Source organism: Achromobacter sp. ISS7 (assembly GCF_056523125.1).
In genome coordinates, this window is the sequence record NZ_JAWRZD010000002.1 from 113935 (window position 1) to 168705 (window position 54771).

Annotated in this window: 59 protein-coding genes, 2 pseudogenes and 1 other annotated feature (2 of these 62 cut by a window edge); of the genes and pseudogenes, 25 read left to right on the forward strand and 36 right to left on the reverse strand. The window is 58.1% G+C overall.

The window, feature by feature from the left end; all coding sequences use genetic code 11:
• The 6 genes and pseudogenes from AC1HFW_RS32100 to AC1HFW_RS32125 all read left to right on the forward strand — a co-directional run.
• Window positions 1-1236, forward strand: partial view of an IS1182 family transposase gene (locus tag AC1HFW_RS32100; protein WP_457989010.1) — the 3' portion only. Its footprint begins 210 nt before the window's first position; 1236 of the gene's 1446 nt are visible here — the last part of the coding sequence; its start codon lies off the left edge, out of view; it ends in the stop codon at window positions 1234-1236.
• Between the two features lie 422 nt (window positions 1237-1658).
• Window positions 1659-2521 (forward strand): annotated as a pseudogene (locus tag AC1HFW_RS32105) (IS3 family transposase); the annotation flags it as partial.
• Window positions 1845-1960: a sequence feature (AL1L pseudoknot), on the forward strand. (Overlaps the previous pseudogene by 116 nt.)
• 18 nt (window positions 2522-2539) lie before the next feature.
• Window positions 2540-3937 (forward strand): IS30 family transposase, encoded by a 1398-nt coding sequence (locus AC1HFW_RS32110; protein ID WP_479286975.1) that lies wholly within the window; start codon window positions 2540-2542, stop codon window positions 3935-3937.
• 4 nt (window positions 3938-3941) lie between these two features.
• A pseudogene (locus AC1HFW_RS32115) lies at window positions 3942-4253 on the forward strand (integrase core domain-containing protein); the annotation flags it as partial.
• Window positions 4254-4650: 397 nt separating this feature from the next.
• The gene (locus AC1HFW_RS32120; RefSeq protein ID WP_479286742.1) at window positions 4651-5085 is read left to right on the forward strand and encodes an antitoxin Xre/MbcA/ParS toxin-binding domain-containing protein; all 435 of its coding nucleotides are present in this window, start codon (window positions 4651-4653) and stop codon (window positions 5083-5085) included.
• A gap of 122 nt (window positions 5086-5207) precedes the next feature.
• Window positions 5208-6295 (forward strand): IS3 family transposase gene (locus tag AC1HFW_RS32125; RefSeq protein WP_479286743.1). Its coding sequence is split into 2 segments (ribosomal slippage): window positions 5208-5460 and window positions 5460-6295, totalling 1089 coding nucleotides; the frame shifts between segments, so codons are not numbered across the junction.
• Window positions 6296-6489: 194 nt separating this feature from the next.
• Here the strand turns inward: AC1HFW_RS32125 and AC1HFW_RS32130 are convergent.
• From AC1HFW_RS32130 to AC1HFW_RS32145, 4 genes are read right to left on the reverse strand one after another with little or no spacing between them, the layout of a single operon-like run.
• Window positions 6490-7842 carry a tyrosine-type recombinase/integrase gene (locus AC1HFW_RS32130; protein WP_479286744.1) on the reverse strand — a complete coding sequence of 451 codons (1353 nt, stop codon included), beginning with the start codon at window positions 7840-7842 and terminating at the stop codon, window positions 6490-6492.
• Window positions 7832-8353, reverse strand: coding sequence for a hypothetical protein (locus tag AC1HFW_RS32135; protein WP_479286745.1), 522 nt, complete (start codon window positions 8351-8353; stop codon window positions 7832-7834). The genes AC1HFW_RS32130 and AC1HFW_RS32135 overlap by 11 nt, the downstream gene beginning before the upstream one ends.
• Window positions 8341-10317 (reverse strand): hypothetical protein, encoded by a 1977-nt coding sequence (locus AC1HFW_RS32140; protein ID WP_479286746.1) that lies wholly within the window; start codon window positions 10315-10317, stop codon window positions 8341-8343. The genes AC1HFW_RS32135 and AC1HFW_RS32140 overlap by 13 nt, the downstream gene beginning before the upstream one ends.
• Window positions 10317-12425, reverse strand: coding sequence for a hypothetical protein (locus AC1HFW_RS32145; protein WP_479286748.1), 2109 nt, complete (start codon window positions 12423-12425; stop codon window positions 10317-10319). The genes AC1HFW_RS32140 and AC1HFW_RS32145 overlap by 1 nt, the downstream gene beginning before the upstream one ends.
• 15 nt (window positions 12426-12440) lie before the next feature.
• On the opposite strand from AC1HFW_RS32145, the gene AC1HFW_RS32150 reads away from it, so the two are divergent.
• From AC1HFW_RS32150 to AC1HFW_RS32160, 3 genes are read left to right on the forward strand one after another with little or no spacing between them, the layout of a single operon-like run.
• Window positions 12441-13337 carry a DNA methyltransferase gene (locus AC1HFW_RS32150; protein WP_479286750.1) on the forward strand — a complete coding sequence of 299 codons (897 nt, stop codon included), beginning with the start codon at window positions 12441-12443 and terminating at the stop codon, window positions 13335-13337.
• 8 nt (window positions 13338-13345) lie between these two features.
• Window positions 13346-14029, forward strand: coding sequence for a hypothetical protein (locus tag AC1HFW_RS32155; RefSeq protein WP_479286752.1), 684 nt, complete (start codon window positions 13346-13348; stop codon window positions 14027-14029).
• Between the two features lie 11 nt (window positions 14030-14040).
• On the forward strand, window positions 14041-14340 hold the full coding sequence (locus AC1HFW_RS32160) for a hypothetical protein (RefSeq protein WP_479286753.1): 300 nt from the start codon (window positions 14041-14043) through the stop codon (window positions 14338-14340).
• Window positions 14341-14348: 8 nt separating this feature from the next.
• On the opposite strand, the gene AC1HFW_RS32165 is transcribed toward AC1HFW_RS32160, so the two are convergent.
• From AC1HFW_RS32165 to AC1HFW_RS32175, 3 genes are all read right to left on the reverse strand, one after another.
• Window positions 14349-14726 (reverse strand): hypothetical protein, encoded by a 378-nt coding sequence (locus tag AC1HFW_RS32165; protein ID WP_479286754.1) that lies wholly within the window; start codon window positions 14724-14726, stop codon window positions 14349-14351.
• Window positions 14726-15334, reverse strand: a complete 609-nt coding sequence (locus AC1HFW_RS32170; protein ID WP_479286755.1) for a hypothetical protein — start codon at window positions 15332-15334, stop codon at window positions 14726-14728. Before AC1HFW_RS32170 ends, AC1HFW_RS32165 begins: the two co-directional genes overlap by 1 nt.
• 175 nt (window positions 15335-15509) lie before the next feature.
• A complete protein-coding gene (locus tag AC1HFW_RS32175) occupies window positions 15510-16067 on the reverse strand; it encodes a hypothetical protein (protein WP_479286757.1) in 558 nt (185 codons plus the stop codon).
• 45 nt (window positions 16068-16112) lie between these two features.
• Here AC1HFW_RS32175 and AC1HFW_RS32180 point away from each other — a divergent pair, with 45 nt between their 5' ends.
• The 3 genes from AC1HFW_RS32180 to AC1HFW_RS32190 are packed head-to-tail and all read left to right on the forward strand — an operon-like array spanning window position 16113 to window position 18327.
• On the forward strand, window positions 16113-16721 hold the full coding sequence (locus tag AC1HFW_RS32180; protein WP_479286759.1) for a hypothetical protein: 609 nt from the start codon (window positions 16113-16115) through the stop codon (window positions 16719-16721).
• Window positions 16718-17692: a hypothetical protein gene (locus AC1HFW_RS32185; RefSeq protein ID WP_479286760.1), complete on the forward strand. Its 975-nt coding sequence runs from the start codon at window positions 16718-16720 to the stop codon at window positions 17690-17692. The genes AC1HFW_RS32180 and AC1HFW_RS32185 overlap by 4 nt, the downstream gene beginning before the upstream one ends.
• Entirely contained in the window at window positions 17692-18327 is a 636-nt protein-coding gene (locus AC1HFW_RS32190; RefSeq protein WP_479286762.1) for a hypothetical protein, read from the forward strand. Before AC1HFW_RS32185 ends, AC1HFW_RS32190 begins: the two co-directional genes overlap by 1 nt.
• A gap of 69 nt (window positions 18328-18396) precedes the next feature.
• Here AC1HFW_RS32190 and AC1HFW_RS32195 read toward each other — a convergent pair whose 3' ends face one another.
• Genes AC1HFW_RS32195 through AC1HFW_RS32205 form a run of 3 tightly spaced genes read right to left on the reverse strand, consistent with a single transcriptional unit; the run spans window position 18397 to window position 21229 of the window.
• Entirely contained in the window at window positions 18397-19524 is a 1128-nt protein-coding gene (locus tag AC1HFW_RS32195) for a hypothetical protein (RefSeq protein ID WP_479286764.1), read from the reverse strand.
• A 39-nt stretch (window positions 19525-19563) separates the two neighbouring features.
• The gene (locus AC1HFW_RS32200; RefSeq protein ID WP_479286765.1) at window positions 19564-20583 is read right to left on the reverse strand and encodes a metallophosphoesterase; all 1020 of its coding nucleotides are present in this window, start codon (window positions 20581-20583) and stop codon (window positions 19564-19566) included.
• Between the two features lie 16 nt (window positions 20584-20599).
• Complete coding sequence (locus tag AC1HFW_RS32205; RefSeq protein ID WP_479286767.1) at window positions 20600-21229, reverse strand: 3'-5' exonuclease; 630 nt, start codon at window positions 21227-21229, stop codon at window positions 20600-20602.
• Between the two features lie 189 nt (window positions 21230-21418).
• On the opposite strand from AC1HFW_RS32205, the gene AC1HFW_RS32210 reads away from it, so the two are divergent.
• A complete protein-coding gene (locus AC1HFW_RS32210; protein WP_457987310.1) occupies window positions 21419-21970 on the forward strand; it encodes a hypothetical protein in 552 nt (183 codons plus the stop codon).
• An 83-nt stretch (window positions 21971-22053) separates the two neighbouring features.
• Window positions 22054-22299, forward strand: a complete 246-nt coding sequence (locus tag AC1HFW_RS32215) for a hypothetical protein (RefSeq protein WP_054433608.1) — start codon at window positions 22054-22056, stop codon at window positions 22297-22299.
• A gap of 10 nt (window positions 22300-22309) precedes the next feature.
• Here AC1HFW_RS32215 and AC1HFW_RS32220 read toward each other — a convergent pair whose 3' ends face one another.
• From AC1HFW_RS32220 to AC1HFW_RS32265, 10 genes are all read right to left on the reverse strand, one after another.
• Window positions 22310-22570: a hypothetical protein gene (locus AC1HFW_RS32220; RefSeq protein ID WP_479286769.1), complete on the reverse strand. Its 261-nt coding sequence runs from the start codon at window positions 22568-22570 to the stop codon at window positions 22310-22312.
• A 116-nt stretch (window positions 22571-22686) separates the two neighbouring features.
• Window positions 22687-23685: a hypothetical protein gene (locus AC1HFW_RS32225; protein ID WP_479286770.1), complete on the reverse strand. Its 999-nt coding sequence runs from the start codon at window positions 23683-23685 to the stop codon at window positions 22687-22689.
• 102 nt (window positions 23686-23787) lie between these two features.
• Window positions 23788-24117, reverse strand: a complete 330-nt coding sequence (locus AC1HFW_RS32230) for a hypothetical protein (protein WP_156350455.1) — start codon at window positions 24115-24117, stop codon at window positions 23788-23790.
• Between the two features lie 17 nt (window positions 24118-24134).
• Window positions 24135-24833, reverse strand: coding sequence for a hypothetical protein (locus tag AC1HFW_RS32235; RefSeq protein WP_156350453.1), 699 nt, complete (start codon window positions 24831-24833; stop codon window positions 24135-24137).
• Between the two features lie 120 nt (window positions 24834-24953).
• Window positions 24954-26240: a hypothetical protein gene (locus tag AC1HFW_RS32240; RefSeq protein WP_479286772.1), complete on the reverse strand. Its 1287-nt coding sequence runs from the start codon at window positions 26238-26240 to the stop codon at window positions 24954-24956.
• 189 nt (window positions 26241-26429) lie between these two features.
• A complete protein-coding gene (locus AC1HFW_RS32245; protein WP_156350449.1) occupies window positions 26430-27200 on the reverse strand; it encodes a hypothetical protein in 771 nt (256 codons plus the stop codon).
• A 412-nt stretch (window positions 27201-27612) separates the two neighbouring features.
• Entirely contained in the window at window positions 27613-29010 is a 1398-nt protein-coding gene (locus AC1HFW_RS32250) for a hypothetical protein (RefSeq protein ID WP_479286775.1), read from the reverse strand.
• Window positions 29007-29492, reverse strand: coding sequence for a hypothetical protein (locus AC1HFW_RS32255; protein WP_054433603.1), 486 nt, complete (start codon window positions 29490-29492; stop codon window positions 29007-29009). Before AC1HFW_RS32255 ends, AC1HFW_RS32250 begins: the two co-directional genes overlap by 4 nt.
• Before the next feature lie 125 nt (window positions 29493-29617).
• Entirely contained in the window at window positions 29618-30406 is a 789-nt protein-coding gene (locus AC1HFW_RS32260; RefSeq protein WP_479286776.1) for a DNA/RNA non-specific endonuclease, read from the reverse strand.
• Window positions 30407-30463: 57 nt separating this feature from the next.
• Entirely contained in the window at window positions 30464-30958 is a 495-nt protein-coding gene (locus AC1HFW_RS32265) for a hypothetical protein (RefSeq protein WP_054433601.1), read from the reverse strand.
• Window positions 30959-31093: 135 nt separating this feature from the next.
• Between AC1HFW_RS32265 and AC1HFW_RS32270 the strand changes: the two genes are divergently transcribed.
• Both AC1HFW_RS32270 and AC1HFW_RS32275 read left to right on the forward strand, forming a co-directional pair.
• Window positions 31094-31732, forward strand: coding sequence for a hypothetical protein (locus AC1HFW_RS32270; protein WP_054433600.1), 639 nt, complete (start codon window positions 31094-31096; stop codon window positions 31730-31732).
• A gap of 283 nt (window positions 31733-32015) precedes the next feature.
• On the forward strand, window positions 32016-32528 hold the full coding sequence (locus AC1HFW_RS32275) for a hypothetical protein (RefSeq protein ID WP_479286779.1): 513 nt from the start codon (window positions 32016-32018) through the stop codon (window positions 32526-32528).
• 13 nt (window positions 32529-32541) lie between these two features.
• Here the strand turns inward: AC1HFW_RS32275 and dsbG are convergent, their stop codons facing one another.
• From dsbG to AC1HFW_RS32310, 7 genes are all read right to left on the reverse strand, one after another.
• Window positions 32542-33636 carry a thiol:disulfide interchange protein DsbG gene (gene dsbG, locus AC1HFW_RS32280; RefSeq protein ID WP_082404711.1) on the reverse strand — a complete coding sequence of 365 codons (1095 nt, stop codon included), beginning with the start codon at window positions 33634-33636 and terminating at the stop codon, window positions 32542-32544.
• Window positions 33637-33664: 28 nt separating this feature from the next.
• Window positions 33665-34270 (reverse strand): hypothetical protein, encoded by a 606-nt coding sequence (locus AC1HFW_RS32285; protein WP_457987320.1) that lies wholly within the window; start codon window positions 34268-34270, stop codon window positions 33665-33667.
• Between the two features lie 201 nt (window positions 34271-34471).
• Window positions 34472-35326 carry a hypothetical protein gene (locus AC1HFW_RS32290; RefSeq protein ID WP_479286781.1) on the reverse strand — a complete coding sequence of 285 codons (855 nt, stop codon included), beginning with the start codon at window positions 35324-35326 and terminating at the stop codon, window positions 34472-34474.
• Entirely contained in the window at window positions 35316-36218 is a 903-nt protein-coding gene (locus AC1HFW_RS32295) for a hypothetical protein (RefSeq protein ID WP_479286782.1), read from the reverse strand. Before AC1HFW_RS32295 ends, AC1HFW_RS32290 begins: the two co-directional genes overlap by 11 nt.
• A 390-nt stretch (window positions 36219-36608) precedes the next feature.
• A complete protein-coding gene (locus AC1HFW_RS32300; RefSeq protein ID WP_479286783.1) occupies window positions 36609-37061 on the reverse strand; it encodes a type IV pilus biogenesis protein PilM in 453 nt (150 codons plus the stop codon).
• Between the two features lie 25 nt (window positions 37062-37086).
• Complete coding sequence (locus AC1HFW_RS32305) at window positions 37087-37392, reverse strand: hypothetical protein (protein ID WP_479286785.1); 306 nt, start codon at window positions 37390-37392, stop codon at window positions 37087-37089.
• Between the two features lie 31 nt (window positions 37393-37423).
• On the reverse strand, window positions 37424-37726 hold the full coding sequence (locus AC1HFW_RS32310) for a hypothetical protein (RefSeq protein WP_156350435.1): 303 nt from the start codon (window positions 37724-37726) through the stop codon (window positions 37424-37426).
• On the opposite strand from AC1HFW_RS32310, the gene AC1HFW_RS32315 reads away from it, so the two are divergent.
• Window positions 37725-38729, forward strand: a complete 1005-nt coding sequence (locus AC1HFW_RS32315) for a 3'-5' exonuclease (RefSeq protein WP_479286787.1) — start codon at window positions 37725-37727, stop codon at window positions 38727-38729. The genes AC1HFW_RS32310 and AC1HFW_RS32315 overlap by 2 nt on opposite strands.
• Here AC1HFW_RS32315 and AC1HFW_RS32320 read toward each other — a convergent pair.
• Complete coding sequence (locus AC1HFW_RS32320; RefSeq protein ID WP_054433591.1) at window positions 38713-39435, reverse strand: EAL domain-containing protein; 723 nt, start codon at window positions 39433-39435, stop codon at window positions 38713-38715. The genes AC1HFW_RS32315 and AC1HFW_RS32320 overlap by 17 nt on opposite strands.
• Window positions 39436-40206: 771 nt before the next feature.
• On the opposite strand from AC1HFW_RS32320, the gene AC1HFW_RS32325 reads away from it, so the two are divergent.
• From AC1HFW_RS32325 to AC1HFW_RS32335, 3 genes are all read left to right on the forward strand, one after another.
• Entirely contained in the window at window positions 40207-40827 is a 621-nt protein-coding gene (locus AC1HFW_RS32325) for a hypothetical protein (RefSeq protein ID WP_479286789.1), read from the forward strand.
• Between the two features lie 191 nt (window positions 40828-41018).
• The gene (locus AC1HFW_RS32330; RefSeq protein ID WP_156350429.1) at window positions 41019-41636 is read left to right on the forward strand and encodes a hypothetical protein; all 618 of its coding nucleotides are present in this window, start codon (window positions 41019-41021) and stop codon (window positions 41634-41636) included.
• Complete coding sequence (locus AC1HFW_RS32335) at window positions 41633-42127, forward strand: hypothetical protein (RefSeq protein ID WP_479286790.1); 495 nt, start codon at window positions 41633-41635, stop codon at window positions 42125-42127. Before AC1HFW_RS32330 ends, AC1HFW_RS32335 begins: the two co-directional genes overlap by 4 nt.
• 5 nt (window positions 42128-42132) lie before the next feature.
• On the opposite strand, the gene AC1HFW_RS32340 is transcribed toward AC1HFW_RS32335, so the two are convergent.
• The 5 genes from AC1HFW_RS32340 to AC1HFW_RS32360 all read right to left on the reverse strand — a co-directional run bounded on the left by AC1HFW_RS32340 (window position 42133) and on the right by AC1HFW_RS32360 (window position 45301).
• Window positions 42133-42540 (reverse strand): hypothetical protein, encoded by a 408-nt coding sequence (locus AC1HFW_RS32340; RefSeq protein ID WP_479286792.1) that lies wholly within the window; start codon window positions 42538-42540, stop codon window positions 42133-42135.
• On the reverse strand, window positions 42537-43148 hold the full coding sequence (locus tag AC1HFW_RS32345) for a flagellar transcriptional regulator FlhC (RefSeq protein WP_479286793.1): 612 nt from the start codon (window positions 43146-43148) through the stop codon (window positions 42537-42539). The genes AC1HFW_RS32340 and AC1HFW_RS32345 overlap by 4 nt, the downstream gene beginning before the upstream one ends.
• Window positions 43148-43492, reverse strand: coding sequence for a flagellar transcriptional regulator FlhD (locus AC1HFW_RS32350; protein ID WP_479286795.1), 345 nt, complete (start codon window positions 43490-43492; stop codon window positions 43148-43150). Before AC1HFW_RS32350 ends, AC1HFW_RS32345 begins: the two co-directional genes overlap by 1 nt.
• 58 nt (window positions 43493-43550) lie before the next feature.
• On the reverse strand, window positions 43551-44186 hold the full coding sequence (locus tag AC1HFW_RS32355; RefSeq protein ID WP_479286797.1) for a metal-dependent phosphohydrolase: 636 nt from the start codon (window positions 44184-44186) through the stop codon (window positions 43551-43553).
• 68 nt (window positions 44187-44254) lie between these two features.
• On the reverse strand, window positions 44255-45301 hold the full coding sequence (locus tag AC1HFW_RS32360) for a hypothetical protein (RefSeq protein ID WP_479286799.1): 1047 nt from the start codon (window positions 45299-45301) through the stop codon (window positions 44255-44257).
• A gap of 110 nt (window positions 45302-45411) precedes the next feature.
• Here AC1HFW_RS32360 and AC1HFW_RS32365 point away from each other — a divergent pair, with 110 nt between their 5' ends.
• Window positions 45412-47004: a lysozyme gene (locus AC1HFW_RS32365; RefSeq protein WP_479286801.1), complete on the forward strand. Its 1593-nt coding sequence runs from the start codon at window positions 45412-45414 to the stop codon at window positions 47002-47004.
• Between the two features lie 9 nt (window positions 47005-47013).
• Window positions 47014-47343 carry a hypothetical protein gene (locus tag AC1HFW_RS32370; protein ID WP_479286803.1) on the forward strand — a complete coding sequence of 110 codons (330 nt, stop codon included), beginning with the start codon at window positions 47014-47016 and terminating at the stop codon, window positions 47341-47343.
• A gap of 955 nt (window positions 47344-48298) precedes the next feature.
• Here the strand turns inward: AC1HFW_RS32370 and AC1HFW_RS32375 are convergent.
• The 3 genes from AC1HFW_RS32375 to speD all read right to left on the reverse strand — a co-directional run bounded on the left by AC1HFW_RS32375 (window position 48299) and on the right by speD (window position 51343).
• Window positions 48299-48715 carry a hypothetical protein gene (locus AC1HFW_RS32375; protein ID WP_479286804.1) on the reverse strand — a complete coding sequence of 139 codons (417 nt, stop codon included), beginning with the start codon at window positions 48713-48715 and terminating at the stop codon, window positions 48299-48301.
• A gap of 13 nt (window positions 48716-48728) precedes the next feature.
• Complete coding sequence (locus tag AC1HFW_RS32380) at window positions 48729-49550, reverse strand: class I SAM-dependent methyltransferase (protein ID WP_479286806.1); 822 nt, start codon at window positions 49548-49550, stop codon at window positions 48729-48731.
• 134 nt (window positions 49551-49684) lie between these two features.
• Entirely contained in the window at window positions 49685-51343 is a 1659-nt protein-coding gene (gene speD, locus AC1HFW_RS32385; RefSeq protein WP_479286808.1) for an adenosylmethionine decarboxylase, read from the reverse strand.
• A gap of 74 nt (window positions 51344-51417) precedes the next feature.
• Between speD and AC1HFW_RS32390 the strand changes: the two genes are divergently transcribed.
• The 3 genes from AC1HFW_RS32390 to AC1HFW_RS32400 all read left to right on the forward strand — a co-directional run.
• The gene (locus AC1HFW_RS32390; RefSeq protein WP_479286810.1) at window positions 51418-52116 is read left to right on the forward strand and encodes a hypothetical protein; all 699 of its coding nucleotides are present in this window, start codon (window positions 51418-51420) and stop codon (window positions 52114-52116) included.
• The gene (locus AC1HFW_RS32395) at window positions 52116-53423 is read left to right on the forward strand and encodes a glutathionylspermidine synthase family protein (RefSeq protein ID WP_479286811.1); all 1308 of its coding nucleotides are present in this window, start codon (window positions 52116-52118) and stop codon (window positions 53421-53423) included. The genes AC1HFW_RS32390 and AC1HFW_RS32395 overlap by 1 nt, the downstream gene beginning before the upstream one ends.
• A gap of 432 nt (window positions 53424-53855) precedes the next feature.
• A protein-coding gene (locus AC1HFW_RS32400) for an IS3 family transposase (RefSeq protein ID WP_479286325.1) occupies window positions 53856-54771 on the forward strand; the annotation gives its coding sequence in 2 pieces (ribosomal slippage) (window positions 53856-54203 and window positions 54206-54771; 1227 coding nt in all) (it continues 313 nt past the right edge of the window).

Below are 54771 nucleotides of genomic sequence, written 5' to 3' on the forward strand. Positions count from 1 at the left end.
TACGGCTACTTAAATCGGGTCCAGTCCAGTCGTCGACTCGAGCGAGAGTGCCAACGCAATGTCGAACTGATGTGGCTCGTCGGCCGTCTGGCGCCAGACTTCAAGACCATCGCCGATTTCCGCCGTGACAATGGCACGGGCATTCGCAATGTGTGCCGGCGGTTTGTGGCCGTATGCCGAGATCTCAAACTATTCACCCAAGCCCTGATTGCCGTTGATGGAAGCAAATTCAAGGCAGTCAACACACGCGACAAAAACTTCACAGCCGCCAAGATCGACAAACGTCAGCAGCAGATTGAGGAGAGCATCCGCCGCTATCTGGCGGCGCTCGACACTGCGGACCGAACGCAACCTGTCGAGATCGAGGCTAGGACCAATCGGCTCAACGACAAGATCGAACGTCTGCGCAAACAAATGCGCACGCTGGATGACGTCAAGGAGAGGCTCAAAGATAGCCCAGACGGTCAGCTGTCGGTGACTGACCCGGATGCCCGCTCGATGGCTACCAGTGGCCGGGGCTCGGGGATGGTCGGCTACAACGTGCAGATGGTTGTCGAAGCCAAGCACCATCTGATCGTCGCGCACGAAGTGACGAACCGAGGACATGACAGGGACTCATTGGCATCGATGACACAAGCCGCGCGGCAGGCAATGGGCAAGAAGCGACTGCGCGCGATTGCCGATCGCGGCTATTACAGCGCGCCTCAGATCAAGGCATGTGCAGAGACAGGTATTGATGCGATCTTGCCCAAGCCGACCACTTCCAATGCCAAGGCCGAAGGCCGCTTCGACCGTTCGGACTTCATATACATCGCGAAGGACGATGAGTACCAGTGCCCTGCGGGCCAGCGCGCCATCCACCGGTTTACGCGGGAGGAGAATGGTCTTCAATTGCGGCGCTACTGGAGTAGTGCCTGCCCACAATGCGCTATGAAGGAGCGATGCACTCCTAGCGCGTATCGGCGCATCAGTCGATGGGAACATGAGGCCGTGCTTGAGGCGGCGCAGCGCCGTCTAGACCGAATGCCAGAAGCGATGAAGGTGCGGCGGCGCACAGTGGAACATGTGTTCGGCACGTTCAAGCATTGGATGGGCTATACACACTTCCTAACTCGTCGCTTGGGCAATGTGGGCACGGAAATGAGCTTGAATGTACTGGCCTATAACCTCAAGCGGGTCATGCGCATCCTAGGCTTCCAGCAAACGATGAAAGCGATACTGTCGATGGGGGGCTGAGCCCTTCATATGACCAATAACGCACCTCAGGCCCTATCCGGGCCGCCCAAACGGCTTTGAGTGAGCCCCGCTTCGAAAAATCGAAGTGAAGACCGCCCAAGTTGATGCGGTCCAGACGATTGCGCTGTGGCTGTCAGGACGAATAGCGTTTCCACACGGCCTCGGTCGATAGCAGTCGTCTGAATTGAAAATCTTAGGTAAGGAAGCAGAAAGTTCAAAACTCAGTGGCATGCGAAATCTGGGTGGCCAGTCGCGATTTTTAGCATGCTAAAAAAGTCTAGTGTGGAATGCCACTGAGTTTTGAACTTCCGCCGCTCAGTTCTGAACGTCAAAAAAATGGCGAAATCCAATGGCTCTGCCTAGGCAGTTTGAATCGCCCCGGGTTTTGCGGAGGCTCCACTCTTTGAGAAAATGGAGCCCCTATGAGCAAGCAAAACAAGTTTTCCCCGGAAGTTCGCGAACGCGCCGTGTGCCTGGTGCAGGAGCACTGTGGCGAGTATCCGTCGTTGTGGACGACTGTCGAGTCCATTGCACCCAAGATAGGTTGCATGCCAGCCACGCTGCTGGACTGGGTCAAGCGCAGCGAGAGAGATATTGAAGTCTGCTAGTGCTTTTTCGCCCAGGCGGCGCTCGACCGCGAACTGAAGAAGTAAACGCCTATATCGACCGGCACCGGGACGTCTACGGGGACGAGCCGATCTGCAAGGTGTTGCAGGTTGCCCCATCGGCGTACTGGCGTCATGCCGCGTGCAAACGACGTCCGGAACTGTGCAGTGTGCGCAGCCAACGCGACGAGGGTTTGATGGTGGAAATTCGACGTGTCTGGCAAGCTAACATGCAGGTCTACGGTGCACGCAAGGTCTGGCATCAGTTGCAGCGCGAAGGCATTGCCGTAGCCCGCTACACGGTTGAACGCCTGATGTGTCGCCTGGGTTTGCAGGGTGTGCGGCGGGGCAAGCGAGTACGCACCACGATTACCGACAGTGCCCAGGCTTGCCCGCTCGATCGCGTCAATCGCCATTTCCATGCCGACAGGCCCAATCATCAGTTATGGGTGTTGGACTTCACCTACGTGTCGACCTGGCAAGACTGGCTGTATGTGGCCTTCGTTATCGACGTGTTCGTCCGCCGTATTGTCGGCTGACGTGTCGGCAACACCATGAGTACAAACTTCGTGTTGGATGCTCTGGAACACGCCCTGTATGACCGACGACCCACTGAGTTTCTGACTCACCATTCCGATCGAGGATCCCAAGGCGGATTCAACCGGTGGTCGCAACACCTTTACTCGTGGAGGTGTTGTATGGTTCGAAGTGCGAAACGTGTGTATGAGTTGACAGGGCGAGGCGCGATGCAATCGCCGGGTGCGCCGTCGCTCAGGAACGAAACTGAGCGCCAATTTTGGGAAAAGGTTGCCACCGGCATTACGAGCGAAAAAGCAGCAGAAGCAGTTGGCGTATCTCAGGCGGTAGGTTCGCGCTGGTTCCGCTATCGTGGCGGCATGCCACTTTTCATGTCGAATCCTATATCTGGTAGGTACTTGTCGTTCGCCGAGCGAGAAGAGATAGCATTGCTCTCGGTCCAAGGGTGCGCAGTGCGCGAGATCGCCCGCCGTATCGGGCGCAGCCCATCAACTGTCTCGCGGGAACTCACGCGCAATGCAGCAACTCGTGGTGGCCGACTCGAGTATCGTGCTTCGGTTGCGCAATGGAAGGCGGAACGGTTTGCCAAACGGCCTAAGCCAGCAAAACTGGCGACTAATCTTCGGCTACGCCACTACGTCCAGGAGCGCCTGGATGGCAAGATACGTGACGCAGAGGGTCGCGAGGTTGTCGGGCCTCGACAGGCGCCGTTCAAGGGGCGCAACAAGCCCCATCGCGGCGATCGCAAATGGGTCAACGGTTGGTCCCCGGAGCAGATTGCCAACCGGCTGCTGATCGACTTTCCGGATGACGAGTCCATGCGTATCTCTCACGAAGCCATTTACCAAGCGCTCTATATTCAAGGGCGCGGCGCGCTCAAACGTGAGTTGGTTGGCTGTCTGCGCACCGGGCGTGCATTACGTGTTCCGAGGGCCAGGGCTCAAGCCAAGGCATGGGCACATGTCAGCGAGGAGGTGATGATCTCTAGCCGACCTGCGGAGGCGCAAGATCGTGCAGTCCCTGGCCACTGGGAGGGGGATCTGCTTATCGGCCTGAACCGATCTGCTATTGGAACGCTGGTGGAGAGATCCAGTCGCTTCACCATGCTTGTACATCTGCCCAGAGAGCAAGGCTATGGGCAGATTCCGCGCACGAAAAATGGCCCCGCGTTGGCTGGTTACGGAGCTGTCACTATGGCCAATGCGCTCAAGAAAACCGTGTCGGACCTGCCTGCGCAATTATGGCGATCATTGACCTGGGATCGTGGCAAGGAGCTGTCCGATCACGCCCGCTTCACTATCGAGTCTGGTGTAAAGGTATTCTTCGCCGATCCACACAGCCCGTGGCAACGCGGCACGAACGAGAACACAAACGGCCTTCTACGACAATACTTCCCAAAGGGCACAGACCTGTCCCGGTGGGATGCGCATGAGATCCAGACCGTTGCCAATACGCTAAATACCAGGCCGCGAAAAACGCTTGGCTGGAAGACGCCTGCTGAAGCTCTGGACGAGCACCTAAAATCTGTTCGACAATTCAGTGTTGCGACCACCGGTTGAATCCGCCCAATACGTGTCCATCCCCTACACCGAACGCTTGGCCGAGGCAGGCATCGAACCACTTGTCGGTAGCCGAGGGGACAGCTATGACAACCTTCTGGCTGAAACCATCAATGACTTGTACAAGGCCGAACTGATTCATCGCCGAGCCCCCTGGAAAACCAGGGCTGCGGTGGAATTGGCAACGCTGGAATGGGTCGCCTGGTACAACCGTCAGCGTCTGCTCGGGTCCATCGGGTATATTCCTCCTGCGCAGGCTGAAGAACTCTATCACCGTAATCACTCTGACACTGTGCCGATGAACGCAGTGCTTTAACCAAACAGCCTCCTCGATTCCCGGGGAGATTCATGGGGCGTCCTGCGTCCATGACGTAGAGGGTCGCTTCACATTGGAGAATTTGCCAAGAGTACTGCTGATGGGAGCCTTGCGCCGGGAGGCAAGCGATTGGCTTGAGAGACAGGTAGGCGGTGGTATGTGCTGCTCGAATTTTAAAGCGTATATTGGGAAAAAGAAACTGATGTATGCGGGTATATCAATGAGAGGAAACGTGACTTCGGGCGATGATCAAGCAGCTGATCTTTGTCGATTGGCAAATATGGCCTGGAAGGTTCGCTTTCATAATGCAATTGACGAAATCAGGCGGATGAGCGACTAACCTGATTTGAGAAGGGGCACTGTGGAAAGTCTGGAGTTCGGGCTAAGGAGAATAAATATGAGAGTGGACTCAATCAACGAGTACATGGGCCTCGAGGCTACCGAGATTATCGATATGGTGCGTAAGGGAGTTCCTGCGCACGTTGTCGACAGTCTGGGGCGTGCTATGGAGGTGCCGCGGACTCAGTTAGTGACTTGGATGGGATGGGCGGTGGCCACGGTCGATCGAAAAATTCGTGATCGATCCACACTAAGTAAATCGGCCGGAGAACAGCTCTTGTTGATGGTTCGGCTGATCAGTCAGGTTCAGCGGATGATCAATGAGTCCGGCGATCCCGAGAGTTTTGACGCTGCCGTTTGGCTCGCCGGCTGGTTGCGGGAGCCAAACCTCTCATTGGGCAGTGTCTCTCCGGGGGGGTATCTGGATACTGCGGAGGGATTCAATTTGCTCAGCGATACGTTGGCTCGTATGCGGTCTGGGGCCTATGTTTAAGCACGGTTGCGTCTAATTTTGGCAGCTTGGAACCGTTGGCGGTCGAGCTTTTAGGTTGGGTAATCCCCCCGCAAAAGCGCTGCAGTCAGAAGTAGAATTTTCTCACTGAGGAGTTCTACAGCATGAAGAGGTCGAGATTCACGGACAGCCAGATCATGGAAGCGCTCAAGCGGGCCGAGGCTGGGCTGGCGGTGCCAGAGCTGTGCAGGGAGCTGGGCATTAGCTCAGCGACGTTTTACAAGTGGCGTGCGAAGTACGGCGGCATGGACGTATCGATGATGTCGCGCATGAAGGAGTTGGAGGCCGAGAACGCCCGGCTGCGCAAGATGTATGTCGAGGAGAAGCTCAAAGCCGAGATCGTGACGGAGGCGCTCGAAAAAAAGTGGTGAGGCCATCTCGCCGGCGCGAGATGGCCCAACGTGCCGTGCAGACACGAGGAGTGTCCATTCGACTAGCCTGCCAGGCGTTCGGCGTGAGCCAGGCCTGCTATCGGTACATCGCAAAAGCGGATGCCGAAAACGAAGGGATCGCCAACTGGCTGCTGCGTCTGACGGACAATCACCGCAATTGGGGCTTTGGCCTTTGCTTTCTGTATCTACGCAATGTCCGAGGCTTTGGCTGGAACCACAAGCGCGTATACCGGATCTACTGCGAGCTCGAATTGAACCTGCGGATCAAGCCGCGTAAACGGCTGGTTCGGCAGGTGCCCGAGCCGTTGACGGTGCCTACCGGTGCGAACCAAGTCTGGTCGATGGACTTCATGCATGATCAGCTTGCCGACGGTCGCAGCATTCGGGTGTTGAATGTGATCGACGATTTCAACCGCGAGGCCTTGGGCATTGAGGTCGACTTCTCGCTGCCCTCCGAGCGGGTGATCCGCACACTGAAGCAGATCATCGGCTGGCGAGGAAGGCCATCGGCCATTCGCTGCGACAACGGCCCGGAATATCTAAGCGCGGCCATCGTGCAGTGGGCGCAGACATGGAGCATCAAGCTCGAGTACATCCAGCCTGGCCGTCCGCAGCAGAACGCCTACGTCGAACGATTCAACAGGACCGTTCGCTATGAATGGCTGTCGCAGTATCACTGGGACGACCTGGACCACGTGCAGCGCGTCGCCACGCAGTGGATGTGGTCCTACAATCATGAACGCCTAAATATGGCACTGGGCGGATATACCCCAAAACAGCGGTTGGCCATGGCCGTGTAGCGTTTCTACTTCTGGCAAGCGCTAAAAATGGGGGGATTACCGAACGTTCTTGAGTTTTCAAACTGCCTGCGCCAAAAGCGGTAGCTAGCGAGGAGCATTGACTGATGCTGGCTTGACATGTAACTGGAACATATCCAGCATAAGATGAAGCGAAGTAGTTTGTATGCGTGTATCTCCAATTTGGAGTGACCACATTATTTTGATGTGCGAAACGAATGGGCCGTTACACTCTGCACAGCGACCATGGAAACATCTATGCTTCGCAAGATAGCTTCTATTTCTTTGAGCGACTTCAAGATCTCCGGGTTCTCGTCCGCTTCAAGTTTGGCAATCACCTCATGCACGCTGGTCAGTGCTTCGTCGATCTGCTGTGGAGAAGTAGTGCCGGTTGCCATCTCATCATATGCCCAATCTACGTACGCCCACAGACTGGATAGCCTTGCGTGCCCTGACAGCGAAGAGACTCGTGACAAAATTGTACTTATGGCTTCTACACCAATTGAGTGGTTGCTACGAAGTTGCTTTAGCCTATGAACTACCTGTAGGGTGATGTATCGATGGCGCAGCATGTGCGCGGTTGCGCGCTCGGGAATCCCTGCTAGTGCCCTTAAATCTCCAAACAATTGCGTCACGGTCTCCGGAGCTATCTGGCTACCAGTTCGAGTGCAAAAGGCCCAACCCTCATCCTTGAATAGCCGATTACTGCGTTTAAGCCGTCTGACCTGAATAGCCCGATGTACTTCCAGGTAGCTGGAGAGGTGCTGTAGGGTTTCCTCTGGTACAGGCACCACCCGTTTAGGATTTCCCTTTCTTTTGGAGGTCCTAATTTCAAGCCGTCCTCCCTCTTGACGTGCTTTGTCAATATCGGCACATTTAACCCAGGTGATTTCTTCTCGCCGGATACCTGAGTCCGCTAGCAGGACCACGAGGGCGCGATTGCGAGAGACGCAAAACGAGGATTGAGCGGATTCATCACAGGCGGCTATCAGGCAATTAAGCACATCGAGTGAGGCAGGGCGTACCACGCGCCTGGGCTCGGAAGACACCATGGCTGCGTGTCGGACTGATCTGCGCAAGAATCCGTCTTTCTTGATATGGGTAATCGTCACTCCTATTTGGGCGCTGCGGCCCACCTCGTCTACTAACCTGTTTCCCATGAGAAGGTGTTGTAGCCAATTCAGCATATCAATGGCGCGCAGCAGGACGCGATTGATGTGCCTGCCAGAGCTCTTATTTCGTTTCAGCAACCAATCAGCGAAGTCTATGAGGATTTCGTCGCATACCTCTAAAAACAGAATATTGGTTTCAGCCAGAAATCGAATAAACAGACTAATTTCGCTGGCGTAGGTGTTGATTGATGACGTCTGACGTCCCTGCCTACGCATCCAGATCAAATAAGTATTTGCTTCCCAGCAAACTCTTCCTGATGGCCAAAACAGCATCCTGAGCCCCGGGGCGGTCCAACGACCTTCGCTCCCCTGTGATGGAAATCCAGGCAAACGGAATTGCGGCGAGGTGGCCAGCCAAAGTTGTTGTTCATGACTCATTTCTAACCACGCGCAAAATCGCTCCGCCTCCGCTATATCTGCGCTGATGCCTTAGGAGTTCGGTCTCGGCAGCTTCGGATGTAGTCGATAGCTTTTTGAGACGCTCTAGCAAATCAAGGTATCGCGCAGTCATTTCCATTGCTGCATCTGTGGAAAACCGCTCTTTCCGTTGTTGCTCTGTTTCATTAACCGATACGATCGCGACCGTGGCGGCTCGTTTTCGTTCAAGCAACTGTGCCATGTCTTTGCGAAAGCGGAGTGAGCCACCTTCGTAGAGTGCGTCCAAGTGCTTCCGAAGCGTCTTAGTGGAAAGGGGGGTGATCCCTCGCTTATGATCCTCCCATAAGGCCAGTCGTTGGAGATTTTTGAATGAAATAATAGCTTCTGATGACGGCTCCTGTGAATCTAGGAGATTTCTGAGCACAACAATCCGCGCATTGACGCTACTTTCTGAGCGGTCGCGTCGGAGCTGAATCCCGGCGGCTATCTGGCCTTTAGTCAATCGTGGCATGTGGGTGCCCCTGTTATAGTGATTAGAATCGTATAGACTAGACGATGCCCAGCACGCAGCTGAATAGGTTGGGCGGTGAATGCGCCGCGCTCGGCAAGCATTTCCAGATAATCCTGAGTGTCAGATTCATTCATCACACTCATGTCGTCGCAGCCAAAGTGCTCGAGCAGGATGCTTCGCAGGCGAGCGACGCCTTCACTCTCATTAGTTGAAAACAAGGCAGCTGTAGCCATCGCTGCCTCCGCCTCAGAAATTTCGTGACCAGTCAATTCCTCCCGGACGTAACGCCAGACTGACGAAATATTTTCATGGCCCATAAACCAGGCAAGCGCTGGCAAGACATCTTCAGCCCCTCCTGAGTGGAAAAATGTCATGGCAAAGTAGCGCCGCAACTGGTGGGGTTTAAGGTTCCAGTCTTCACCGTCATTGTCCACCAAACCGAAGAGCATGCTGATTGCTGACAGCCCCGGGGCAATATCATCTTTCGTAAGAGGGGAAAGCCCTCTCGCGTTAGCTTTGAAAAAGATTCTGTTCGTGGAGAGAGGATCGTCATCACGGAAGACCGTGGCCAAGCTCTGTTTAATTCGTGAGAGCGAGTCTACGCACTGAGCCACAAGGTGCGGAACAGGTTTGTTCACAGATAGTCGGACTCCATGTAGACCTCGTTTCCGCAGTTTGATCGACAGATAGCTGCGATCACGTCGAGACGACACCGAACCCTTCTCCAACTCGAGCACTTCACCACGCCTGCTGCAGGACAGCAAGGCGATAGTCGAGAAGCAAATGGCAACATGAAGCCGAATGGCCATCAGACAGATCGGGTATTTGACGGAGTGCTTAGAAGCATCTCCGGCAAGAGCCCGATTAACCTTGGGGCCGAGTTCTCTGATGGGGTGCAACGCGATTGGCAGAGGTGCTCTTTGTTCTGCTTCCCAGAGCCGACGCATCGGCCCCTGATCGGAAAATAACGCTAAGAGGTCTCCTGCCGCTGTGCACATTTTGGCCGTGAATGCTTCCAGCTCTTGCGCGGTCTCGATCATCCACTTGCAACACCCGTGCACTAGTTTATTGCCAACCGACGGTGGTAGTGTTCTTGTTCTTTGGTTTATACGTCCTTTGAATTGTTTGCATCTTTCAACGACCCCACGAACGTCGGAAAGCTCACAATTGGCAAGACTGTCTACACTGTTACGCATGATCTCGCTGAGTGTCACAAAGCTGACTATTTCGCTTGCAGAGGGGGCTCCAATTAGTGTTTTCGAAGAGCCTTTCTCTGACCTGTTTTGATCGTGGAGTAAGAGGTATTCTCGCATATGGCTTGAAAGTCTCACACGAATAGGGTCGATCTCGATGGCGTCAGCTACGTAATCGGATTTGAGTTTTCCCCGCTGATTGTATGCCCCCGCTGCGCTAAGGAAGGATTGGACTGCATCACTTGTAGGCGCCACCTCGCCACAGTTGTCGGACAAAAATCGTTGCCATCGTTCAATGTAAAGGCCTGTTCCAGCGACACCTGCGGCGCTACTTGCAGCTAGAAAATCGGTGACATCATCCAAGCCCGAAACATGAAATCCCAATTCCCGAAATCTACTACCATATTTAACGGCTAAGTGTTCGGCAAACAACATTAAGAATCGGTGCCAGAAGCTAATCGAGAGTGGCGATAGGCCAGGCCCCGTCGAACAGCAGTCGATACCAGCAATAAGTATTAATTTGGCTTGCTTCAATGGAACGGCATACACGTTCTCTGTAAACCGTGCCCCAGGAAACCTTCGTGTCCAGTTTAGTTCGACGCCTCCTTTAATCCTTCCCTTCACTTTCCTTATGTCTCCGGCGCGGGTATCTACCCGCCACAGCGGAGCTGAAAAAGGTGATATCAGCCAACCGGGAAGGTAGCTGTCATCAACAGGCTTGCTCGTCTTCTCGAAGAACTCCAAGATGTGCTGTGGTAATTGACTGTTCATTACCAGATCTCCGGTAGCCGGATACTGGACTCAAGGTGAGCCTTTTGCTTGCTAGCTTTGCGAACTAAAGCGGCGATCGGAGACATCGCTAGCGGAAGTGGTTCAACCACAGCGTCGATGAATTTGCACCAAAAACGGGGTTTAACGCCTGTGATGCGGTCGGGAGAATCCAGGAACCTCGGTGTTGCTGTCTTTAATTGTTCGCGATAGATCATGGCGACGGCGAGCGCATTGGGATCGTCGCAGATGATCAATCGAGAACCTGCCTTTCTTGATTGGCGAGTGTGTTTCAGCTGAGGTTCAGATGAGTTGAGTGTGCCCTGCCGAAGAGAGGCTAGGAAAAGATGGAGCTCCTCAATTGTTTTAAAATCCATCACTTGGAGGCGATCCTGTTCTGATTCGACTGCATTCGCCAATAGACGGTTTTGATGCCTTCGGATCTGTCGCTCGTAAACTGCGATCCTCAGTGCTTCCGGAATGTAGTGTCGAATTGTTGTAGCTACATTTTTATGGCCGAATGCCCTAGCTGTTGTCACCAGGTCTCCACCAGACTGCAAGTAAACTAGGACGCCAAGATTCACGCGAATGGATTTGAACGTAATTTTCTCAGCCCAAGGCATCAGTTCTGGGTGGCGATCAAGAAAGGCAGTGGCCCTCGCTGAATTCGCTTTTTTTCCGTATGACCGCCACTGTGTGTTGCCACTTATCGAGCCGAACATGGTCTTCTCTGAGAAGTGAGTTAAGCTGTAATTCAGACTGCTCATACCTACCCATAGCATGGCTGCTTCCTCGTTTCTCCCTGTATTACGCAGTGCATCGCGCACCGGATAAGTCCACTCGATCACACGGCTTAGTACACGCTTGGCCAGATCGCTTAGCTCTTCTGATTTTTCCTCTGCCGAGCGAGGTTTTGTGACTGTGAATCTTAGCGAACCTTCCTTGCTGAGGCCTGAGGTTGTGATGCAGCTTTGCCCGCTTTTGTCTCGAGTAATCCTGGCACGGTACATTGAGGTCGCATTGAACTTAGGATGTTCTAGCATGAGCATAAGCATGCAAATTCCAGCTGATTCCGAGCTCATGATGCCAAGATAGGGAAGGAGTTTGTTTTTGTTATAGCGTTGGACGTAATACCAATAGGGCCAAGCACCCTGCGTATTGCGTTTGTCGCGCTTGCCACTATAGAAGAAGCGCGGCTGGGGTATCCCTCCCATGTCATATACCACTATGCCTAAAAGTGTCTTCAATAGATCGGGGTGCCCATCCTCCCTTTTTACAAGGCTCTTTCCAGTCGCTTGATCAATGAAGCGAAAACGCTCCGTACTTTTGAATTTCACAAGTAGGCTAGGATCAAACTGGGAGATCAATTCTTTACCTTCCCGGTACTGACTTTCGAGCTTTTCGAAGTCGTTGAGAGCACAAGCTCTGATCGTTTCAATCGCGTGTTCGAGGCGTTGCTGGTACTCCTCAAGATATTCGTCATCAGAAGCTAGGATTGAGATCGGTTCGAGAAGGTCATCGTTGAATGAGTCTCCTGCAATGTTCAGGTTGCGAGGCGCGGTTGATACTACTGCAGGTGACCTAGCTGCAATAGAACGGTCAGCCAGGAGAAGCTTGACGCTTGGTGAAGCAAAGCTGGAATCGGTACGCGCGATGGGAGGCAATGCCCCCGTGGCTACCAAGTCATCAAGTAACCGCGTGAACTGGCTCCAATGATTACCTGTCGTCGTTAGTGCTTTTCCTGCTTGCACCTCATTGGAGAAAAACGCCTCTCGCAAGCGGGACAACTGTTGGCGTAGCTCTTTTTCTTCCATCTCGAAGCTGGGTGTAGCCCAGTTTCTACTTGCGGATATTTCCGCCCATATTTGCAGTACACGGCGAGATGAGTAGGTCGTCTGAGCAGCGATGTATCGGCGTCCGTTGAGGCGGATGGCTTCGAGAAAGTTATTGGAGGCAGGTCCAAGCCAGTCCCTGAGGAATCGGAGGTCGACGACCGATATGCCTGATTTTCTCGAGACGTTATTGACAGGCAGAAGAAAAGGGTCTGATGGTGGCTGCTTGGGTGCGAGCGTTGAGTCGATCTTTTTTCTCATCTGATCTAAGTTCTTCATGCATGCCCCAATTAATTGCTGTATTGGCTGATTATCTTGCTACCCGTCTATTTTCCCCTAATAACTTTCTCACAAAAGGCGGCCAGCCCTCCCTATCCGATCGCCCAGCCCCGAGCTTACGGTAATCCTTCGCAGGCGGAGTATGTAGATTGGATCTGCGAAGTACTCGAGCCGGTAATCAAGCTCATGGCGGACGGCGCCTCGCTGGCTCTGAATGTCAGTAACGATATCTTCGTACCAGGAACGCCTGCTCGGTCGACCTACCTCGAGCGCCTTGTAATCGCACTTGAAGATCGTTTCGGGCTGAGCCTGGTCGATCGACTGGTGTGGAAAAACCCCCAAAAGCCGCCAGGTCCAATCGCTTGGGCGAGCAAACGGCGCGTTCAACTTAATGCTGGCTACGAGCCGGTCATTGTCATGACGAACAACCCGTTGAAACTGCAGTCGAACAATCAACGCGTGTTGATGCCGCATACCCCTCAGCATCTCAAGCTAATGGCGCGCGGTGGTGAGCGGCGCACGGCTGATAACTCTGATGGCGCATATCGGATCCGTCCGGGCAGCTATGGCCGGCAGACGGCTGGCCGCATCCCTCGCAACGTCTTGGAATTTCCGCATATTTCGGCGCAAGACCGGGCCTATCGCGCCGAGTGCCAGCGCCGAGGCATCCGGCCTCACGGTGCGACCATGTCCTACGGTTTAACCCGATTCTTGGTCGAATTTCTCTCGGAGCGTGGCCAGCCGGTGGCAGACCCCATGGGCGGTTCGCTCAAAACCGCTCTGGCATGTGAAGAGTTGGGCCGTCGGTGGGTGACCACGGAAAAAATGGTCGAGTACGTGCAAGGTGCCTCGTACTCGTTCCAAGATGCACCGGGGTTCTATCGGCCACCGGTGTGGGCAGGCCGCGCCTGAGGAAAGTCATGACGAGCACAAAACGCCCGCTGCTGGTGTACCCCGTTGTGCATTACGGGGATCGAACACAGGCCTTCGTTCAGAGCGAGTTGGCTTTCGACGCTGGCGCACCGGGCATCTTTCTTATTTCCCACAACCAGCATGATGCCTTACTGGCGCCGCTTGCATGCGACATCAAAGCGCGTCACCCAGAGAAATTCGTGGGGGTCAATCATCTAGGGCTGTCTGCTGTCGAGAGCTTTAGCGCGCTCTTGCGGTTAGGCCTTGACGGGATGTGGACAGATCGGCCCGGCGTCGATTCCCGCGGCGTGCGAGACAAGCGTCTGGTCGAATTGGCGCAAGATCACCCCGCCCTTCGCGTCTTCGCATCAGTGGCATTCAAATACCAAGATGCGGACGAGGATCCCCCACTGGCCGCGCGCCTCGCCTTGAGCGCAGGCTACCTGCCAACTACAAGCGGCACCGCAACTGGCGTTGCCGCTCCGCTGGCCAAGGTGAAGGCGATGAGCGAAGCCACAGGACGCAAATTGGCTATCGCCAGTGGCATGACGGCCGAGAACATCCGCATCCTGGGTCCGCATCTCTCTCACGTACTGGTTGCCACAGGTGTTTCGACGGACGAGTACCACTTCGACTATGAACTGCTGCGTCAGTTCTTGGGCCTTGCCGCCCAGGTCTCATTTGACGGCTGAAAGGAGCCAAGATGGAAAATATTGAACAACAAGTCCTTGACCTCGCTCGAGGCTATGCGCTGCAGGCAGAGGGACCTGCATTGGAAGCGGTGAAGACCGTGTTCATGCGCGGGCGCGGCTTTGGATTCAGGGTCTGCTACACCAAACCGCTCGCGGATCGCGACGTGCAATCGAGGATCACGGCCGCGGCTAACTTTCTGCTCTTCCTCGTGACAGGTACGCCCACGAATCTGGACCTGTCCACATTACCTGCCTCGACTCGTCTCTACCAAGATGCGGAGTTGCTCGTAGCGAACACGCCTCCTGCCTAGAAGGCGCCTTACACCTGACGCGATCCGGGCTCCACTATCAATCGCCCGGCCTGCGCAAGGTGGTCCTCGAACTCGCTCTCGCTCATCACCTCAACAATTCGGGTAGCGGGCACATGTGCGTAGCAACTGATCTCCCAGCTGAGAGCATCATCAATCTGCAAGCCCGACAGATCCACCCGCAAAATGTGCAGTTCCTCGTCCTTCAGGTACTCGCCAAGCCAATTGGACAGGCCATCCTCGCACGCATCGGCCGACGCGAAGAAGTAACAAGCCGCCTGTTTCTCTCCCAGCAATTCTGAGCGAGGGCCGATAGCAGGGCGAATACCTTCCTGCAGAATCGACGCCAAACTCGACGACGTCGTCACGTGATACGCGACGGCCTGCATTAGGGTCTCGGCCTTGCGATAGGACGGCGGATATCTGCAAGCTGATCACGTATCGGGGGGAGGTCAGGATTCGAATGATCCACTTCGCCTGGTTGGAGCACCGATGCGATCATGATCCGAGGCTCGAAGATCACAAGCCAATCTTCCTGACCATTTTGCCGACTGAGCGATGCCTGAATGCCCCGATCGGCGAACCATGCCGCCAGCGCCGGCCCGTGGTCCGCCCCCAGAGTGTCATGATTCACACTCAAATTCCGGAGCACCTCGGCGGGCAACATGCCGTCGGCCGCCGGCCGGCGATCCGCAACACGACGAAGATCCTCAATGACACGATCGCGATTTCTCATGCGAGCTCGACTGGATACGAATGCTTCAGCCTCAGCCAGGCTGATAAGTGCGTCCTCGAGCCAGTTGACGTCCGCGGGGATGGCCACCATCTGCACGACGCCCCCGCCCTTCGCGTATTTCTGAGCTGTCGAATAGCCGGTGGTCAAGTAAACGCCCGGCCCGCATTCGTATCGACCTGGCCGGCAAGGCCGGATCTCTGCCGCGCCACCCTCCCAGCGACGGCCGCCGTGATAGGCGTAAAGATAGCTTTGCAATGTCATGGTCTCGGTTGTCGAATCAATGTGCGTTAGCGCACCAGAGGTTCATGCCCCTGGCTTCGAACGCCTTCGAAGCGAAAGGTGAATTTTAGGCCAATGCCTTCTCCCCATTGGCGCGCAAAAGTCTTGCAATTGCGGCATTTAGGCGGAAAGGCGATGCCTTGTTGCACAGACCAACTTACTGACGCCGGCCGTTGATCGCTGCCGCAACTTCGCCCCCGCATACACCCCGAATTCGCTGATATTCCTCCGGGGTATCAATGCCGTCATGTACACGGGAAGCCTCTCTAGCCATCTGCTCCATCTCGGGAATCCACTCGTCAGCAATGATCTGCTTAAAACGAGCCATCAGCTCCTCGGAAGTGCCAATCATGACCTCTTCGGCATAGTGGGCGCGGAATCGCTGCTCCGCTCGGGTGGCGACATCCCTGGCGATCGCCTGATTGGCTTGTACGTGTCGCATCTCATGCTGCAGAACTTCGTCAAACGCACATGAGCCTTTGCGAAGCTCTCGTGCAACATGGACTGTTTGTGGCCCAGTCACGATCACCATCTCCGCGCCGATCCTCGCGCACTGCAGGCCGCTAGCGGGATCCCGCATCGATGCTGTACGCACCGCACTTTGGTAGAAAAAGCGCGACTCCGTAAGGCCGACCGTAATGGGGGTCTCGCCGTTCATAAGGGCCTTCGACTTCTCTCGCGCAGAAACCTCGGTCATCGCAGTCAGCGTCGGCACGTCTTGCCTCGTTGACAGCAAGACCGCTGCTGGTCGAGCGGACACATGCAGCTCCATGGGGGGGAGGCTCGAAGCGCATCGTTCTGCAAAATCGGACTCGGCGCCCCTCGTTCCGGCCTGCGCCAGCCCGGCGGAAAATCCCAAGACGAGTGCAAGACCACCAAGGCCAAAGATGCGAAAAAGCGCGAGAGCGTAGCTTTGCATTTCCAATATCGACTTTTAAACTACCAGAATCACTTATTGAATTCATTTTCCATGATATCGAACGCCCTTCACGATCTCAAGACGCCCCATGTCCAGCCCTTCGCTACGCTCCGGCCGTCGCCGGATGACGCGGACGGTGTCGGCGACGCCTCAGTAGACCAATTCGCGCTCGTGCTCCCTGCTGGATTGGCTCCTCTCCACGAAGACGCCGACCTGGCGGCAACGCCCGTTCGCCTCGAAGAGGGCATCGCATGCTGGCAGGACATCGCAGGCCAGGCGCACCAAATCGGCTCGATCGAATCTCCCCTCGATGCCGAAATCCAAGCTGCCCTGCGTCGGCCCGACGGGCTTCTCGCCATCTTCATGGAGCCCAGTTCCGGCACACATGCAGGATTCGCTCTGTTCCAGGCCGTAGACGGCCACAATGACCACCCGGGTGACCGCAAATGAACATCCACCAACGTGCAGGACACTTTCTGACGCGCCTGGCGAAAGCTCCGGCAGTCCGCGCGACGCTTCACAACGTCGATCAGCCGCGAGGCCGCGCCTTCGCCAACACTATGAAAGCGGTATTGCCAGCCCTGCTGCTCACCGCCAGTGTCCATGCTCAATCGCCCGTGCCACGCGCTGAGATTCAACTCGGCGACGATGCCGTCATGGTGTTGCCATCGCTTCAAGAAACTGCAGCCAATGCCGTCGCCCGCGCCGAGCTCAAGTCGGCAGCCATGGAAAGCGCAGACTTTGAGCAGCTTCGCCCAACTATCGAGCACGTGGTCGACAGCGTACGAGAGCGTGAGAACAGGGACGCGGTGCTGGGCATGCTCATCGCGTCGGTCGTGGCATCAGCGGAGATCCAATCCTGGGCCAACGAAACCGGTCGCCCCTTCAAGGATGGCGTTGCTGCGTACTTGGAGAACCCGGCTGACTGGAGGGCGCAGGTCGCCGCTTGGGATCGCATGGCTGCAAAGTACGACAATCTCATCGATCAGGGCCCTGGTGTGCGTGAAGTGATGGTCAACCAGGCTTTGGCCAACGCCGCTCGACGCATCGAAAGCCAGGTATCGGCGATCCGCGAGGCAGCTGCTGTCCCGGCGCCTATGTCGTCGCCCTCCCCCGCGCCGGCCCCCCGTACCGGATTCGCTTATGGGGCCGAGGCTGTCAAGGTGGGCGGAATGGACTGGGCCAATGCAGCGATCAGCATCGCGAGGGGTGGCGCTGCCCTCTATGGCGATCGGGATGTGGAACAGACCGTGCGCAAAGGCACGGACATGGCTCGCAAGGGCACGGGGTACGCCCGCCGCGGGGAAAGCATCTCCAACCGTCGTAACGTCATCGACCAAGTGCGAGGCATCGGCGATCTCATGGGCTCCGTCGGCCGTGACGTTAACAAGCCGGCGCCGCGCGCCAGGAGCCGGTACTGATGGATTGGAAACTAACCAGAGAGATGGGGACCAACCAGGAGCATGCCGTCGCGCAATTGGCTGCATCCCTGGTCGGGTATGCCAATACGTCCATCGGACACGAACTGCCGTCGATCGAACGACTGGAAGTAATAGCCATGAACGCGAAGCGTTTCATCCTCGCCGGCCGAGTTGTGGACTGGATGATGGCGCTCTGCACCGCGGTACCCGATCTGCGACGAGCATCCATCCACCTGGGTTCGACTCCCGACGTGGGGGAGGACGGCCAGATCCGATACGACTTTGATGTAGGAACTTCTTGCGTTAACTCCACCAGTCAATGTCTCCGCCATCATGCTGAAGTGGAAGATCTAGCCGTGCAATGGATTCTCGAGGATGGCACTTATCCCACATTTGTGAGAGAGTTGCTGGCTGCAGATCCGAGAGAGGAGGTCGTTTTGCAACTCGACCTCTGCCGCGATTCGCTGCCCTGGGATTCTCGTGATACCCAGAACAGGGTCGCGGAATACTTTCGTGCCTTCCGTGAAGCCTCGCCGGGAGTGGCCCACGAGATTGACGTCGGCCTAAGGTTTGGTGCGGACTTGAGCAGTGTGGAGGAACGCCAACCCGCACAACCCAGACCTCGTGCGGCCTAACCCAGCCGAATTTGAAAAGGCCCCGATTACCTCGGGGCCTTTTCATTGGGGCTTAAGTCTTAGATGAAATCATGCTGCTCGAGGACGCGATCGCTCCGGTTGATCGAGGTTAGTCCCGATGTCAAAGCATTTCTGGACATACGAAAACGGGTCAACCTTGCCGGACTCCACTGCTTCCTCGACAGACGCGCGATGAAATGCCTCGAGCGTGGCCACGCTGATCTCGCCTGGTGTCTTGGAGAAGACCAAGTGTCCCGCTCCCGGCACCCACATCGTTTTGTGGTTAGTTTCGAAGGACTCGCCCAGCAGGGTGTCCACGGATGAGTCTATCCACTCTTTAACTGGCGTAGCATCCGCCGGCGCCTCTCTCCCAAAGCCGTAGGTGCGCCGATATGCCTCGGATAGAAAGGCGCGCAACTTGGAAAGACCTTCAACATCCGTAGCAAGCAAGCGAGATTTCCCGTGCTTGGCCAGGCCCGTCTTCCCCCTGCCGACTGATACGGGGATCACTGTTGTGACGTCGATGAATTCTGCCGTCGTGATTTCGTGAGGATCCTGGCTGACAATTCTCGATCGAACAGCATCAGCGATGGCGCCTTCGAGATCCGTGTCAGAGCCGCCGAGCACGCGCTCGTCATCATCGAGGACCTGAATACTCAGAACTGCTCGGCCAGGCAGCGCAACCTTCGCCGCCCTCAAGCCGGGAGGCAGCGACTGAGCTGCATACGCGGCCACAAGGCCGCTGATAGCCCTGGCTGCGAATCCCAAAGTCGTTGCGGTGCGTCCGACCGCCTCCCAGTCGTGGACAAGGGCACGGTCTATGCCAACCTCGGCTTGGCCAATGGCGGATTCGGCGCCCTCGAGTGTAGCGGCAGCGTGTTGCCAAGAGCTTCCGGCCATTCCAGGCCCGTCTACGACAATCCACTTCGCCAGAGGACCGAACTCGGATTCGATCTCGCTCAGAAGCTTGCCGATCGGAAGTCCGGGGGCGCGATTCATCCGATGTCGGTGCTTCGCAAAGGCTTGTTCAACCTCCGCATCAGTGGCGAGCATGTGCGCGGGCAACGGGCTCTTAACGCCGGCGCGTTCTATCGCCTTTTGCATTGATAGGCGCCAGGCGGGCCGGATTGCGCTCAAGATCTGGCGCGAGTAGTCGTTCAATTGGGACAGCAGGACGTTCTGGATGGGAATTGACATAGGATGCTCGAATTAGCGCAGACGCCCGATCGGGCATCGTTAACGGAATCTGAATGAAGGGGGGCGCGGTAACGGCATCACCGCAGCAGGATCGGGTCTGCCCGGATCTGCGATCATTTCCGGCGGACGAGGCAGGTAGCGTTGCAGGTGCTCCATCAGGATCCCGGCGTCGACGATCTCCAGTTGGCTTCCTGGATCAGGCTCCGCCCGCGCGGCCCTGTATGCCCCTCGATCCATGTAGAAGTGCGACCGGTGCAGGCCGACCTGTTCGACGATGGTGTGGCCGACGAAGGTCAGAGACAGACCTCGCTCATACGGCCTGTCGGTTGCGATCACCGCTTCAGCCGAGCCGACCATTGCCGGCGCCAGCTGCGGAAGGACGATGTGCTGGCCCTCCCCTTGCGCCCGGTGCCATTCCTTAATGAGGCGTCGGCCCCACGTTGTCGTTGCCCGAAACCGGTCGAGTTGCAAAGGCAGGCTCGGTTGAACCTCTCCGCCCCAGCCTGCCGGCGCCTCGCCAGCTGCGAGTGCTCGGATGTCAGCGTCAGTGAAGAGGCCTTTGGATTCGCCGCCGTCAAGGTCGCGCGCTGACCCGGGTGCAACCATCAGCTCCGCGTGAGCGATGTGGAACTGAGCCGAACCGTCATCGGCAAGCACGGTCCGAATGTATGGCAGCGCCTCTACACGAGGCCCGAGGTCCGTGAGAAGTTCATCCATTTCGGGCTTTGACAGTTGCGTCGCCCACGTGCCGCCGTTGTAGAAAAAGTCGTTCGGCGAGTGTGCCCAGGATTCCATCTTCCCCAACGCCGAGAGCAGCATGTCATCGTGGTTGCCACGTACGGCGTAGAACCAGGGCTCGCGTAAGAGCCGAAGCGTGTTCATAGGCTCCGGACCGCGGTCGACCAAGTCACCGACGGAAAAGACTCGATCGGCATTCGGATCAAACTTCAGCTGATCAAGGCGATTCATCAGCAATGAATAGGATCCATGCAGGTCTGGCACGACGAAATCACGGCCATCCGAATTCTTGGCGTGCTCGACTACAAGGGGGGTACTCATAGAGATTCTCGAAGAGTCAATGTGTGGTACCGGTCGGCGTTGTGAGTTCCGCGACCTCCAGGACTTTCTCGAGCGAATGCCGCTCGACCATCTTGTCGAGAATCCGCGCTGTGGTCAGCACATCACCCAACGCTGCATGCGCTTGGCCGGCTTCCACGCCATAGTGCTCTGCGACCTCTACCAGCTTGCCCTTGTTCGATCCGCTGAATTTGGTCCAGAGCCGCCTGACGTCGATGTTGACTGGAGTGTCGAGTTCGATGCCATACCGTCTCCCGTTCTCCTGCAGCACCGGAATATCGTAGGTACGCGAGTTGAATCCGATGACTGCTGTTCTGTGGAACATGTCCAGCAACGTGTCCGCGTACCGCTGCAGCGTGTGACAGTTTTCGACGTCTTTGTCATAGATGCCGTGGACCTTGGAGGCTTGCGGGGTGATTGGCATTTCAGGATTCACCCGCGCCCCTCGTTGCAAAGTGCGCCCGTCCCGCTTTACGAACAGCAGACCCAGCTCGACGACCCCGGAGCTGCGGGCCATGCCGGTCGTTTCAAGGTCGAACACGGTCAGCGAGCGCTGCAAAGCGGCGGACAGGGCGACGAGGCCAGGAAACTGCTCCGGCGCGGTCATGGCGGAAACGGCTGCGGTCAACGGCTGATTCTCCAAAGGCGGTTGTCGTGACGAGCTTCTATTATATTGATTTTGCACGTATACTTCCGCGCGTAAAAGCCAGTTTCTACCAATATGCTCGCCACAGCTCCACCATCCCAACTTCCGCCAACTCCGCGACGACCTGACGAGATAGAGGGGCTGTCTGCCACCGAACAGGTGGTCCAACTTATGAGCATCCTGGATGGGGATTCGGTAGAAGAGTTCGCCTCATACTGTGCGGGCTGCTTTCGCCAGCTGCACGACGACGCCGGCGGTGACCATCCGATGCTGGCGATTTATGCCGGGGCAATGTGCGCAGCCGTCGCGCAAGCGCCAACACTTCCCGACGGAAAGGCAAAGCTGGACTGGCTCAGGCAGGAAATCTTGGCGGCCGACAAACCTGGCGCCACGTCTCGCGCATTTCTGATCGCCGTAGGGAACGCCATTCGCATTTCGGCGTTGAATCGAGCGTCGTTTACCATCGGAAGATCGTTTCCGCTATCCCAGACCATCGCCGTCCTACTTGGCCAGCGACAGATGAGCCTGGCGCTACAGGCGTCCGCCCAGGCTCACCCCGGGGACTATGCCGGCCCCCTCCCCCCCAGCGCCAGAGCACTCATGCTGGACTTCCCAGAGAAGTTGATCCAGTTGAGATTCCGGGAGGAGATCCTATCCGATCACCCTGATCTGACCACGGCCCTGAGCGACTATCGCCGTCGCCACCCGTCACATGCCATGTAAGCGCTCAAGGGGAGACTCATTCAATGCGAAAACTCGCGAGCAACTGGTTAAGCAGGCTACACCCCAACGGTGGAAATGCTCGCATGCAGCGCCCGGCTGACAATCTACTCGAGCGCCTGCAGCGGCTCGAGTCTGACTTGCAAAAAGAGACGCTCATAGATGAGGCGCTTCGCTCGGCTTTGCTTCATCAGGTTGGCGTGTATCGAGCTTTTCTCGCGCGAGTCAAGCTCCTAGAGGTAGATTTGTTCTCCGAGGGAGGGCGAAGCCAGATGGGCAATATCTCGGAATTCTGCCGCCTGGTGCAGGATGACCTGCCCAGCGCAAACTGAACGTTCTCGCTCAAATGAACGGGTTGCGTACTTGATCGGCCGCCCGCCGCTTTCCAGAACCTTGGTCAAGCTTGGCCGACGGCGCTCCGATCACCCCGCCCAGCCGCCACAATCCGACGAAGTTCGCTATGCCTTTCACGTCCACCGCGGACAGGTGAAACGAAAACTCTTCGTTGAGCCACATGACGCCACGCTCAAGTGCGCCCGGCATGGTTATGGACACCATCGATATGACCACGCACAACTCAATCAGGTAACGCCGAAGCGCCATAGGGCCTGCTACGACCAAGCGAAAAAGCCCGGCGATAATCCTGAGAAGGAAAGAACCCTTCCGCTTACGGTACCGCCGTTTACGCATGAATTGCACGGCGTGGGTGAGCCACCATCTTAGCTAGAGCCACGAGCAAGCGCCAGGGCCGTTTGATAGTCGGTCAGCGCGTGCCTGAGTTGAGCCAAGTCGGCCAGCGCCGGCCGGTCGAGTAGACGCCGGAAGAAGGCTTCCCTGGCGGCCAAGGCTACTGGATCCGGTTGTGCTTTGAAGAGCGACCGCCCAACATTTGCGCTTTCCACGTCGGCGCAGGACGTTGCTACGAATGACTCGTCATCACTTCCATGAGCGCCGCTCAGCATGCTGTGCATTCGCGCACGCTCCTGACGAAGATCTGTCGCGAGGTTTTCAGCAATGCTTTGCTGCTGATCCCGTTCGGCTGCAAGTCGCACGTTTGTGCGCTGCGCTTCTGCCAAAGCCTCTCGCAAACGCGAGACATCGCTGTAGTCGCCAAAACCGCCCGCAGAGGGCGCATCAGCCCCCTCTCCTGCCGACAACCAGGTCGCCACACGATGTGCCTGGTCAGGCTCGAGAAAATAGCCGTGGCCGGCACTGGTGGTCCGACCTCGGCACACTACGCCGTCCCGATGCAGAGTGGCCAATCGCCATGCCAACTCCGCACCAGAAATGCCAGTTTCAGCGGAAAGCTCAGCCACCGTTCTACGCTTGTCGTGCGGGCTGGTCAACAAGGCGCGAAGCAATGCCGCCGGTCTGTCACCCCATGGCAATGCAATGGCTGGAGGAATCTGGGCTCCGAGGTAGATCCGGGCGCGTTCCTTCTGCCGGCGGTCAAGTTGGTACTCGACTCGCTCGGACTCATTGCCGCGGCGCACCTTTCTGCGCGACACTTCATTTTGCTGGACGAGCTGCGCAAGGATCCATGAAAGCTCAGATCCCGCAACGCCGGTGATTCGCGCGATCTCGTTCAGATCAATATCAGCGCGGTTCGCCAGGAGGGCGAGATATATCTGTGCAATCGGATCCAGTCGGATCGGTTTGCATCCCTTTGGCGGCGAAACCGTTCCGTGATCCTTTACCACAGCTAGGGGCTCGTTCATCTCATCTCGCACAGAAATTTTGATGACAAATCCTACCAACGCTCTGAGCCAAAGGCACGGTGATATCAACCCTTTTCGACAGAACTACGCCCCCAACACCATTCAATGCACACGCGGCCGCGCCGGACGTTGCGGGAGAGGATCAATCTCGTCTGCGGTCGGTTGGAACATTGCTTCTGCGGCAACAGAAAGGGAACGCAGGTTCTGAGACATGCCAATGCAGCGATCCTCAATATCGACCAGCTTGTAGTAGCGCATCCCGCCGGGCAGCGTCGTCATTCCGATAGCCACGGGAGAAGTTTCACGGTTGCCGTCGAGGTATGCGAATGGGTCGTTTGGCCCGGCATAAGGGTCGTAGGCCCACCTTGAGCCAAGGGACTCTGACTCATCGTCCACGAACTCCGGCGGCGCAGCGCTTTCAGTCTGAGCCATGCTGATCTCCCCTGCTATCACGTCACACCTTTATGGAAGGCTCGAAGATTGCCTTCTGAAAAAATTACTGCCTGAAAATGCGCGGACGGAAGTTCTGATAACCACCATGACACTTCCGAGCACACCTGGTGCGAATCGCCCAATCCATTGTTGGCGCTTACGTGAACCTCCAAACAGTTCTCACTCGAGAGCAGCTCCCTGACCAGCATTCGCTCGGTGCGGCCGGACCGTGTCGCCACGATATTGAGGTGCGAGAGGTCGAGCGCGTAGGGCACTCGAGACTCCAGCATGGCTCGATATTCCTTCCAGCTGGCAAGCAATTGCCGATTCCCTCGATCTGGGTAAAGACCCTCGACCGCTACCGCGCACCCAAACAGATCAGCGGCCGCCCGTGCATTGTCGAAGACATCCTGAAGAGACGCGTTCCTTCTGTACCCCGCATGGGCGGAGTAGGCGGTTGCACCGAGCACGTCATGGATGCGCTTGGCCGTTCGAAACTCCTCCATCTCCTGGCGAAAGTTCGAAAGGTCATACTCGACCCTCGAGTCGTTCACCCTGACATTGGCATGCAGCCGGAAGGCTGTACCTGGATAGGAGCGACGGAGGTCGTCAGCAATCTCCTCGGTCAGTACACCCTTGGACTGGGGGACCAACTGGACATGATTGATGCTTAATTCACCCCACAGTGGCTCTACCAGGGTCGCGGATACGGACATGCTGCTCGCCAACGCCATCGCTTCCCGATGACCGATCATCGGGAAAGCTGCTAGCGAAAGGTGAACGTCCCTGTTTGAGCCGCAATTTGCGTATTCAAGGTTCGATGTCACGTTAGCCCCTCACGGGCGAGGTCTTGACATCCGCGTGTCGATGGCAGTCTGTTCACTTAGTGGCGCAAAACGAACCACCGAAAGGTCGCTGTAGCTCTCCGTACCCCAGCGAGCAATGGTCGCCGATTCCGCCGCACCGCTGCTGAGATCGATAGTCAGCGTACCGCCAGCAGCTGAGCCATTCTCATATCCACTGTGGAGCTGATCGAGCAGCCGCTCTGCAAGGCGCTCAACCGCAGCTTCAGTCCGAATGACGACGTCGATCCCATCTCTTGTCGACGGGATGTGCGAGTCAGGGACGTCGACATACTCAGTGTCGTCGTAGAAGGACGCATCCCACTGGTCGCCGTTGTCGCCAGCACCCGCATACACTAGCTCGAATCGGCGCGCGCCATAACCACGAGCATGCTCGAAGGCCTTTTGGGCCTCATCGATGACGCCGGCGTTGCAAGGAGCACTCGCGATAACGTCTGCGATGCGCACGCGCTCATCTGCCTCATGCGCCGTCCGCTCCATGAAGTATTGATGGGACAGTGTGAGGGATCCCCTGGCCACATCAAGGTGGAACGTTGCGGCGCCACCGTCTTCGTCTTCGAAGTTGGGAAAGAGCCGGCTGACCACAGCATCGAAGGCGAGTCCGCATGCTTCGCACAGATCTGGAGCCAACTGGGCAGCCAGATGCGGCGGGGTAACGTCAAGAGACCACTCGCTCAATTCGCCACCACTGCCCGAGCACGTCGCCGAGATGGTCTGCACTCCTTCCACCATGCCGGCGCGAGCCATTACGTCGTTGAGCATGTCCAGTTCCGACTGCATCAATTGCTCGCCTGCTCTTTGCGGCGTCGCAAGCCCGATGGCCAAGCCGCGAGAGACAGGCAGGGCACCGCTCTGAAGCGCTGGATGATCGGGCGATACGTCAGCATAGGACGTTGCTGACGCGAAATCCCCCCAGCCGTCGGCTGACCAGAAAAGCCCCGGATGAATGGTCGAAGAAGTGGGCATATAGAGCACGGACTTACCGTTCTCCTGGCTTTTGCTGAGCTGCAGCATGCGGCTCGCCAACAACGCCAGATCTGCCTTGTCTGCGCCAGGCTCTCGAGTCCGATAACTGCCAATGGCCCGCTGCATGCGATCGCGCAGATCACTTGGGGGATCGTCGTGAAGAATCACGACTTCGGCAACGTCCAGAACGGCGGGTTGGATTTCATCCCCGCGCACCCCCGCCTCGATCATGGCCCCCAACCCGGCCAAGCCAAGGGATCGAATTTCCAGAATGACTTGCTCGACCGAATTCACAGGGACACCTCCAACACAGCTTAATTCATCAGAATTATACGTTCAGGTTCAACATTGATTTTTTAATCCGCAATTGAATTTCCAAGGAAATTTCAATTTTTGGCTGAAAACGCCATCTTCAGGACGAAAAACACTACGAATTTAGATGTGCCCGATCCAAGAAGCCGCCCATCTTGGGCGGCTTGCGAATCACAAGCTACACAGCATGTTGGGGTAGAAGCCTGTCTTGTTGACGTACGGTGATGCGCAGATGAACACAACCGCGTACGGCCCCTGTTGAGTCGCCGGAAAAATTGAGTACCCCGGTTGAGCGAGCAATGCCATGCACGCGCCCATGCTCTGGGTTGATTGACATTGCCGATAGATGCCGGCCGCAGTGGGAGGGACCGACGGCGCAGGGGTGACGCATGAATTGCTGATCTGGGCCCAGGCCGTGTGGTTTCGGGCGCTGCCATCAGACCAGAGTTGGTAGGAGCGCTGCTGGACGATGGACCCTGTTTGCCCGGCAGGGCAAGCAACCGTTGTTTGCTCTGTCTGCGTGCTCACGAGGTAGTAGGCGCAAGTTCTCGCAGTTTCGACCCATGCGGTGGCGCCGCGAATCGTGCCGTCTGACCAAGTCTCGTAGGTTCGCTGTTGGGTAATGGAGCCGTTCTGATTGCTGGGGCAAGCAGCTTGCCGAGATTCCGTCTGAACCGAAACGCGGTAGTAGGAGCAGGATCGAGCAACCTCAGACCAGGCCGAGAAGTTCCGCGTCGAGCCGTCCGACCACATTTCGAAGGTTCGACGTTGCGTCACACCCCCCATCTGATCTGAAGGGCAACTTGCCGTCGCCTCTTCATATTCGTCGCTCACCTTGTAAAACTCGCATGATCGACTCTGTTCGACCCATCCCGTGTCGGCCGTAATGCTGCCGTCATCATGCTCTGTGAATGTCCGACGCTCGATGATGGTGCCCTGCATAGTTGTTGGGCACGTTACGGTTCTATGCTCCTCGTGCAAGCGTAGGCATTGACCCGCTGTCCTCTCCCACGCCGCGAGGGTGCCATCAGGAAGCGAGTATCTCGATTCCGTGATCGGCCCACCTGCGTAGGTCACGCCGGCAGATGGCGCGCCATACACATCGATGCAAGAGCGCACTCTACTTTCATCGTCGACCGCCAAGATCGACCCTCGCAGGACGGTTGCCCCTTGCGGCACGTCGCCAGGAAGCTCCCCCACTATTGGGGCGCCAGTTGCGGAGCTCGGCCGCGAACTCACAAAACTCGAGTTCGCCGCCGCAGGGCCCCACGCGCCTTGAAGCACAATGGCCAGAATTGTCGACCCGAAGGTGAGGCGTTTGAGTTTGGAAAAATACATCTTTTGCTCGTGATCGTTAGAAAGGCCCGCAGATTTGGTAGAAGTACTCGTCGCCGATCCACGTATCAGCGTCGCCTCCGGTCCCACGCCATTCCGTGTGATCAAGCGCGCCGACGCTATAACTGCCCATCGTCGTTTGCTTGGAGCTGCCAACTAGCCGACGATTCACGAAGTAGTTGTAATAGCCATTTCCTCCTGGCCCGTTCAAGATCGTGACGTAATTGTTGTAGGAATAGGTGCATGTGACCGCGGCCTGGCAGGTGCTTCCAGTTTGGTACCAGGCAGAATGCGACCGTGCAGATCCGTCAGACCACAGCTGGTAGCTGCGCTGAATGCTCACATATCCCGTCTGCCCTGCTGGGCAACTTTGGGTGCTGTTCTCGTATTGGGTGCTCACGAAGTAGTAAGCACACGTGCGGCCAGTTTCCACCCAGGCGCCGTAGTTCCTGTACGTGCTATCAGACCAAACCTCGTAGGTCCGCTGCTGGTAGACGGCGCCGCTTTGGTTAACTGGGCACGCCACCTGGCGAGCTTCCACTTGGTTCGAGACCCAGTAGTAGGCGCATGTTCGACCGATTTCTGACCAGGCGCTGTAATTCTTGTTCGTGCCGTCGGACCATTGCTCGTACGTCCGTCGTTGGGTGATTGCGCCGCGCTGATTGACCGGACATTCGACTTCGCGAGTCTCAGCTTTGTTCGCGACGAGGAAGTATGAGCAGGATCTCGATGTCTCAACCCAGGGAGAGTAGTTTCGCTTCGAGCCGTCCGACCAATTTTCGAAGGTCCGACGCATGGTGATGGAGCCGGTTTGACTCTGAGGGCATGCTCCGTCCTGCACTTCGAACCCGTCGCTGACCTTGTAAAAGTCGCAGGATCGGCTCAGTTCCACCCATCCAGAATCATCGGTGACTGAATCGTCGTCAAGGACTGTGTAGGTCCGGCGTTCTACGATGTCTCCCTGCTGGGTACCAGGGCACGCAGCCGTTCGCGTTTCCTCGTGCCGGCGTTGGCAGGCCCCGCTCTGATAGCTCCATGGCGACGGGGAACCGTCAGATAGCGTGTACCGATATTCTGTGATCGGCCCCCCCGAATACGTCACCCCAACCGAGGGCGTACCGTAGATTTCAGCGCACGAGCGCGTCCGGGTTTCCCCGCCGAGCTCCGATACTGAGCCCTTAAAGACAGTAGCCCCGGTCGGGATGTCGCCGGGGAGCGTGCCAATCATGGCTGCACCGTTGCTGTTGGCTGGTCGCGAGCTCACAAAGGTCGCTGGATTCGCGCTCACCATGCTTGGCATCGTCAGGCTGCCGAACGCCAAGATCACGCTGAAGACATCGCGTATGGCACGGATAGCACCAGAAGGTCCGGGTATTGTCACTTTTGCCTCGTGCATATTCAGAATGTTTTGCTTCATGCGAATGCAGTGCCACATGCGGTCGAATCTGCCTCCGCCGGCGCCTCGTCTCGCTGGCTGTCACCCCACTCTTCCCGCGCCAAGCGACGCATGTAGATGAGGTCCAGTGCGTAGAGGCGCACCCGGTGCTTTTGCAATGCCGCCCTATATCGGCGTGCGCCATGAGAGCGTCCGATCAGGGCGAGAATCTCGGCCTGGTCCCGATCCCGCCGATCCAGCGGCTGAAAGCGGCGATCAAATAGCATGACCAAGCACGCAACGGCCCCCAGGACAGCAGACGCTACTAGCGCCATAAGCGAAAGCAGGGGCGTGAGGGAGTATCCGAATGCTCGAGCCTCAACGCCGTCGACCAATGTCTGAATCAGGCCACCGGCGGCCAACGCAAGAACAATCACACTGAGCAGCAGCCGGTTGCGCCTCAGCAGCACGTCGGTGTCCGACCACTCTTCAGCCTGAAGATCGATCTGCAGAGTCGGCGTCATGCGCACTCCTTTGGGTCCGCAATCCTGCCGATGAGATCGATGAATTTGGTCATCTTTGCCTCTGCCGAGAACGACTGGTCAGAATCAAGCGTCAGTCCATTTGGGGGCGTCTTCATAGTCATGGCCTAGTAGCGCGGTCGCGGGAGCTTTAGAGGACTGACATTCGCTGCAGCGGGAAGAAAGCGCACGCCGGCCATTCCCTCCAGTTCTGCAAGTGTGATTTCGCGATGGCGTCGATTCGGCGCGTTCTCCACCAGGTAAGCCCCTGCAGCGTTGCGCTTCGGGTCGTACACCAACTTGAATACGTGCGTAGGAATCAGCACCCTGCCGTTCAGCCGCTTGATTTGCGCGCCTTCAAACAGCGGCCCCGTGATGACGTAGACCGACTGATATCGGGCGTACGAGCGCACCGCCGACTCCACTGCAGCCCATAGGTTGCGATTCAGGTTCGGATCCTGCGGGATCATGTTCGACAGGAGAAACGACTGTGAGTCCGCCCCACGGGTAGGCATGTCCGCGCTTGGAGCCAGATGCCCTCGGTCCAGTCCCGAACCTTTAAAGTCAGCCAACGTCGACTGCCAATCCCTTGGCAACCGCGAGTCGGGTCGAAAGTCGTCGGAGCGCCCGACGCTCATGGCTGCCTCCAATCGGTTGCGAGTCAGATACTCCGCGGCCCACAACGGACTGCGTGCAACCCCCGAGTACCAGATCGCGTAGTAGTCCGAGCACAGCTCTTTGGCCGACACGCCGAGCTTTGGGTTAACGAGATCCGGGCGGGATTCTTCGAAGTAGCTGCCCTGACACTGCGACGGCGCAGCGATCGCGGGCGCCGCAACGCCGATGGCCAGGGTGGCCAAGCAAACGAGGATAAAACGACTCTGTTCTTTGAGCACGACAGTTTTGGGATGTTTCAATGAATAAGTTCATGCTACCAAAACTGCTATTTAATGTGCAATGGCCTTAGCCCGTTTTCAATGTATCGACCGGGCAGCCATCGTGGAGTTCTCTCCCAGCGGGATGATCAGGTGTGTTTCACCACCTTCTGCAATGAGCCGGCTAACCCAAGTCTGCGCGCAGAACTCAATCACCTGGCTCGCTCGTGCCCTCCCGCGGGCGGTAACCATGCCAGAGGTCATCATGAGGGCCATCAACTGGTGAAGCTCCGTCCTGGCCATGAGCACTTGCAGTCCGTCCCACGGCGTGCCTGGATTGTTCATGGCCGCCCACAAATCGCCCCACGCCGTCACCAGCGCAATCTCGCAGGCTTGCGATGAAACGTGAAGGTGCTCGCCAGTTACGGTTTCAAGCCCCGCCATGGCCGTCAGGTTGGCGGCAAGCACGGGAACACGCCGGCCCTTGCCGGATGCGAGCTCACTGGCAAGCCTCATGGAACCAGAAGCGCGGTGGCGCACCTTGTCGCTGACTTGCGCTCGAAAGCTCGGTATTTGGGACTTCTTGTCTGTCATGAGGACCGTCGATTGTGATCTGCCCGCAAATCCTAACAAGGGGAAAACACGTCCTCAAGGCGAAACGAGACGAAGCGGAAAATCAGAAGCGAATGATAAAATTTGGCAAGAATTGGACCCTTGAAGACTACGAAAATGAGCCACACCGTCCGCGCTTACCATGGAAGCGGAACATCTATCAGCGATTTCTGCTATAGCTTTACCAACCAAGGGCGAGATCAACTTGGCAGCGGGTTCTATTTCAGTGACGACCTACAGCAGGCGCTGAGCTACACATCTGCCACCCAAGACGGCCTGCCCAAGTTGGGTGGATCCGACAAACCAACGGTGCATGTGGCGGATCTCACGTTCGAGCGACTGCTCGACTGGGAAGAGGAACTGCCCATCAATTTACGGCAGGTGCTCGCTCTGATCAAGCGCGCCCCCGGACTTGAGGACGCCCTTCAAAACTGGGGCGACGTGGATTACGAAGGACGCGAAAAGGTCCTGGCCCGCGCGGCCGACGCGTACGTCCACGGCAAAGGCGATGGACCAACCCTCAAAACGATCAACAAGATTGCCAACGATTTCTATCCGTCGGACGTCGCCCAATTCAATGAAGCGCTGCGTGACGTACTTGGCATTGACGGGGTGTGCTATCGAATGCCTGAGTTCGTTCACTACGTGGCGTTTTTCCCAACGCAGATCGCCATCCTGCAACGGCTCACGGTTGAGGAGGCGCGCGCAATGCTTGAGACTCCAGAACCTCCTCGGGCACCTCGTCCACGGCAATAAGATAAGGCCCGACACCACAAAATCTACAACTATGATTTATCAAGGTTTTTTCTCGGTTTGACTCTAGGCATCTGCCTCGCCTCTTGTTACAGTGGCGGCCAGTTTACTAGTCTAGACCGAGATGGAACCACACCACTTGCAACACTTGGCGCGGGTGGCCGCGGCGATAACGGACGGTCCACAGGTGGTCTTCGCCGGCTTGGCGGCCATACTACGAGTCGTCTCCAAGCCGTCCCCTGCCCTGATCGCCCGATTCGCCCAACTCGAGTCGGCTGAAGTACTCGTGTTTGACAACGATTCACCGCAGGCGAGCGTTGAATTGCTTGAACAAACAGTGGGAGTTGACTCCCCTTTTCACCACCGATACGGCTATTGCTTGAGGCCCCATCTGTCGTGGGTGCCAGAGCTTGCCACCAACTGGCATAAGCACCTGATTTATGTGAATGCCAACCTGCGGCATGGGCCCATGGTTATGGGCCTATCTCCGGTAGACGTTGTACTCAGCAACCTGGCTACCAACACCGACCCACTGATCAACATGGAGCTCGTTCTGTGCGGCGCCGTGGATGTAGAGGATCTGTATTCGCGGGCGGAAGGATGGGCGCTAACCGGGGCGAAGCGACAAGCCGTTTTTGACCGATTGACCGCGCTCACCGAGTCGGTAGGAGTATGTCAACCCGACCTGGTCCGATCCGTGTGGTCAAAACAGGCGCCCCCGCCGGCGGTTTCCGACGGTACGGCACCTGAATTGTCCAATGTCATTCCGTTGATGGGCCGGGTGCTGCGCCAAGGTTGACGCTGCGTCGCTGTCAGCGGAAGTTGTCCAGGCGCGGATCCTTGTTCTCGATCTCACTGATTCCGGTGATGCTTGGAATATCGGCGAGGCGAATGACGCCAGGGATCAACTTCACCGCGCCGGTTGGATCCTTGTAGAGGAAGGCGGGTGTGCCCGTGGCGCCGACCCGGCGCATCAAATCGGCATGGCGGTCCAACGCTTGTCGAACGTCAGGCGTGACATCGGCCGAAGGGAAGGCGTCGCCTTGCTTTTCAGCCCATCCAGCGTGCCCTGCTTCCATTGTGGCCACCGGATTGCTGGAGGTCATAAGCGCAGCCGCCTTTTTGTCGCTGTCGACACCGATCACGGCGACGGGAATCCAGCGTACCTGCAGGCCGGCATCCATATAGGGCTTCAAGCCCAGCCAGCCTACGTGGCAAAAGCCACAGTTGGCATCGAAGAACCCATAAATCGTTGCCTTTGCGTCCTTGTCATCAGCGCCTTCACGAAACCAGCGCGCGCCTTCAAGTTCGGACCAAAATTTCGAGTAGTCGATCTTGGGGCGGTAAGCTTCCAAATAGTCGCCGGTGAAATTGCGCAACTCGGCACCGCCTTCGCCGAACAACGATCCAACCACGATGTGCTTTTCGTCCGGCGTCGTGTAAAGGATCGCGGAGCCCGCGGGCGAAGAAGCCGGATAGATCACCCAGACGGTGAGGCCGCCTTGCCCGGGGAATGCCTTGACGACCCGATCGCCTGGATTGAGCGCCTTCTTGAGGATTTCTGGGATCTTCTCTTCTGGGACGCCGTTGGCATCGATCTTGCCGTCGTCTGGGGTAATCGGCAGGTTCCAGCCCTGCACATGGATGATCGGACGCGCCGCTGGATCTCCCAAGGCATCCAGGCCCGTCAAGTCATTGGAAATCTTCGGTACCGGGCTGACGGATGTCACGTTCGGCGGCAGAAGACGGTCTGCGCTTCCGCCTCCGGCGGTTTGCTGTACCAGCCGCCCCGCTGCATACACCGTGACAGCTGCGACGAGAATCGCCACGACAGCCGTTGAACGAGGATGCCGCAGCTTCCAGCGCGGGCCACTGGTGTAATTCGTGGTGGATTGCTCTTTCGCCATGGGTGTGGTCCTAAAAGGATCGTGCTTTTTATCGGCGCGCGTCCGGCGTGTCGGCTACGGCCAAGTTGAAAATATCGAGCATGGAGCTGGCCAAAGCTTGCGGAGCTTGACCCTCGAGCAAGCGATCCATCTGCGTGACGAAGGCCTCGAGCTCCTCTGGGTGAGAATGGATATGGTCAACAACCAGGCGCCGGTTGAACTCGACGACCCTTCGTGCCGCCGCGGGCTTACCGTTCACCATGAAGAAGGCGATGGCGACCTTGTCCGCCATTATTTCGTGGCCTTTATCGGAAAGTCCGAGACGTCGCCCCAGGGACTCCTGGTGAAAGGCCATGCAGTGACCAAACTCGTGAGCCGCGAGGTAGTAGACAGTATCGGCGCGACTGAAAATGCCCGATCGCTCGTATCCACTCAGCAGTTCAGCCCGCCTTTCCGTGTTGAAGCGCACCATGCACGCCGCGGTGCGCTGCCCATTGATTCGAGCATTGGCGTCGAAGTTCACAGCAAGGATCGTGTGTGGGTCGAACGCAGCGCCTGACACACCTGCCAAGAAGCGCTGCACATTTGGCGCGCTCGAGTCCAGGACGTCGATTCGAACGGGTTCCTTCACCGCGGTACGGTAGCTGGTCATCATTCGATTGAGCACAATGGCCAGCGCTGACCTGAAATCGTCTGGTGCCGTGCCTGGGGCAACGCGGACAGCCGGCGCGGAGAACCTGGATGTGGGCTGAGTCGCCGGGTGTGAATGAGCTACGGCAGTGCCGCACACCGTAGCCAGCACGCCGGCCGAGAAGAGTGATCGGAGGTATGAACCGAAACTTGGCACGGTCATGTCCTAGTAATTGAGCGCTTGCATGCGCATGAGCAGCAGTTGCACGAATGAGTTCAACGAAAAGCCGTAGCATGCCGCCGCGAAATATGTCAGAGCGCAGCCGACGAAGATGCCCGGAATGAACGGAGCTCCATGGCTCCAATGCGAGAAATGGCCCAGCGATCGCGCGATGCGCTGGCTAACCTGCGGCGCGACCTGCAAGGGCATCGAGACGAGGCAAGCCACTGCCATCACCAGCAACACGTCAACACCGAACAGCATCGAAAGTGCAAGCAGCAGAAGAACGTCACCATCGCCAAAAACCATCCCAGGCGCTTGGCGCCCACGGATTACCAACATGACCTTGGTTATAGGGACAACAAGTGCGATCAGAACCGAGGTCAGGACGAAACCCACAAGGGAGAATTGCGCGCCACCGGTCGGGTAGATGCCCGAGATGATCGTCAGAAGAGCCGAGATGACCGCAACAACCCAAATGCTGTTGTCTGGCACGCTGCAGTCATCAAGGTCCATCGCGCTTAGCTGTAGAACCAGCATGAGTACGATCCCGACCCCGGCACCGCTCACGAAGTCATTTGCCACCGCCCCGATCGCAGCGAGAAGCGCGGCGCCGAGCAAGGCATACACGAAGCCTCGGCGACGAAGTCGTCCCCGATCAGCTTGGCGAACAGCCGTTTCTGCTTGCGCGATGGACAGTTCCTCAGCCCAGACTCGCTCTTCACTTTGAGTGCCGGCGCGCGCCTGATTCAACCTCGCATCAGCTATGACGACCTTCAGTAGCTTGGTCGGTGTGGCGCGGCCCACGTAGAAGCCGGCCGCGGCGCCTACGGCGGCATAAGCCGCTACATCAAAGCTCATCAGCGGCTCGGTACTTGTTTTGGATCATCAGGTTTTGTTCTGCGATGGTGCGGCCCCAGCGGCTGTCCCGACGCTGAACAAGCGCGTACCGTCGTCGGAAGGCGTGCCGTCGTTCCGCGAGAATCTCGATACCGTGTCGAATGCGCTCGTACAGTGCCGCCAATTCGCCCTTCCGTTCCAGGGTGTAAAGCTGCCGGTAGTTATGCCGGCGGACCCCATCAAATACCGGGTCGGTCAGTTCCGGGGGCTGATCCCAGAGCATGGCCAGCGGAACGGGAACTCCGCATTCCCAGTACATGAACTGCAGCGCGTGAAAGAGCTCCACCTTCACCGCCACCTCGCTACGGGACGAGATGGTACGGCTGTACCAAACTCGACTGCAGAGCATCTCAAGGCACATCAAAGCTTCGTTGCGGCCAGCTGGACTCACAGCCTCTTCAAGGCCTCGGTCGAAATGCTGTAACGCCGCGGCCCTGCCGGTTGCCGCGCTTTCAGGCAGGTCGCAGAACTCCAGCGGCAGGGTCCCCATCAGAACCAGCACATCCGTCAACCATTGGTCGAGGCCAGCAGGGTCGAGCTTGAGCGTTGGGTGCTGCATCGCCTTCGCGCGGCGCAGGCTTTGAACAAGGGTGAACCGGTCACGGAATTGGTGATGGGTCAGCTCCAGAATTGCTGGGACCAGGACCTCCCATGCCTTGCGTATGACCGATGGCGCCACCGGGTACTGCGACTGCTGGTTCAGTAGGCGTGCGAGCTGCAGGCGATCATTTCGCTCGGCGTCGTCCTCGAACCGCTGATCAGTCGTGTTGAAGAGGTTGAACTGAAAGCCCATTCCATCCAACCCTATGGAAGGGCGTATGGCGGGCGTGGACGTTGTCAGAGAGGAAATCATGGGGGATCCGCAAGAGTCGGTTGAACAGCTGACCTTGAATTTCGAAGAATTCTATACTCTTAGAATCATACGTACAAAACCAATTCTTAACTCTTCTCCAAATTCGTAGCTCGAGTTACAACTTTGCGCGCTGGAACAGCTACCGCTTGGTGTCCTTAGACCTCAGAAGCCATGCCTCGCATTGAGCAGATTCGCTTGAGCCCTGGCACCACTTCGGACGCCCTTTCCTTCTCGGAGAACTACCAACTGCGTGGCCTTCTTCGGCCAACTACCAACTTCATGGCCGAACGCTTGGCCATGAAGTTGTTTTCCTACATCGCTTGGAGAGTCTCCTGGTGCCGAGACGACAAGAAGCCGACGAGGTGTCGGCGCTACGCATGGGCTGACTGATTAGCCCGGGGGCGACAACGTTGACTTGCCCACCCCAAATGATCCTTTCGTGATGCGAAGCAGCTCGGCCTGAACGCCGCGTTGGCTCGCATGTGCTGACGAGATCGGCTTGTAATACAGGTGCAGCTCCCCTGCTTCAATCACTCCCGTCACGCCTGGCATGGGTCCTTTGAACCATGTCATGACGTTCTCAGGCTTGTCGCCGGCCGCGTCTGCGGCAGAGATCAATTCGAGTGCATTGCCGTGGAAACTCTGATATCGCGCGCGGTTGGGAGTCTGGCCAGCTGCGTTGCGATAGCTTACGTAGTTGTTGATGTACTGTTGATACGCCAACATGTTTGCCGCCACCGCTTGCGCTTCGCTGGTGAGTTTCACTTCGGCCTGGGCCGCTGAGGTTTCGCTCTGCCAGAAGCTGCTCATCAGAGCGATCATTACGACGAGGATGAAGGCCAAGGGCATCAGTTTCCCGCCTATTCGGTTAGTTGCAGGCCGCAGCTCGTGCGGCCCGTGAGGCGCGCGCCGCCGCAGCGATGGCCGAGTTCACCTGAGATGAACGCGCGGAATCACCGGACCACTCGCTCCTGCGCGTGCTTGGCACTGACGCGTTCACCCGCGACAGCGTTTGCTTCATAGCGGCCGTCATTTGCGGGGCAGTTCGCCCGTCGATCGACCTGACGGATGGAGCTTGTTCTGCCGCCATCGCCGGCAGGCTGGAGGAAATCAGTAACAGAGCGAATGCCAGGCCGGCATGACGCATCCGTTTGTTGGTGAGTTTGTGACCCATGGTGAGTCTCCGATTGTGATTCCCGCGGCCTTTAAGCCTCGATCCGGGAAAGAAGCGAGTCGCCGAGTTCAATGGCCTCAACCAGCTTTTCCCGTATTGCGCGCCGCTCGTCGCTAGGCACCTCTTCGAGCGTGATGCCGGCCGCATCGCCGGGCTTTTGCTCCGTCATCGACCACGAAAGTTCAAGCAGGCCCGCCATCGAGACGAACATATGCAGTTCGCGCTGTTGGTGCTCTTGAAGCCCAGGTTTGTCACGGGCCGCAACGGCGCGGTGCTTCAGCTCGAGGAGGTGCGCATGCTGCGCGCGCCAATGATTGTCATCGAAGAGATTCATGTCTGCTTTCGGATTTTGGTTGGATATCATGGCGATTATAGTTAGGGTTGGGGGTGCAAATACAGGCAGAATGGTCGTGAAATTCAGCTCATCCTGTCTCAAGCCTATCAAATCGGTATTCAACAATTCAAGGATCGCGATGTCAGTCAGCAGAACTCGAGGAGTTATTTTCGATGTGGAGGCGCATCACGTCGTTGAACCGCGAATCGTCGAGGCCGCATTTGGCTATGTGGATGAGGATGGCGTCTATCTGCCCGAAACCGCTGTGTGCCAACGATATGATCCAGGGCTTCCCTCTTCTCTGGGGGCGTTGGCGACTCATCACATTCTTGACCATGAGTTGGCCGGCATGCCTTCGTCCGACACGTTCTCGCTGCCCGACGACGTAGGGTTCGTGATCGGTCACAACGTATCCTTCGATCTTGTGGCAGCCGGATCACCACCTGAAATCCGCTCGATTGACACCTTGGTGCTTGCCCGCAAAGCCTGGCCCGAACTGGACAGCCACACGCAGTCTGCCCTGTTCTACCATCTGCACGGAGAGTCGTTCGAGTCATTGGCCAAAGCGCGGGAGCTGCTGCGCGGCGCCCATAGCGCGGCCACGGACATAAAGGTTTGCGCGGAGATCTTGCGAGCCTTGATCGAGCATTTCGATGAGGATCTCCAAGATATGCCGCAGATAGTGTCATCTCAAGACGATCTGCCGCTGCTCGAGCGGCTTCACCTGCTGAGCTTAGCCGCCTCTGTTCCTCTGCAGATGACTTTTGGCCAACACAAGGGCCTTGATGCTCATCGAGTACCCCTTGATTACAAGCGCTGGTACCTCAACCTCGCCACCCGTGATCCCATGGTGGCGATTGCCATGACAGCCGGAGCAGGATCAGAAAAAGATCGTGAGCTGTACCTTCTTGCGCAAGCGGTATTCGGAGAGGGCGCGGTGCCCGAGGCGCAAGTCCAAGTCGATCGCCCCAGGCAGCCAGGCTCCTTTACGTTCGGCAGATGAAGGCGCGATTGGCTGGCGTAGGCCGGCCAAACAGGTAGCCCTGACCAAAATCGGCCCCCAGTTCTTTCGCGACTGCCAAGTCCTCGTTGGTTTCGATCCATTCTGCGACAGTATGGGCACCCAGCTGATGCGCGAGATCCACAATGGTCTTGACGATCATCTGCGCACGCTGGCTGCAGGCGAGGCCTTTGATCAGGGCGCCGTCGATCTTGATGATGTCTGCGTCAATGTCCCGCAGAACAGCCAACGACATATGGCCGGCACCCAAATCATCGAGCGCCAGGCGCACTCCCGCTTGTCGGAGCCTTCCGATCAGATCCAGCACTCGGCCCACGGGCGCCAAGCGCTCCGACTCTGTCACCTCCAGCCAGAGCCTGCTCGCAATCTCAGGCTCGGCGCACACCTCCTGCAGGTGCTGCGAATACTCCTGATTCAGCAGCGTCGTCGCCGTAACGTTCACGCTAAGGAAATCTGGCCGCTGCGTGTTTGAGCGCAAGAGGCTGGAGACCCCTTCCAGTGCCCATGAGTCGACGTCGATCTGGCGTCCAGTGAGCTTTGCCAGGCCGAGGATTCGTTGCAGGTCGACAGCATCGCCACCTCGAGTGAAAAACCGCGCCAGAGCCTCACCCCCAGACGGTGAGCCAAGCGTCAACGGTTCAATCGGCTGCACATACAGACGCGCGCAGACATCGCACTCTTCAAACAATGGGCGCCTGCGACTCAAAGTGCTTCCCCCGTATCTGAAGGCCACTCTCGCGCCAGTCGATTCGTTCCGGCCAGGAGACCTGCGAACATAAGCAGACTCGAAACGAGGATGATCACCACCCCGAGGTTCGTTGCCTGAAGGGCAAGAAGGGCCAGGGCCGCCAAGTTCAATGCGCCCCCTATCAGAACGATTCGAAGAACACGGCGCGTGTGAAAGCCCAGGCCGGCAGCATTGAGCCTCCGTCTCAGGACAGCCGTGGTGACGCCCGCGAGTATCGAAACAGCAAGTCCAAACACAAGACCTGCAGCCACAAGGCCGTACAGCGCGGCAGCACCTATCCAGGGAAGCCGAGATTTGAGACGCGACGAAAACGGCGGCATCAACGGATCCTCGAGCTCGAAGTCAGCGCCTCATCAAGCCGGCGAGCGCACCGTGCAGAAAATGCAGGATCGGGTTCAGCGGCGAGAGTGGGTTCCACGCGCGTTGCGTGTGCATCTTGCACGTGCGTCTTTGTCAAAGGCTTCAAAGCGCTCTTAAGCAAACGACCGAGGGTGCTAACGGTGTTCTGAGTCATAACTACCCCTATTAGGATGTGAGTCATGCTATCAGAACCATTTCATTTAGCGAGGCAAGAGCGATCATTAGTGCGCTGAGCGTCGGCCACTGAACTCTCACCCGATGCCAGCTTTCGGCGGTTTCATGCTCCCCCTAGAATGCTTGACGATATTGAGTAAAATCGCAGGATTCTATTCATTGCGATCCTGAGAAAACATGACCGAAACCAATTCAAGTTTGAACGACCTCATAGCGCAGAGAGATGCGTTGACGGAGAAGATCGCCGAGCTCAAGAAGGGGCGCTCCGAGGCGATCAAAAAGATCGTTGCGGTCATGGGAAGGTTCGCCATTTCGGTCGATGAGATTCAGCTGGCACTACCGAACGCCGCCCCCGCCAGTGCCCCCAGTGCCGTCACAGCCAAGCCCCCTTATACGGGCAAGAAGCGCGGCCGCAAGCCTAAGGGGACGCCTGGGCATGCTGATCTCTCTGGAGACAGCCAAAACGGTGTTGGCGGTAGTGGCGCAGGACTTGGAGCCGCTGATCCTGCTGCTGGCAATCCTCCTGCATCTGACCTGTTCCAAAGCGCCAAGCCCGGTGCCGCGGCATCGCCGACCGCGGCCGATGGTAGCGCCCCAGCGGAGGCCCCCAACACCTCCGACCCCGCACTCACTGATGGTGCGACACATCGAGATGACGCGGCCGGCGATGCACCTACTGCGCCCGGCAGCCAGGCGCCTTCGCACGATGATGACGACAGCGCTGCGGCACAACGTCCTGGCCAAGCGTCTGACGACGAGGCGAATCCGATTCCCTCGGCGGCCCCGTCCGCAGACTGAACGTCTGATATCCCAATGGACGGCCGCCTTAGGGCGGCCGTTTCTTTTTTGGTAGGAAATCGCTATTTGCTCACCATTCAATATGATATCTTGCACTAATGATTACTACCTATTAAAGGTGCGAAATGTTTCCTCGTCGTCTGGCAGGTCTTCTCGCTCGCAAGCCGTCGTCGCGAGCCAACGTGGAACGGGTGAACGATGTCATCCTTCAAGACCGAGCGAATGCCGCAACTCGCTCGGTCGCGCAACTGCCCACTCAAGCGCTGAGCACACCGATCCATCACAGCTCGTCCGCCGCCATCGCGCGTCCCATCGTGCAAGTAGCACCCACTTTGCCCTCGAGCCCGCCGGCGACTGCGCATGCCGCCAGCGCCCTTGACCAATCTGAACGCGTAGCAGATCACGAGGCGTCACTGGACCGATTCAAGAAGTTCGCCCGGGGGCGTAAGCTTTCGGTGGCCAAAGCGAAGACTGCCGGCGCAACATTCGCGAATGCGTCGACCGAAGCGGCGTGGGAGGCCTGGAAGCACCAGGAGGACGCGCAAAGCGGGGGGGAAAGCCAGGTGGTGCTCAAGCTGCAGGAGCAACTCGCTGCCACGAAACACGTGCTTCACGCGCTCGAGTTCCAGCGCCTTCAGACACCGGCCGGCGCGAGCCCTGCCGAAGATCTCACCTTCGTCGTGAAACGCTTGGCGCTGGCCCTCCACCGGCACGCGCCGTCCAGTCCGCTGCCTGAACAAGCAGTGACGCTCTTGACCCAGCGTGGGCTCATTCCAGGCCACTTTGATCTGGGAGCCGCCTCGAAATGAGCGTACTCGTAGCGATCCAGCCCTTCCCTGTGTTTGGGCACCTCTTCGAAGTACATCTGGAGGACGACGCCGATTTCTCGGCCATTGCCGCCGTCATCACGGCGCGGCGCTTGGCAAGCCGCGCGCTTGCCGAACCAGCCCCCTATTCGCGAGAACATGCGGAGGCCGCGCTCCTCGAAATCCGGGTGGCGCTCGTTAACGCATACCTGATCGACGCATCCGCCCGCGAAGCTCAGCACGTGGCGGTTGCGGAATATTTGGACGAACACCCCAGCGCATGGCTTTCGGCACGCTTTGTGGAAGCGCTAGCGAGGACGGGGGCGTCGACGGGAACCACCGCTGTACAGACCGCTGCGATGGACGCCGCGATTCACCAGGTGATTGGCGGCTCAGATCCGACTGATCTCCGTGAGCAGCGCCACAAACCCGTGCGGTTGCGGCGCCCCACTCGCAAACAGCGCAACGCTCAACGGCGCGCTGCCCAACTCTGAAGAACTCAACCCTGGACAGTTCCGAACTGCTGGCCTAGGTTGAGGATCGTTCCAACCACGAACATCACCACCAGGCCCCGGGCAATCCATCCCCATACTTTGGATTTTCGCGTGGCCAGGTGCTGGGTGGAGGCTGCCCACAGCCCCACCAGACACCAGACCCAGGCTAGCACGGCTAGGAAACCCAGGACATATGCAGCGACCAGCGCGCCCCCCGTCATTTCGGCCACCGCTGCGATCGATGCGTTGAGCAGGTGAACTCCAAGGTTCCCGATCAACACCACGTTTATCCAAAACGTACGGGCCAGGGAGTGTTTCCCAAGAAGGTGGGAAACCGCATATGAGTTCGCCAGGCCGGTGTTCGAAGCGCTTGCTTGGCCTCTTTCCGTACTGATGCTTGTCGAGCTGATCACGCAGCCTCCGAAGTTTGTTCTGAACGTTTATTGAAGCGCTTAGCCATCACCCCAAGGCTGCGAGCGGGCGGTTTGCAAAGGGGGCAGACGTAGCCTACTTGCAGATCTTCGCTATGGCGCAGGAAACTGAGCGAGCACTGCACGCAGGGGGCGAGCACCAATTGCGCGCTCTTGAAGAACTTCATCAGCATCCAAGCCCTGGTGAAGCTAAGGACTGGCTCTGGCTCGGCCCTCACCTCCGGGCTACCGCGGTAGATCTCGTACGCCCGAATCAATGCCCCGGAGCTGCTGCATCCGGCCACGTCTTCGAAAAAGCGAAACAGCCCGATAAAGGTCGTGGCGTGGATGTTTGGTCGCCATGGCAGGTACCAATCCACTGAAAACGGCAGCATGCCCTTGGGCGGCGACGCGCCGAGAATTTCCTTATAGAGCCGCGACAGTCGGTCATGGCTAATCCTGGTTTCACTCTCCAAGACCTGCAGGCGAGCGCCTAGCTCGATCATCTTGGACGCTGTTGCGATCTCATGCCCCTCCTGAGCCACGCTGCGAGGACGCCTCTGTTCGGTACGCTGGGCGTGCAACCCTGCCGCTGCGAGGACTTCTGGCATCACACCCCCTGCTCTGCTGGCGCTAACTGCGACGCAGCCACCATCAGTCGGGCCTGTTGGACGGGACTTTCGTGCGCGAGCTGGGCGAGGAGCGAAGCATCATTCAGACGAAAAGCACACAACAGCGTGGGCGCCGAGGCTAGCGCCAGCACCTGTTGCACCGACAGCCTGAGCAGGGTCTGCCCGACGTCCTGTTTCAGCCCGGTCTGAAATAGACCGCTGGGAAAGTCATGCTGCAGCAGGCGCTGAGCCAGCAACAGGTAGGCCATATTGACCTCGCGGATTTCGGCCTCAGCCGATGCGCCGGCTGGCCCTCGCCCGTTCTCCTGATAGGAAGTAAGCATAGAAACTGCCTATTAATCGTTGAATCAATAGCGCAAATTCTACCCTATTAGCACCAAATCACGCTCTCATTCGCGCTCGAGTCCGCGACGACTCGCTGGATACTTCGTGCTGCCGCTCCCATAGCTGGAGGTCCATGACGAAGGGTCGATTTTGAGTGATGGAAAGGTATCGTGCGAGGAAATACGCATGGGCTTCCTTCGGGTCCATCGGACGCACGACATATTCGGGAAGCTCGATCAGCAAGTCCAACTCGCCTTCCCATTCCCGCGGATCGGGCCACAAATCTCGCACCTCCATCGTGATCGCCTGAGTATCAGCCAGTTTGACCAGGTGCTTGACGTCTGGCGGGGGCTCGGCCGGCAGGCCTACGCTTTGATACACAGCACCCCTCACGCGATCGGCAATGTCCACGTAGGAGGGCCCAAGCAGCGCTTTGAGCATCGGGCAGATATCGCGGACGGCAAACTCCTCCCCGTCGTGCAGTAGCCCCCACATCGCGTACTCGGGGGGGACGAGGCAGCTTACCAAGACAGAGTGCTGGGCAACGCTGTAGAAGTCGGGCGTCTGCCCATTGAACCGCGCCTCTCGTGCTAATCCTAAAGCGACATCCGCGATGGTGAACTGGTCAGGCTTCGGGTTCGCGAAGTCGAGCTTCCCACCCGAGATCATTCTTGCAGTCGTGGATTTGGACATGTGCGTGCCCCTTCAATGTGAAAAAGCCCCCGATGGGCCGGGGGCTTGCCTGTTACTGCCGCGCGCGCCTAGACGCGGGGCGCCGGGAAGGCGCGGTCGCCCTCATCGTCATCATCCTCTTCGTCGTCGCCGACGAAGTCAGCATCGACATCGAGTTCGGACGGTACGCGGGAGTCGAAGTTGACCGCCTTGACCGTCGGCCAATGAACGATCATCTGGCGAAGGATCGGGGTAGCCCACACGAGCTCCATTACTCGTTGAACCTGCTCCGTCGTCGGCGCGCTCGATGCGACAGACTGGGGCCGCGGCGCTTGCTGCGGGGCCGACTGCTGGGTTCCGCCAAAGCTGAAAGCCTTGGGAGCTGACTGGACTTCCTGAACGGCCGGCGCCGGCGCCGGTGAGACCGGGACGTAGACAGGAATCGCACCTGTCATGTCGAAAAACCCCTCCTCTCCACGCTCGGCGTCGGCCTCAGTGGGTTCAGCGTTGCGGACTTTGGTGGGGCCGTACTCGGCGTGCTCGAATTCGCCCCACGCCGGCAGCGGGTGGTAGTTCAGCTCGCATTGATCGACCCGCGAAACGTAGCCCACGGTTCGCTCTTGTTCGTACCCCACGTAGGCGCCGCGCAGCTGGACGTCTACCCAAACCGGCGTCACGCCCGGGATGTCAGCGACAAGGGCTTCGATCCCTTCGTTCGCAATTTGGCGTTCCACCTGCAGGGCCTGCTGCAGGATGTTCCGGTTGATCGACCCCATTCCTGGAATCGCCACGAGACGTGCGCCCTCTCCTTCGGCCGAGACGCCGGCGCCAGCGTCCGTGACATCCGGTCCGATCACCTGCTCGTAACGCCGGTTCCATTGCAGTTGGAGCGCACGCGCCATGTTCGCTTTCAGGGCACGAATGGAGTCCTCATCGGCCTCGATCGTCACAACTTCATCGGGGCGAACCTGCAATTGGCGCTGAAGCACGGTCAGCGTCGCAGAACAACGTGCCAGCGCGGGGTCGGGTTTGAAGTTCAGCAGGCTGCTGTTTTCGGACGATTCGATCGTGCCAAACAGCCCAGTCAAAACCTGGCCCGCCGCGTCGCGCGGTTGCAGGATGTGAAGAATAGCCATAATCGTGCTCCCGGGAAAATCCTTGAATTAGGTAGAATCATCCTAACAAAATCGTTTTTTGAAATCCAGGCCGGCAGTTTTTGCCAAGTGCCAATTTTTGGATCTTTGCAATGCCGCCGCCCTCCGTCCGCCGTCAGCTAGCCATTCACGTTCGAGCGACCGCACTTTCGGCCGAAGATATCGCGAAGCACACTTCTCGCATTGGTCCGCTTCCCGCGTCCAAGTCGGTACGCTTTGGCCAGGCCGGTCCTGGATTTCGAACTTTCATCTACCGCTCGCTTGGGGTGCTGGCCACAACCGCGGCGCTGATCACAGCAGGCCATTACCTCAGCGCGCCGTACGCCGGTCCGGGTCAGAATGGATCAAATGCCGACGTTGCAGCGCTCGACGATCAGATCGCGGCGAAACCGGGAGGCACCTGGCGCTCGAGCATTCCCAGCACTGCTCAACAGCCGGCGCAGTTTCGCGTGCCTGCCTTCAGCGTGGACGCGCTGCAGCTCACTCCAGACTTCATCGCCTATCTCAAGCGGCAGGAGGGCCTTCGCCTCTCGGTGTATCTGGATGCGGGCGGCACTCCCACGGTCGGATACGGTCATACTGGGCTCATGCCCGATGGAACGCCGTTGAGCCGCGGGAAAAGCATCACGCTGGCCGAGGCTGATGCACTTCTGCTACTGGATGCCGAGGCGCATGCAAAGCAGGTTCGTGATCTGCTAGGCACCACACCGGTAACTCAAGCTCAGTTCCTGGCACTTGTGGACTTCGCTTTCAATAAAGGCGCCGAGAAGCTTGCAAATTCCACCCTTCTGAAAGAGGTGCTGGACGCCGACTATCTGGGAGCAAGCGATGAATTCTTGCGGTGGGTCTACGTCACAAAGCGAGACGCCAAAGGCAAGGTAATCACGGACGAACGTGGCAAGCCCGTGATGGAGATTCTGCCTGGCTTGGAGACGCGCGCTCGAGACAACTACGACATGATGCGCTCCGGCCTGCCGGCGTCGCTGATCCCCGTCTTGGAACGAGATCGGATCAAGGCGAGCTCAATTGCTCGTGCGCGGGCCGTGACCCAAGGTCGAATCCTCCCGATGAAGATCTCGAACGACTGGGTGAAAAGTGCCAGCGACGCCAACCAACTGAAAACTCGTGTCCTGCGGCACCTTCAGCATTTGACGGAAGACGCCAACCGCGCACGACTCATGGCTGCTGAGGTGGGCAAGGCGCGCGCGGCAGCAGTGGAAAGGCTCAAAGCGGCCCCAGGATTGGCTAGCGCATCGGTCACGCAAGATCAGATCAATCGGGCGATGGGCTTGATCGGCGAGGTCGCGGTGCTGGAACGCATTCAGGACGCATATCGAGCGAAAGAGGCCCAAGCCCTCGCAGAGCATGCTTCTTACACGCAGCAGACCTCAATCATCGAAGAGACAATTCTCGTCGTGGTGGCCACCAAAGCGTACAGCCAAGGGAACTCGTCCGACGACCAGGCCAGCGAAGCGCTACGCGATCGGATTTCTGACTTGATGCAGCGCTGGCCCGCGCTCACCGACTCCAACGGCGCCGCCAAGGCTCTAGTATCCGCTGCCGATGCCAATCGCCTTCTGACTGGACTCCGAGGCGCCGCCAAGCAGATGGATCAAGTAGATGCACGCCCGGCGCCCACGCCGGCGCCATCTCAACGCGTGGGCAGCCGCCCGACCACCCTTTAGGAATACCCCATGAGCACGCCCACTTTCGTTCCGTTCGCCTATGTCCAGTCGGCAGTCACATCGTTACTCATTGAGCACCGAGAAGGTCGCGGCCTGATCGAGAATCCCCGTGTCGAAACGACTTCCGGCGATGAGGGCGGGATCATTCTCACCTTCCTGGCTGCTGACAACCAGGTTGAGCAGATTGGCAGCGATCAGCAGCCGGTCCCCTTCGACGCGCTCGAGGCGATTCAATCCAATGAGGGGCTCACCATACTTCAGATGCGGGAGGGCGAAACGATCATGGGTCAGACGCTTCGTTCTGAGCCGCCTCCCCCTCGCAACCGTCAGCGCGGCTAGGGTCGCGACGTCACCCGCACGATACGACTGCCGCTTGCACCGACAACAATCTCGCAGTCGCCTGCATGACCTTCGGATGGCTCAACCTGTTTGGATCGAGCTGGCGTGGGCTGAGGTTGCGTCGACTTTGCGCTTGGCCCAGCGCTTGCCGCGCGGCGCGGGACTTGTGCGGCCGCAGGTGCTGGGGTGCGCGGTGCAGGAGAGCTAGCCGTCGCTGCTCTACCGCCTACCGGGATCGGCTTCCCCAAGAGAGCTTGAGGTTTCGCTCCAAGCCGATCAACCTGGACCGTGGGATCACGCATCACCTTTGATTCTCGCTGGGCAGCATTGAGCGACGCAGACCGCAAACGCGACTCAGGTGTCGGGACAACTCCATTGGCGGCCGGGCCCGGCATCGGCAAGGGTGCAGCTGCTGGCGGAGGCGATGGCTCGGGCGCGGTCAGAGCTGCATCTTGTCGGCCTGGAGTCGCTGGAGCTTTCTGGCCTGCCTGCTTTGGCGTAACCGACTTCGGTTTGTCAGCAGCAGGCAGGCGTCGGACATACTCGAGAGCACTGCGAAGTCGTTCCGCGGCTTCCCTGCCTTGGCGCCCGCCCAGAAGGTCGACAAAGCGATCCACCATCTCTTCGGGGCTACACAGCTTCGCTTGCTCCTCGGTCATTCCTTCAAACCGAAGCGGCTTGTTGACCTTCGGGTCAGAAGGCGGCGTGCGCTGATACTCGGCCCTGCGCAAGACTTCCCGCGCAAGAGCGAGAACCGCAGGCGCAAATTCCGCCGCAGGCATCACCCCTGTCGCGGACGCGACCGGAGTGGTAGACCCGAGCGGCCGAAGCCCTGGTAATGGCTCGTCGTCCTCGTCGATGTCCATATTGGCATTGGCGGAAAGTCCAGAAGTGTCTAACACCTTCGTGGGCGTGAGCTGGCGCGGTGAGGCCATACGAAGATCCTCACTCTTACTCAGGGGGCGGCCTGCACGCTGGCAAGCAACAACCAGCCACCAAAGGCCCACGACAAGGCGAAGATCCCACACACAATCTTCGCCGCGCCGGCGATTCGACGGGAGCCGCCCGCCAGCGCGTAACGCTCAACGCTGAACCAGGTGCCCACCACGGCCCAGATGCTCAACACGAGGGCGAAGCACAGGCCGCTGAACCAGACGAGGAGTCCAATCAAGGCTGCGGAAGCATGCATGTCTGGCAGGACGCTATTGAGGACAGCCAGGGCCAGGGCATAGAGCTGCGGGATCAGCAGAAGATTGATCCAGAAAGCGATGGGCAAGCTCAGCGAGCCTTGAAGGTGAAGCTGAAAATAGCCGTTCGCCCTCTTGGCGGATGTGCGCCGCTGAGGCGGCACTGGGGTGGCAGTGGTATTCATCGTACTCTCCGGGTCAGGCGTTCATGTGGTGGGTTCGTTGCGGAGTTCGTGCGTATCGGCCTCGGCCGACCCGCTCAGAGTGGTGTTGGCAGATCTTGCGCACTTGCTCACGCCAGTGTGGGTTTTTGGACGGTCGGCGCTCCTGCACGTAGGCATAGAGCTCAGTAAGAGAAGCTTCGCCACCGTGATGGTCTAAACCCTCGAGGACGACGCCGGCCCAGGTTTTGGGGCCCTGGATCATGGCTTCTTGCACCTCGACCGGAAGTGCCAAGACGAATGCTGCCTCGTGGTAAAGCGAGAAGCCGACCATCAGCCGACGGACGTCCTTGCGGAACATCGCAAAGAGCAGTGGTTTGGACAGACCCGGGTAGATGTTGCGTGGAATCATCTCCTGGCTCAGAGACCAGCGTTCGTTGTACCGGACTACTCGCCCGGCCGTTTGAAGCGCATAGCATGGGAGGATGAGGCCAACACGCCCCTCCTCTTGCAGCACATCGAAGGCCCGGTCCAGCAGCACATCGACCAGCTTCATCTGAAAAGGGGGATTTCCAATGAATGCGGTCGGGCGCTCCGGAAACTTCGCATCCCGAATATCGCCTACGACCACGGTGCGGCCTGTCAATTGGCGCGCGACTTGCGCTGCTTCGGGGTCGATCTCCACACCAAAGGCGCCCACATGATCGGGGATGGCCTGAAGGAAGCGGCCAGGCCCGCAGGTGGGATCGCATGCCACGTCTGCCGCCCCCAGATCGCTGAAGTGCTTGCCCACGATGGCAGCCGCGGCCCAGGCCGGTGTAGGGTATTGGTCCAAAATTTCGCGCTTGCTGGTTGCCATGCAGATCTCCATTCTTTCGTTCAGACTACCAAAACGGATCACATAAATTCAACCGCCGCGCAGCTCCTGCTATCGTCTCGCCAGCTCACGCCCTTGAGTCTTCTCCAGCCGGCGTTATTTACTCGCCGTGAAGCTCACAACGAGGTGCCTGCAAGCGCACTTCTCGTCTCTGACAGTGCTTGGTCCTGATCCCTCTTCGCCTTCCTGGCTTCATCCTGCCGAAGGCGAAACGCCTCTCTTGCCTCCTCAGTCATGGCGCAAAATTTCTCGGTCTCTTCAGCATCCCCGAGGTTGATTGTCTTACTCCCGTAGGCGACTTCATAGATGTTCAATGCGCATCTGGCCACTGCAGGCTCCAACTTCTGCAGTCGTGCGCTAAGTTCCTGGCCGGACAAAACCGCAACCAGTCGCGCCTTTTCTTCATCCATCGCAGCCTTCAATGGGGGCAGGCCGAAGGCGACACCAAGACACGCCACCCCGAAGAGAGTGCGGCCAATGAGGCCGATTCGAACTTTTGTCGAAGGCTTAGCGCGCGGCAGCTTCTTGATGCCATAGAGCATGCCCATTGGCACTATGTCGAACATTGCCGCATGTTGCCGGGGACCGTAGAACCTGAGCTTGTAGCCATTCACCCCGGACCTCCATAGCCTTGCTTCCACAGCAAGGCTGGAGAGACGCGGGGAGATGGGCGTCGATGAGGCTAGGCAGTATGTCCATAGACCGCCATATAGAGGGGCTGGACCGGCATACGGCGAGAGGTATGGGAACACCTCCGCAAGCTGCCCGAGCACAGCATTAATCTGCTCGTCGTGATGAAATACTGCGCCAGCGTGGACTACGAGTACCCCGCGGGGCGAGATGCGGTCTCGGCAACTCTTGAAAAATGGTTCGCGATACAAGGGTTTCGCGCCTGAGTCGACGTCAGTCAGGTCCAGATAGATGAGATCGAATCTGTCCGTGTTGCTGCGAACGAATTCGGCGCCGTCTTGGATCTTGATCTCAAGGCGGGCATCTTCCCAGCAGCGCCCATTGATCGCCTCGAGATGCTTTTTTGCGCAATCAACGACTGCGCCGTCAATCTCAACCACCACCACACGCTCGATATTCTTGTGTCGCAAAAGCTCTTTAGCCGACCCGAGATCGCCGCCTCCAATGATCAGGGCAGTTTTCGGCTTGCGCGCGACGACGGCCGCAGGATGGATCAGTGCCTCGTGATAGTAAAAGCCTTCCCGCTCAGAGGTCATCAGCCGACCGTCCAGTCGCAACGCAGTCCCGAGGCTAGATGATTCCAGAACTTCAATCCGCTGTAGAGCGCTCATGCGTTCTTCCGCCACCTTTCTTGCGACGAACCCGAAGATTGCGCCGCTCTGGCCGATGGGCTCAATGAAGTGGGTGTACTGCGTTTGGCCGGCCTCTTCGACACCTAGGCTCCCGCGCTTGACTTCGTTCCATTCGGTGTGGGCCGGCTCGAAGTAAGACGCGATGCAGTGGATCGCAGTTTTGGCCTCTTCGGAATGGTCCGACATCATGTTGCACACATACAGATCCATGGTTAGGCGGCTCAGTTCCGGCCATGTATGCACCGTAAAGTGGGACTCGGCCAGCACGAGGGCGCCCGTGATGCCCCCCTTTTCGCCATCACTCGCCTCAAACTGATGCCAATACTCGCCAACGATCGTGAGGCCTGCGCGCTCGACCATGCGCCTGCACACCTCGTGCAATCCTTCCAGGTCAGTCATCAACCCCACGAAATTGCAGCTGTAGAGGTCGGCGGTCAGGTGAGTTCCGTGCATTAGCATCTCGATAACAGTTGAATTTTATTAGTTAGTTTTACTATCATACATCTATCATTTGAAAAGAGGACACAATGCGCACACACCGCCTCGCCAAGGTGACACTCGCGACCACGACGATGGTCGCCCTCCTGTCGGCATGCAGCAGAGCTGACCAGGAACCTCTTCCCACCAAAACCAGCGCAGCGCCGCCCACGCTTGCGCCCAATCCGTTCGACGAGGCCGACGCGAACGCGAAGACACTCACTCGCAGCCAGTTGGCCAACGACGAGGTGGAACTGAAAGCCGAGCTCGCGCGCCTGCAAGCGGCCGATCCTACGGTCAAAGACCTTTACTACGGCACCGATGCCGAGGGCAATCGTGTGGTCCACGTGGTCCAGCAGCGCGAAAGCGAATCGACTGCCACGACAAGCAGCTTTTCGGCCGGCAACATCATGTTGGGCATGCTCATCGGTCATATGCTCAGCAGCGGGGGCGTCAGCAACTACGCGAACAGCCATCCTCCAGCCTCGAAAGTCACGGGACAGTCCCCGGAAGACCAGCGCCGTTCCCGCAACCTGGCAACCGGCGCGCATGCATCTGCAGCCATGCAGAGGAATCGGTCCTATGCGGCACAGAACCCCGCCGGCGCCTCCGCCATGGCGCGCGCCGCACAGGGCCTTCCTAGCGCCTCCAGTTCGTCGTCGCGCCCCTCGGTCTCCACGCATAGCTCAGGCGCCTTCCGCTCCTCCACCCCCTCGGCCCGCGCCGGTGGTTACAGCGCAGGTTCGTGATGAAAGCAGTTTTCCATCCCACCGATCTGTCGCTGGATGCGATCATGGAGGAGCTGCCTTTCATGAAAGCGTCGTACACAGATCTGAACGTGCTGCGCCAGGACGTCTCCGACCTGTTTTCGTTCTTTACCTCGAATCAGCAATCGATGCCGTTCTATACGATCAAGGACGCCAATTACGACTCGCTTCGGGACACCTTCACGGATGCCTATGCGATGTATGTCGCGGCGGCACAGAGGCTGTTCCAGACGCCCGCCGACATCTACAGCTTTTTCGACTGCGAGATGATCCGCGAGCATGGGCACAACTTCATCCCGTATGCGGAACACACGTTTAATGCGCGCGGAATGATTGGTCAGACCCTGTACGGCCGGTTTGATGCCGCTGTAGATCCCGAGACCGAACGTGTGACGGGCATCTATGAGTTCAACGGGGATACGCCTGTCATGCTCTGCGAGTCCATCAACCTGCAGAATCGCCTGACTGTATCGGCCACCGGCTCATCGGAGCGCCAATTCAACGATTGGTACTTTGCCGTGCGCGAAATGCTTAAGGCCCAAGGGCTGCGTCCCCAGCGTCAGTACGCCGTTGTCTGCGCTACCGAACAGGTCGAAGACCTCGCGACTTGCGAGACTCTCTCCCAGGTGATCGGCGAGGTGGCCACCTGCCAGCTGCTCGATTTGGATGATCTGGGATTCGAGCACTCTGCACCGTCCAAGCCATTCCAGGTGTCGGCAACCGGTACGTCACTGGACGGCGTATTCATCCTGTTGCCTTGGGAGGACATGGTCATGACCTTCCCGGAGGCGTTCAAGACCTGGCGCTCTTGGGCCAACAACGTCGCGGTGTTGGAGCCGGCGTGGCGCTGGTTCATCTCGAACAAGGGCATGTTGGCTTACGTGACTCATCTCCTCGAGACGGACGCCGACTTCAGGTCGGCTTGGGGTCATGTGCCTCATTTGCCGACCTACCTTTCGCCCAAAAGGTTCATCGATGCGGGGAGGCCTTATGTCGCCAAACCCATGCTGGGCCGCCTCTCCTCAAACATTCAAATTTTTGATGAGGGCGGATCGCTGAAGCATGAGAGCGACGGACTGTACCCTGACGGACCGCGGGTGTATCAGCAGTATTGCGCGCCAGGGCAGGTTGAAGGTCGAAATAACTTCATCCTGGGGATGTGGATGGCGGCGAAAGCCAACGCGCGGTTGGCCACGGCTGCGACGCTTTGCATCCGCGAGTTTGACGCTCCGGTCCTAGACCTCCAGAACGAACGGTTCATCCCGCATATCCTGGTGCCCGCTGAATGATTTGGGAGATGCAAGATGTCCGCCATGCAGTACATCACCCGTAGAATTCCGCTTGCCTTGGCTATTGCCTCTTTGTGCTTGGCTTGCGCCACGCTGGGGGTGAGAATCACAAAACAGCTCGAAGCCGAGAAAGAAGCCCCAGGCGTGGCTTTGCGCCTTCTTTCTCAGCGTGGAATGTCACCAGAGGGCGCGGTAACTGTTGAGGGCGACGTGTTTTCGGGGTATACGTGTCGCGCCCTGGTTGGGGGCGCACACGTTATTGCGAAGGCTCCTTCGCCGTGGAAAGCATGTGTCCTTATGGCCTACAGGCCGGAGCCATAAGAAGCTCCGCGGCGCTCAGGATAACGAAAAGGCCGCATTGCGGCCTTTTTCCTTGCGTTGACCCGTCCTGAATTTGGTTGACACCTTTTTGAGAGAAAAAAGGAGAGTCAATTGGAATCAAGGATCAAGCGGACGCAGCGTGACTACAGTCTGGCTTTTAAACTGTCAGTGGTCGAGCAGGTGGAAAAAGGCGAGCTGACGTACAAAGAGGCGCAGCGTCGCTATGGGATTCAAGGTCGGTCGACGGTGCTGGTGTGGCTGCGCAAGCATGGTCGCCCGGGCTGGAGTGGCTGGAGCCTGCCGACGGTCAGAGGAGTGGATATGGATCGTCAGGGCAAGGGGCTCACGCCCGAGCAGCGGATCAAGGAGTTGGAGGTTCAGCTCAAGGAGGCGCGGGAGAAGGCGCAGTTGTTCGAGGCCGTGGTCAACGTGCTGGAGAAGGACTACGGGGTGCGCGTCGTAAAAAAGCCTTCGGGCAAGTCCTCACGCAAAAGCTCGTCCAAGGGTTGAGCGTGGCGAGGGCTTGCCGCTACATGGGTCACAGCCGCCAGGCCTACTACAAGGGCAGGCACAGGGAGCGAGAGCGCCAGCAGCAGGCGTGCCAAGTCGTGTCGATGGTGACAGCGTTGCGGGTACGGCAACCGAAGCTGGGCACGCGCAAGCTGCATCACGTGTTGCGCCAGCCGCTGCGCGAGGCGGGGATCAAGGTGGGGCGCGATGCGCTGTTCGACATCCTGCGTAGCGCCCGGATGCTAGTCAGACCGCACCGGGCGTATCACAAGACCACGGACAGCCATCACCGCTTCTGGCGCCACCCGAACCTGCTCAAGGCGGGTCAAGGCCAGGTGGTGGCGACCGGTCCCGAGCAGGTCTGGGTAGCTGACATCACCTACCTGCCGACCGCCCAGCGGTGCACCTACTTGAGCCTGGTGACCGACGCCTACTCGCGCAAGATCGTGGGCTACCACGTAGCGGAGAATCTGCAGACCGAAGGGGTGCGCCGCGCGCTGGAGATGGCGTTGCGCTC

Excerpts from the sequence above, each read along its gene's own strand:
- AC1HFW_RS32110 (WP_479286975.1), top strand. The coding sequence starts at position 2,540 with ATGGTTCGAAGTGCGAAACGTGTGTATGAGTTGACAGGGCGAGGCGCG.
- AC1HFW_RS32120 (WP_479286742.1), top strand. The coding sequence starts at position 4,651 with ATGAGAGTGGACTCAATCAACGAGTACATGGGCCTCGAGGCTACCGAG.
- AC1HFW_RS32130 (WP_479286744.1), bottom strand. The coding sequence starts at position 7,842 with ATGAGTCATGAACAACAACTTTGGCTGGCCACCTCGCCGCAATTCCGT.
- AC1HFW_RS32135 (WP_479286745.1), bottom strand. The coding sequence starts at position 8,353 with ATGCCACGATTGACTAAAGGCCAGATAGCCGCCGGGATTCAGCTCCGA.
- AC1HFW_RS32140 (WP_479286746.1), bottom strand. The coding sequence starts at position 10,317 with ATGAACAGTCAATTACCACAGCACATCTTGGAGTTCTTCGAGAAGACG.
- AC1HFW_RS32145 (WP_479286748.1), bottom strand. The coding sequence starts at position 12,425 with ATGAAGAACTTAGATCAGATGAGAAAAAAGATCGACTCAACGCTCGCA.
- AC1HFW_RS32155 (WP_479286752.1), top strand. The coding sequence starts at position 13,346 with ATGACGAGCACAAAACGCCCGCTGCTGGTGTACCCCGTTGTGCATTAC.
- AC1HFW_RS32160 (WP_479286753.1), top strand. The coding sequence starts at position 14,041 with ATGGAAAATATTGAACAACAAGTCCTTGACCTCGCTCGAGGCTATGCG.
- AC1HFW_RS32165 (WP_479286754.1), bottom strand. The coding sequence starts at position 14,726 with ATGCAGGCCGTCGCGTATCACGTGACGACGTCGTCGAGTTTGGCGTCG.
- AC1HFW_RS32170 (WP_479286755.1), bottom strand. The coding sequence starts at position 15,334 with ATGACATTGCAAAGCTATCTTTACGCCTATCACGGCGGCCGTCGCTGG.
- AC1HFW_RS32180 (WP_479286759.1), top strand. The coding sequence starts at position 16,113 with ATGCAGCTCCATGGGGGGGAGGCTCGAAGCGCATCGTTCTGCAAAATC.
- AC1HFW_RS32185 (WP_479286760.1), top strand. The coding sequence starts at position 16,718 with ATGAACATCCACCAACGTGCAGGACACTTTCTGACGCGCCTGGCGAAA.
- AC1HFW_RS32190 (WP_479286762.1), top strand. The coding sequence starts at position 17,692 with ATGGATTGGAAACTAACCAGAGAGATGGGGACCAACCAGGAGCATGCC.
- AC1HFW_RS32195 (WP_479286764.1), bottom strand. The coding sequence starts at position 19,524 with ATGTCAATTCCCATCCAGAACGTCCTGCTGTCCCAATTGAACGACTAC.
- AC1HFW_RS32200 (WP_479286765.1), bottom strand. The coding sequence starts at position 20,583 with ATGAGTACCCCCCTTGTAGTCGAGCACGCCAAGAATTCGGATGGCCGT.
- AC1HFW_RS32210 (WP_457987310.1), top strand. The coding sequence starts at position 21,419 with ATGAGCATCCTGGATGGGGATTCGGTAGAAGAGTTCGCCTCATACTGT.
- AC1HFW_RS32215 (WP_054433608.1), top strand. The coding sequence starts at position 22,054 with ATGCAGCGCCCGGCTGACAATCTACTCGAGCGCCTGCAGCGGCTCGAG.
- AC1HFW_RS32220 (WP_479286769.1), bottom strand. The coding sequence starts at position 22,570 with ATGGCGCTTCGGCGTTACCTGATTGAGTTGTGCGTGGTCATATCGATG.
- AC1HFW_RS32225 (WP_479286770.1), bottom strand. The coding sequence starts at position 23,685 with ATGAACGAGCCCCTAGCTGTGGTAAAGGATCACGGAACGGTTTCGCCG.
- AC1HFW_RS32230 (WP_156350455.1), bottom strand. The coding sequence starts at position 24,117 with ATGGCTCAGACTGAAAGCGCTGCGCCGCCGGAGTTCGTGGACGATGAG.
- AC1HFW_RS32235 (WP_156350453.1), bottom strand. The coding sequence starts at position 24,833 with ATGTCCGTATCCGCGACCCTGGTAGAGCCACTGTGGGGTGAATTAAGC.
- AC1HFW_RS32245 (WP_156350449.1), bottom strand. The coding sequence starts at position 27,200 with ATGCAGGGCACCATCATCGAGCGTCGGACATTCACAGAGCATGATGAC.
- AC1HFW_RS32250 (WP_479286775.1), bottom strand. The coding sequence starts at position 29,010 with ATGAAGCAAAACATTCTGAATATGCACGAGGCAAAAGTGACAATACCC.
- AC1HFW_RS32255 (WP_054433603.1), bottom strand. The coding sequence starts at position 29,492 with ATGACGCCGACTCTGCAGATCGATCTTCAGGCTGAAGAGTGGTCGGAC.
- AC1HFW_RS32265 (WP_054433601.1), bottom strand. The coding sequence starts at position 30,958 with ATGACAGACAAGAAGTCCCAAATACCGAGCTTTCGAGCGCAAGTCAGC.
- AC1HFW_RS32270 (WP_054433600.1), top strand. The coding sequence starts at position 31,094 with ATGAGCCACACCGTCCGCGCTTACCATGGAAGCGGAACATCTATCAGC.
- dsbG (WP_082404711.1), bottom strand. The coding sequence starts at position 33,636 with ATGGCGAAAGAGCAATCCACCACGAATTACACCAGTGGCCCGCGCTGG.
- AC1HFW_RS32285 (WP_457987320.1), bottom strand. The coding sequence starts at position 34,270 with ATGATGACCAGCTACCGTACCGCGGTGAAGGAACCCGTTCGAATCGAC.
- AC1HFW_RS32290 (WP_479286781.1), bottom strand. The coding sequence starts at position 35,326 with ATGAGCTTTGATGTAGCGGCTTATGCCGCCGTAGGCGCCGCGGCCGGC.
- AC1HFW_RS32295 (WP_479286782.1), bottom strand. The coding sequence starts at position 36,218 with ATGATTTCCTCTCTGACAACGTCCACGCCCGCCATACGCCCTTCCATA.
- AC1HFW_RS32305 (WP_479286785.1), bottom strand. The coding sequence starts at position 37,392 with ATGGGTCACAAACTCACCAACAAACGGATGCGTCATGCCGGCCTGGCA.
- AC1HFW_RS32315 (WP_479286787.1), top strand. The coding sequence starts at position 37,725 with ATGTCTGCTTTCGGATTTTGGTTGGATATCATGGCGATTATAGTTAGG.
- AC1HFW_RS32310 (WP_156350435.1), bottom strand. The coding sequence starts at position 37,726 with ATGAATCTCTTCGATGACAATCATTGGCGCGCGCAGCATGCGCACCTC.
- AC1HFW_RS32325 (WP_479286789.1), top strand. The coding sequence starts at position 40,207 with ATGACCGAAACCAATTCAAGTTTGAACGACCTCATAGCGCAGAGAGAT.
- AC1HFW_RS32335 (WP_479286790.1), top strand. The coding sequence starts at position 41,633 with ATGAGCGTACTCGTAGCGATCCAGCCCTTCCCTGTGTTTGGGCACCTC.
- AC1HFW_RS32345 (WP_479286793.1), bottom strand. The coding sequence starts at position 43,148 with ATGCCAGAAGTCCTCGCAGCGGCAGGGTTGCACGCCCAGCGTACCGAA.
- AC1HFW_RS32350 (WP_479286795.1), bottom strand. The coding sequence starts at position 43,492 with ATGCTTACTTCCTATCAGGAGAACGGGCGAGGGCCAGCCGGCGCATCG.
- AC1HFW_RS32355 (WP_479286797.1), bottom strand. The coding sequence starts at position 44,186 with ATGTCCAAATCCACGACTGCAAGAATGATCTCGGGTGGGAAGCTCGAC.
- AC1HFW_RS32360 (WP_479286799.1), bottom strand. The coding sequence starts at position 45,301 with ATGGCTATTCTTCACATCCTGCAACCGCGCGACGCGGCGGGCCAGGTT.
- AC1HFW_RS32365 (WP_479286801.1), top strand. The coding sequence starts at position 45,412 with ATGCCGCCGCCCTCCGTCCGCCGTCAGCTAGCCATTCACGTTCGAGCG.
- AC1HFW_RS32370 (WP_479286803.1), top strand. The coding sequence starts at position 47,014 with ATGAGCACGCCCACTTTCGTTCCGTTCGCCTATGTCCAGTCGGCAGTC.
- AC1HFW_RS32375 (WP_479286804.1), bottom strand. The coding sequence starts at position 48,715 with ATGAATACCACTGCCACCCCAGTGCCGCCTCAGCGGCGCACATCCGCC.
- AC1HFW_RS32380 (WP_479286806.1), bottom strand. The coding sequence starts at position 49,550 with ATGGCAACCAGCAAGCGCGAAATTTTGGACCAATACCCTACACCGGCC.
- speD (WP_479286808.1), bottom strand. The coding sequence starts at position 51,343 with ATGCACGGAACTCACCTGACCGCCGACCTCTACAGCTGCAATTTCGTG.
- AC1HFW_RS32390 (WP_479286810.1), top strand. The coding sequence starts at position 51,418 with ATGCGCACACACCGCCTCGCCAAGGTGACACTCGCGACCACGACGATG.
- AC1HFW_RS32395 (WP_479286811.1), top strand. The coding sequence starts at position 52,116 with ATGAAAGCAGTTTTCCATCCCACCGATCTGTCGCTGGATGCGATCATG.